Here is a 57,671-nt window from a genome sequence, read left to right on the forward strand (position 1 = left end):
GACCTTATCCTTAGCGAAAGTGGCGAGATGCTCGACCGTGAACCACTTGTCTCCGCTAAATGTCGGGAACCCTTCATAAAGGGCGTGGGAGAGATCGATTGTCTCGCTAAACGCTATTTTGGCCGACGTCGCAGCGATGGCAACAGGTGGGTTGGAGGCTACGGCTGTTGCAGCTCCCAGACCAAAGGTGAATCCCGATTTCAAAAGCCCGCGGCGTGTGGCCGTCCGGCACATAGAATGAAGGCATCCTGGTGGGCACATAAACTCTCTCCCTTTTCTCTCTCGCTAGCAAGCATCTAAACCTTTGGCTGCTGTATTGGAGGTATCGGCACCAACAAGTTCTTGAAAGCCGCCTCCAATCCGGCCTGATGGCTCATCGTCTAACAGGGCAAGGAACAGACGTTGGCGTCGGTTTGAGGCTCGGCGAGCCCGAGGTTACCTTCAAGTCGTGTCCCAAGGCATGGATTATCAAACCAGAACTGTATTGATCCGGCTGCGTTGAACGAACTTTGAGAAGCTTGACACCTCTCCTCCCTGTCCAAATTATTAACGAACTATTTGGTTAGTTCAAGCACGCGAAAGCATTATTGTGTCGGTCGAAATGGGGGAAGGCTGTCAATCCTTGCATTCGGTCGCGCCGGGCAGACGGCGGAGGGATCGGGGAAAACATGGATTCCTGATTCAGGCGTATAAGCGATCACCGCTGTCTTACAGGTGCTGTGAAGAGCTGGCGCGAAGGGGGGCATGCCGTTCACCGATCTCGCGAATGGGTCAACTGAGCATCTCGGAAACGGCGACCGGTCGTTTTTCCTGGCCGGCCCTGGCGATCGCGAGCACGGTCGCAAGCGTCACCATGCCGTCGCGCGCGGAAATCAGCGGCTTTGCCTTTCCGGCGGTTACGTCGAGGAAATGGTTAAGCTGGTTTTCATAGGCCTTGCTGCCGTCGAGTGAGACATGCTGCCGAACAAGCGGATCCTGCCAGTTGCCGGTTTCCGGTTCATGCCGCCACAGATCCATTCCCGGCAAGGCGAGCGCTGCCTTCGTGCCCGCCAGGAAATAGGAGTTTCCCGGCTGATGCGGGAAATACAATGCTTGGCCCGCGGCCGTGTCCCAATTGAAAGGCGACACAGCAGCATCGCTCATCAAGAGCGTTCCGAGAGTGCCGCTTGCAAACTGCAGGCTGACGCTTGCCGTGTCCTCAACCTCGAAATTGCGGATCGCATTGGAGGTGAAGGCCATGACGTTGTCGATATCGCCGCAGATGAAGCGCAGGCAATCGATGTCGTGGATCAGGTTGATGAGCAGCGGACCGCCACCCGCCTGGCGGCGCCATTCGACATCGAAATAGGATTCAGGCTTATCCGCCATCCACATGCCGTTGACGGCCACCAGCCGGCCGAGCGCTCCCTCGCCCACCATCCGTTTCGCCTTGCTGATATCTGGGCTGTGGCGGCGCTGATGGCCGATCAGGACAGGAACCCTGGTTCGCTCGGTGGCTTCCACCAGCCGCATGGCGGCTTCCAGCGTATCGGCGATCGGCTTTTCCACCAGGGACGGAATGCCTCGCTCGATGCAGGCGACTGCCGCATCCACATGCAGCACGTTCGGCAAGGCGATGATCGCGCCATCCGGCTTTATTGCGTCGAGCATTTCGCCGACGTCGGTGAAATGCGGGATGCCGAGGCCATCCGCAAAGGATTTGCCCGCCTCGGACACGTCGGCGATGCCGACCAGTTGCGCCCGCGGATTTGCGCGTAAAAGAGCAGCGTGCTCCCTTCCGATCAAACCTGCGCCCATCAGGACGACCTTTTGTATCACGGCTATCACTCCTCTGCGATTCACGGTCGCGCCCTCCCCCGGGGTACTCGACGCGCCTTATGGTGAGGCCGGCAAAAGCCGCCTCAGATCTTTGCGACGGCGCGCAGTTCCTGGGCGGTGGTGGTCGGAAAGTCGAAAAACTCCAGATAAGCCGGAATCTGCTCGAACAGCATGTCGACACCCACCTGGAACGGGCAGCCACGCTCCCGCACCGCGGCGAGAAACGGCGTGATCTCCTGCTTCAGCACGACTTCCCCGACAAAGGCCGAGGGGGAAATGCGCGAGACATCCACCGGCAGAGGGTCGTTTTCCTTCATGCCAAGCGGGGTGGCATTGACGACGATATCGTAGCCGTCCGGATCGGCGGAGCCGACTGTGACGCGGAGCGCTGGATAATGCTGGCGTAATCGGGCGGCAAGTTCCTTCGCCATGGGTGCATGGGCATCATAGAGAGCCAAATCGGCGACATCCGCCCGGGCAAGCGACGCAGCGATCGCTGAGCCGACGCCACCGGCGCCGACGAGAAGCGCCCGCCGACCGCGTATTTCCCGTCCTTGGCGCAGCATGCCGCGTACGAAACCCTCACCGTCGAACATGTCGCCGATCAGCGACCCGTCGGGGCCTAGCCGAACCGCGTTGCAGGCGCCTGCGACCTGTGCGTTCTTCGACATCTTATCCAGCAGCGCCATGACAGAAATCTTGTGCGGCATGGTGATCAGAGCGCCGTGAATGTTGGAAAGCCTGAAGACGAGCTTGAGGAACGCCGGAAAATCCTCCGCCTTGCAGCCCATCGGCACGACGACGGCGTCTATGTCGTTCTTCTCGAAATAGGGATTGTAGATGAGGGGCGCTTTGAAGGTCTCCGTCGGATAACCCAAATGCGCAATGAGTTTGGTGGTGCCGCTGATCATCTGGATGGGCCTTCTGAAGCATTTATGGGACCAGAGCCGCGGCGCAGCTCAGTGCCGGCCGAGGATCTCGCCCAGGAATTTTCGTGTTCGCTCGTGGCGGGGATTGGTGAAGAATTCGGCGGGCGGCGCTTCCTCGACGATGGCGCCACTGGCCATGAAGATCACCCGGTCGGCGACCTGGCGGGCGAAGCCCATCTCATGGGTGACGCAGATCATCGTCATGCCCTCTTCGGCCAGCGTTATCATCGTATCGAGCACTTCCTTGACCATTTCCGGATCGAGCGCCGAGGTCGGCTCATCGAACAGCATCACCTTCGGCTGCATGCAGAGTGCGCGGGCGATCGCCACGCGCTGCTGCTGGCCGCCAGACAGCTGTGCCGGATACTTTTCCGCCTGTTCTGCTATCTTGACCCGTTCGAGCAGCTTGCGCGCCCTGCCTTGAGCTTCCGCCTTGCTGAGACCCAGCGACCGGATCGGTGCAAGCGTGCAGTTTTCCAAAATCGTCAAATGCGGGAACAGGTTGAACTGCTGGAAGACCATGCCGACTTCGCGCCTGACCGCATCGATGGTCTTGGATTCGTGCCCGAGGACCGTGCCGCCAACGCGGATCTCACCCTTCTGATAGGCTTCCAGATGGTTGATGCAGCGGATCAGGGTCGACTTTCCGCTTCCCGATGGGCCGCACAGCACGATCTTCTCGCCCGCGCGCACCGACAGATTGATGTCATGCAAGGCCTGGAAGGCTCCGTACCATTTTTCCACCCGCTCCATGGCGATCATAGCCTGTGCTGCGCTGGTGGTCATGGATGCCTGGGTCATCGACGAGAACTCCGAACGTGTTTTTCTGAAGAAGTACAGTGCGCCACCGGCAATGCCTATCGCGCCGATTTTGCAAACTTGCGCTCGAGATGAGCGCCGTAGAGGGTGAGCGGGCAGCACATGATGAAGTAAAGCGCACCGACGATCCCGAAAACCAGAAGCGGCTGGAAGATCTGGTTGGAGATCATGTTTCCGGCGCGGGTCAGCTCCGTGAAGCCGACGATCGCGGCAAGCGAAGTTCCCTTGATCAGCTGCACGAGGAAGCCGATCGTCGCCGGCAGCGAGATCCGGAATGCCTGCGGCAGGACCACATCGCGCATCCGCGACGTGTAGTTCAGGCTTAGCGCCTTGGCGGCCTCGGTCTGGCCTTTCGGGACGGCTTCGATTGCCCCGCGCCAAATCTCTCCGAGATAGGCGCTGGCATGCAGCGTCAGGCCGATCGAGACGGCGACCCAGGCGTCGAGCTTGAGACCGATCAGCGCTAGTCCGTAATAGACGACGAACAGCTGCATGAGCAGAGGCGTGCCCTGGAAGACGCCGATATAGCCGGCAGTAATGCGTTCGACCACCCGGAGTTCGGAGGTTCGGGCCAGCGCCACCAGCAATCCGGCGATGCCGCCGAAGAAGAAGCCGATCGCCGACAGCGCAACGGTCCATTTCAGGCCGGCGAGCAGGAAGAGATATTCGTCAGGACCCATAATACCGCTCCCTCACTTGACCGGATAATTGAAATAGCGCGCCGAGAAGAGCGCGAAAATCCGCATCATCAGCCAGGAAATCACGAGGTAGAACAACGTGACGGTGAAATAGACCTCGAAGCTTCTGAAGCTGTCGGACTCGATGCGCTGCGAAACCGAGGTCAGTTCATAGGCGGAGATCGCCGATGCGATGCTGGTCGACAGTGTCAGGAGCACGAATTGGCTGGTCAGCGACGGGAAGATCGCCCGAAGCGCCGGCTTCAGGACGATGAAACGGAACACCTGGGCCTTGTGCAGCCCCAATGCGAGGCCCGCTTCCATCTGCCCTTTGGAGATGGACTGGACGCCGCCGCGGATGATCTCGATCGCATAGGCGCCACCGTTGATGCCGAGCGCGAGTATGGCGGTCGGGGTGGGATCGAGCCGGATACCGGCCAGTGGCAGGGCGAAATAGATGAAGAAAATCTGCACCAGAAAGGGCGTATTGCGGATGACCTCGACGAAGCCGATCACCAGCCATCGCAGAGGTTTGAAGCGGGAATCACGCAGGATCACGCCGCCGATGCCGATGACGATGGCAAGCACCATGCCGCACAAAGCCAGCAGGAATGTGCCAAGACATGCCAGCAGCAGGTTGGGCAGGCCCTCGATGACGGGCGTGAAGTCCAGAGTATAATTCATGCCGCTTTCCTACAGATGCCGCCTGCGATCAGCTCGCGTTGACCATGTCCGCCATCGCCTGGATCGCGAGCGGGTATCCGTTGGCGCCGAAACCGATCAGGATGCTGGTCGCGGTGCGGGAGATCAGCGAGTTGTGGTAGATGCTCTCGCGCGCGTGGACGTTCGAAATATGCAGCTCGATCTTCGGCTTGTCGAATGTCTTCAAAGCATCCAGCAGCGCGATCGAGGTAAATGTGTAACCGGCCGGGTTGATGATGATGCCGCAGGCATCCAGACGCGCCTGGTGGACGGATTCCACCAGCTCGCCTTCGAAGTTCGTCTGGCGGAAATCAACCTCGAAGCCGAGTTCGCCGGCTTTGGCGATACAGCTGTCGCGGATGTCGGCTAGCGTCGTGGTGCCGTAGATCTGGGGCTCACGCTGACCGAGCAGGTTGAGATTGGGCCCATTGAGGACGAAGATTGTCTTGCTCATGTGAGTTTCCCGGGCATCGACGCCCGGCTGCAAAGCAACCAGGCCCCGGTGCAGATCAATCCGATTGGATGTTTGTTTTAGACAAGGTCAAGGAGACCTGAACCGTCGGCTCAGTTCGCCGTGAACGGGATGTTTTCGAGGGTTGCCGGGAATTCCGGAACCGGAACCTTCATCCACTTGTCGTAGATCTTCTTCAGTTCGCCGTTTGCCTTGATCTTGTCGATGAAGGTATTCAGCGCGACGTTGATTTCCTTTTCGCCGAGCCTTGTGCCCGCGCCATTGTAAAGCTTCTGGAATTCCAGCTTGTTCTCGAACTTGCCGGGCAGCGCCTTTTCGACGCGGTCGAGGTAGAAGATATTGCCGCCGAGCGCATCGGCCTGGCCTGAAACCAGCGCCTGGACGCTTGCCGCATCGCCGTCGTAACGGCGGATGGTGGCGGTCGGCGGGGCATTCTTGGTGACCTGGGTGTCCTGCGCAGCGCCCTTGGCGACGCTGATGGTGAGGCCAGCCATATCGTCATTGGTCTTAATCGACTTGGCCTTCGGGCCGATCAGCACGATCGCATTGGCGTTATAGGGCTTGGAAAATTGGATGGCCTTGGCGCGGTCCGGCAGCATGGCCATGGTGGCGAACAGCACGTCGACACGGCCGGATGTCAGCGCCGGAATGCGGTTGTTGACTTCAAGCGGCACGAATTCCACCTCTACGCCGAGTTCCTTGGCGAACAGCGCGCCCATTTCGGCGTCGAAACCATCCTGCTTGCCGGCGCTGGTGACGAAGCCCCATGGCGGGTTGTCGCCCTGGATGCCGACCACGAGCTTGCCCTTGGCCTTGATTTCAGCCGGTGTGATTGCAGATGCGGGCTGCGCCATCGCTACGCCCGCGGCCAGGGCTGCGGCTCCCAGCATGATATTCCGGCGATTCAATTTCAGATTGAACATCTCACCCCTCCTCTAGGCTTAAATTCATCTTCAGCATCTCTCCTCTGTGCTGAACACAGGATGAAACTGGCATAGCGGGCACGATAAATCAACATAGTTTTCATAAATCATATGATGAAACTCATTTCAGCATTGAAAGCTTAGGCCATGAGGCGGTATCTTTTATTTCCGACGTGTCAAAATGCGCGATAAGAGTTTGGGAGGAGCCATCCATGAAGACCTCGATCGCAACGGTATCGATCAGCGGCGAATTGCCAGAAAAGCTTGAGGCTATCGCACGGGCCGGCTTCGATGGCGTCGAAATCTTCGAGAACGATTTCCTTGCCTTCGACGGCAGCCCGGCGGATGTCGGCAGGATGGTGCGGGATCACGGACTGGAGATCACGCTGTTTCAGCCCTTCCGCGATTTCGAGGGCATGCCGGAGACGTTGCGCTCGCGTACTTTCGACCGCGCCGAGCGCAAGTTCGACATCATGCAGGAACTCGGAACGGATTTGGTCCTGGTCTGCTCCAATGTCTCGCCGGTCTCACTGGGCGGTGTCGATCGTGCCGCGGCCGATTTCCACGAGCTGGGAGAGCGGGCTGCCAGACACGGCTTGAGGGTCGGTTATGAGGCGCTGGCCTGGGGACGGCACATCAACGACCACCGCGATGCCTGGGAGATCGTGCGACGGGCGGACCACCCCAATATCGGCCTCATCCTCGACAGCTTTCATACTTTATCGCGCAAGATCGACATCAACTCGATCCGGTCTATCCCGAAGGACAAGATCTTCATCGTCCAACTGGCGGACGCGCCGCTGATTGACATGGATCTGCTCTACTGGTCGAGGCATTTCCGCAATATGCCGGGCGAAGGAGACCTGCCGGTCTCGACGTTTACCGCGGCAATCGCCGAGACCGGTTACGACGGCTATTTTTCGCTGGAGATCTTCAACGACCAGTTTCGCGGCGGGCAGGCCCGCTCGATCGCCGCCGACGGACATCGTTCGCTGATCTATCTGGGCGACCAGGTACACCGCGGCCCGAATGCCAAGAGCCTCACGGTGCCACCTATGCCGGCACGGGCAAAGGTCCAAGGCATCGGCTTCGTGGAATTCTCGGCGGACGAAAAAGATGCGGCCGACTTGGTTGGCATCCTGGAAACGCTCGGTTTTCGGAAAGTCGCCGCCCACCGCACCAAGAAGGTCGGACTCTATGCCCAAGGCGACATTCGGCTGATCGTCAATACCGAGGAGAAGGGGTTCGCCAACGCCTCGTTTGCGGTACATGGCACATCGGCCTATGCAATGGCGCTTGTCGTCGATGATGCGAAACAGGCGCTTGCCCGCGCGGTCGCGCTGGGCGCCGAGCGGTTCGAGCAGCCGGTCGCCGATGGCGAGGTGCAGATCCCCGCAATCCGCGGCGTCGGCGGCGGGTTGATCTACCTGATAGACGACGGCAGCGATCTCGGGCGGTTCTCCGAAATCGATTTCGTTCCGATCCCGGTCGAGGAGACCGATGTCGCATCGACCCATCTGATGCATGTCGACCACATTGCCCAGACCGTCGCTTACGACGAGATGCTGACCTGGCTTCTGTTCTACACCTCGATCTTCGAGACCCGGAAGACACCCATGGTCGATATCATCGATCCGTCCGGCGTGGTGCGAAGCCAAGTGGTGGAAAGTGCCGATGGCGCTTTGCGAATCACGCTGAACGGGGCCGAAAACCGCCGCACGCTCGCCGGCCATTTTATCGCGGAAAAATTCGGCTCCGGCGTCCAGCACCTCGCCTTTCACACGAACGATATCTTTGCCACATCGGAGGGACTGCAGAAAAACGGCTTCAAACCACTTGTGATCTCGCCGAATTATTACGGCGACGTGGAAGCGCGTTTCGGGCTGGATCCGGACCTGACCGAGCAGCTGAAAGCGCACAACATCCTTTACGACCGCGATGATCACGGCGAGTATTTCCAGCTCTACAGCACGACGTATGGCGAGGGTTTCTTCTTCGAGATCGTCGAACGCCGCGGTTACAAGGGTTACGGCGCGCCGAACGCCATCTTCCGTATCGCCGCGCTCAAGAAGGCGCTCAGGCCCGAAGGCATGCCGAAGGTAGAGAGCTGATCAGGCACCTTTCGAAATACGCCCGCTTTCGAGCACGTGATCCACGCCGCTCTGGATATGGCGCCGGATCACGGCGCTTGCTCCATCGACATCACGTTTGAGCGCGAGGTCGAACAGCAGCTTGTGATCATCGACGACAGCCTGCCCGCGAAAACTTTCGGCAAACATGTGATAGCGGAGAAACCGGTCGAACACCGATGACAAGGTCGCCATCAGCGTTCCCGAATTGCAGGCGGAAACAATCGCCTGATGGAACTCCCAGTCGTATCTCACCCATTCCACGGTGCGCGAAACGTCGCCTTTCAGCAGTTTTCGTTCGGCGGCCACCAGCTTGTAATGCGCGGCGACGATCCGCCCTTCCCACTCCAGGTCTCCAGCGGCGAACGATAGCCCGATCGCATGCGTTTCCAGCACGATTCGCAGGTCTGCAAGTTCCAGCAGTTCCTGCCGGGAAGCGGGGCTGACTTCGAAGCCGCGCTGGCCTTCCGCGATGACGAGATTTTCCGTGGTCAGGCGGCTCAGGATCTCACGCAGGGAGGAGATGCTGATGGAATAGCGCTCCTTCGCCTGCTCCAGCCTGATCTTCGCGCCCGGCGGCAGGGCGCAGGAGATGATATCCTCGCGGATCCGCCTGAAGACGACATCACCAACCGTCTCGACGGGCGTGGTGACCTGTTTCGCCATGGCTAGTTTCGCCTTTCACATGGACGATCGGTCAAGCGAGCAACCTTTGCCCCAGAGCATGCTCGACACCTGCCTGGATATGAACGGCAAGGATCCGTCTGGCGGTCTCTCCGTCCCGCCTCAATGCCGCATCGAGCATCTGCTGATGTTCCCTGGAAGCCACGTCGCCGCGATATGAGAGGGCGACCATCTGGTATCTCAGGTATTTGTCGAAAACCACGGCATGAGTTTCCATCAGCAGTTTGGAGCCGCAGGCCGATATCAGCGCCTGATGGAATTCCCAGTCATACCGTTTCCAGTTCTCCGCCTGGCTAGTGTCGCCGGTTTTCATGATCCGCTCCATCCGCGCGAGCTTGTAGTGGGCCGAAACCAGACGTGCTTCCCAATCCATGTCGCCGTGGGCGAATGACTGGTCCAGGGCATGGGTTTCGAGAAGCAGACGAAGTGCGGCAATCTCCTTCAGGTCAGCGACGGAGACCGGTGAGACTTCGAAACCTCTCTGGCCCTCGGCCAGCACCAAGCCCTCAGAAGACAGGCGGTTGAGGATTTCCCGCAGCGTGCTGATGCTGGTTTCGTAGGATTCCTTCAGGCTATCCAGTTTCAGCTTCTGTCCCGGCCCCAGGCGGCCAAAAAGGATATCCGCTCGAATTTTTCGGTAGCTGCTTTCCGCAACCGTCTCATGGGTCATCTGCTTCAGCATCGCTGATGTTCTCTGATATTATCGCAAACATCAGATATACACCGACTTCTGCGCGTTGCAATCAAGCACGCACCTAAGCCTGCAAGAGGCACTTCTCCTCGCTTATTCTGCAATTCTTGGAGTAATGGCCCAAATGGCATTGGCGCCGTCGGGACGCCTAAGAGCTCCTAATACAGCGCGCACCGTCACTATGACAATCGTATCATTGGGATATTACTCGACGAATTCGCGAAAGTTGGTTGGCTAAAGCACTTGCCGGTGGTGGAAAAGAAGCGGCCGCGATAGCCGACGCTCTAAAAGTAGGCGTGATTGGCACGCTCGCGACAGACAAGTTCGCGGCTCAGAGGTTGGTCGAGCAAGATTCCACTGAATCGATCACCGAAGACTTACGATGGACCAGATTATCAAAATTTCACTTTCGACCGCCCTCGATAAACAAAATCGTGTCACCGCGTCAGCAATCTCTTTGGCCGTCGGTTACCCGCTGCCTCAGACGGTCAAGGTGGTAACGCATGGCTAGCTCGGCGCCTTGCATATTTCGCTGCTCGATCGCCTTGTAAATGGCATGATGCTCGCCAAACACGCGTTTGGCGCGCTCCGGGCTGCCCTCGCGTGTAAGGCTGAGCGCCACAGTCATTCCGCGTTCGATAAGACCGTGCAGTGTCTGCAACACCTGTAAGAAGAGAACATTGCCACTCGCAGCTGCAACCGCATGATGAAAGGCAAAATCCGCGGAGACCGCCAGGTTGCCTGTGTTCATCTCCGTCCTGATACCATTCAAGGCATTTTCGATGTCGGCCAGCTGCGGCGCGGTATGGCGGAGTGCCGCCAGTGCGGCGGCCTGGCTTTCAACAGCCATCCTGAGTTCCAGACAGCGTAGTATTTCAGAGACGTCTGACGGCTCGGCAAAACGTGTGAGGCCTTCAGGTGGCCTCTTTTGAACGAAGGTGCCAGCACCCTGACGAGATGCGACAAGGCCATCAGCTTGTAAACGCAAGAGAGCTTGGCGGACGACCGGACGGGATACGTTGAACGACTGGCACATTTGATTTTCCGACGGTAGCCGATCGCCCTCGCGCAAAACCCCAGAAACGATCTGCTGGAGAATCTGGCCGTAAAGCTTGTCGCCTAAACGTTCTTTTTTCTGAGGAGTGAAAATCAGACCTGCCACCTGTTTCCCCCATTTGCGTCTGAATCGGTGTCGAGACGAAAATCCATTGCGCCCTTGACTTGTCTTTTAACTTGTAAATATACATTACATGTTAATCGTTCGCCGCGCATCATTAGATGGAAGAACAACATGGACCAAGTCAACACGTCATTGAGGAAAGCGCTTCGCGGCGTGTCCGGCATTCTCGTCACGCCGTTCGATAGTGACGGCCGCATCGCTCCGCAGCGGCTGACGCCCATTGTTGATCGGGCCGTTGCGGCCGGTGTCGGCACATTGGTTTCGAATGGAAACACCGGAGAATTCTACAGCCTGACGACGGCTGAAGCCGAGGCTATGGTGATCGCGACCGCCGAGATCGTTGACGGCCGCCTGCCGCTTGTCGCCGGTGTCGGCCGCAGCATCCAGGATGCGCTTGCGCTGACTAAAGCGTCACGTATCGCAGGTGCTTCCGCCCTGATGGTTCACCAGCCGCCGGATCCCTTCGTCTCCCCCCGCGGCGTCGTCGCCTATGTGGCGAAGATCGCGGAAGAGGGCCAGGGTCTTCCCGTTGTCCTCTATCTCCGCGATGATGGAATAGGACCGGATGCCATTGCTGCTCTGTGTGCGATCCCGAACGTGATCGGCGTCAAATGGGCGTCCGCGTCTCCGCTCCGCCTTAGCGAAGCGATACAGGCGAGCGATCCGTCCATCGTTTGGGTCGGAGGGCTTGCGGAAATCTGGGCGCCGCCGTTTTACGCCGTCGGCGCGCGGGGGTTTACCTCCGGATTGATCAACGTCTGGCCTGAAAGATCCGTCGCAATCAACGCTGCCCTGGAGAATGGCGACTTTGGCGGCGCCAATGCGCTGATCCGGGGCATGTCAGCCTTCGAGGCGCTGCGGGCCGAAGAGCGCAATGGCGCAAACGTCTCCATCGTCAAGGCGGCGCTGAAGCTGATCGGACAGGATTGCGGGCCGCCGCGCGTTCCTGCGGCTTGGCCCCTGACTGCCGAGGCTGACCGCAGGCTTGCGACACTTCTGTCGGAGTGGCCGGTTGTACAGCCTCTCGCTCAGGCGAGCTAACGACAGACTGTCGTCGAGATGATCGGGAGGAACAACATATGAAAATCGAACACGTGCAGGCATTCATGTCCAGGGACAAGGATCGCCCACGCGTCCTGCTGTCCATTCGCACCGATGACGGGATCACTGGATGGGGCGAATGCTACAATCACGGCCCTGACAGGGCGCTCATTCCGATACTGGAGTACCTGTCGACGTTCATTGCCGGCCACGATCCGCGCCGTATCGAATATCTCATCCAGCTCCTGATGCAGCAGTCGCGTTTTCCGCCGGGAGCGCTGGGACTGGCCGCCATTTCCGCCATTGACCATTGCCTTTGGGATATCTCTGCCAAGGCGCTGAACGTACCGGTCTACATGCTGCTCGGCGGCAATGCGCGTGATCGGGTCAAGGTCTATGCCGGTGTCTATACGGCGCCCGATCCCGGTCATGCTCGCGACGAGATGGCAGCCCTCAACGAAGGCTGGGGCTTTTCCGCCTTCAAGCTCAGCCCCTATCGGATCGACATCCACGCCAACCGTTGGGGCGAAGTGGTGCGGACAAGCGCCGAATATTTTCGCGAGCTTCGCGAAACGGTCGACAGCAGCTTCGAGATCGCTTTCGACGCCCATGCCAAGATCTTTGAACCGCGCCAGGCAGTCCAGCTCGGCAATGCTCTTGCTCCCTACGACCCGCTGTTCTTCGAGGAGCCGATCCGGCCCGAGAATTTCGAAGCCTGGGGCGAGCTCCATCGAGAGCTGAAATGCACGCTCGCCACCGGTGAATCTCTCTACAGCCGTTTCGAGTTCCTCCGCCTGCTGCAGGTGCGCGGCTGCGACATCATTCAACCCGACATCTGCGTCGTCGGCGGCCTCCTGGAGATGCGCAAGATTGCTGCTATCGCCGAGGCGCATTACGTGACGGTCGCCCCACACAATCCGATGGGTCCGTTGGCCACGGCGGTTAACCTGCACTTCAGCGTGTCTCAGCCGAATTTCCGCATCCTTGAATATCGCTTGCCGAACGAGACAGCGGCGGCAAATGGCACGAGGCTGCTTCGTGGTCAGACGATGGGCGACGCCCATTATGTCGTGGACCCCTATGTCCCCAAAAACGGCCACCTCGAGCTGCGGCCGGACCGCCCCGGCTGGGGCATCGAAATTGACGAAGACTATCTGAAGACAGACCGCTACGTGCATTGGGAACGCAAGGTCCCAAGCCGGCCGGATGGGTCGACAGCCTATATGTGACATCGCATTCGCGAGCGATCTTCCGGGGAGAAGATCGTCAACGCCCTGATCAGGGCTGTTTTGGGAGGGAAACACTATGACACCGAGCGAGCCCGTTCGAGCCGGCTACCAACGATTCATCGTCCTTGCGCTGATCACCATCGTCCTCGCGCTGAGTACCGGAGACCGGGCGACGCTGTCCGTGGCTGGGCCAGGAATTGCGCGAGACCTCGGGATTACCCCTGTCAACATGGGCTGGCTGTTCTCAGCCTTCTCCTGGAGCTATTTTCTATCCCAGGTGCCGTCCGGCTGGCTGGTTGACCGGACCGGCGCGAAGGCCGCGATTCTGGTGTCGCTGGCCGGATGGTCGGCAACAGTGTTCCTGGTCAGCGGTGTCGGCTGGATCGCCTTTCCCGTTGTCGCCCTGTTCATCCTGCGGCTGATCCTCGGACTTCTGGAGGGGCCAGTTGCACCCGCCTCGGCGCGCATCATAGCGGCGTGGTTTCCTTCCGACGAACGCGGTGTTGCCGGCGCCATTTTCAATTCGGCGCAGTATCTCGCCTTGGCAGTTTTCACGCCATTGATGGGTGCTCTATATCACTATTTCGGCTGGGAATCGATCTTCTCGGTCATGGGCGGCCTGGGCCTTGTGCTCGCCCTTGTTTGGGGTCTGACATATTTCGCACCCAGCCAACATCCGCGCGTCTCCCAGGCTGAACTCGACTACATCAAGTCGCGCGGCGCCTTGACAGATGTCGGTGCGAAACCGACAGCCGATGCGCCGCCGCCTCTTGCGACCCGTCAGGCCATCAAACAGATTTTGACCAACCGGATGCTTGTCGGGATATTTCTGGCGCAATATTGCATTGCGTCACTCTCGACTTTCTTTATCTCCTGGTTTCCAAGCTACCTCGTCGAAGCCCGTCATTTTTCGATGCTTCAGGCTGGCTTCGTCGCCTCTCTGCCCGCGATCTTCGGATGCATCGGCGGGGTAACGACAGGTTTCTTTTCCGATTGGCTGCTTCGTCGGACTGGCTCGCTCAGCCTTGCGCGAAAAATACCAATCACCCTCGGTCTGGGTCTGAGTGCAAGCATCATTCTCTGCAATTACACCGAGGTAAATTTTATCGTGGTGGCGATCATGTGCGCAGCTTTCTTCGGAAAGGGGTTCGGCGCTCTTGGTTGGACAGTTGTGGCAGACACGGCGCCCAAGGAAGCTATCGGACTGACCGGTGGCCTCTTCAACGCTGCCGGCAGTGTCGGTGGCATTATCACACCGGTCGCTATCGGCTACATCATCCAGGGCACGGGCTCGTTTCACGGAGCCCTGCTCTATGTTGGCTTCCATGTGATCTGCGCTGTGGTCAGTTATTGGCTACTGGTCGGACCTATCGAACGTTTCACACTTTTGCCGGCAACCCCTGCAACAACGGTCGCGGGCAGAAATGTGACTTTGGCCGACGTTGGCTCGAAGACATAGGACAGCTGCAATGGGAGCCGGCAGCTCTTCCTCCCCCATCATCCTGAAGGAGACGTTTGACAATCCGCAGCTCTTGATGGGATCGGGACAAGCAACCACGCTAGTTAGAAATGAAGCAGGTAGAACCGCTGTCTGAATTTGCCCATAAGTCACAGGCCGCGATCGATGTCGTGACCAATATTACCGCGCGGGAGCGCGCACAACCTGCGATCAACTGGTTGGGGGTCCGATCGGAGTTCCGCTGCGTGTGAACTCGACGCGCAATTGACCTGTATGGCTTGCGGGCCGACCTCGCTGGGTATCGGCACCTTCGCTCAGAAAGATGGCAGCCGCGATGGCGGCAGCGTCGTGGCTTGTCATGCCCGGGCAGGCCTTCGTCGATATTGCACGGTATATAGCCCGTCAGCCAAGCCAACAAGTCGCCGCTATCGATCAGGAGCAGATCGACGGGTGCGGATGCCATCGCCTCGCGGGTTTTGGCGATACGAGCATAACACTCCCGGGACTCGAATATGTTTTATGCCATTTCGCAAATATCGAGGATGGTCAGCATGTAGACGCGGATCATGTCGAGATAGTCGATGATGTCGACGCGCTCGTCGGGCATGGTATTGTAGCGCCCTCCCGGACCGCAGACCACGCCTTCCATGCCGAGCTCATGATAGAGATGGCCGGCATCGGTGCCGTAGAAGCGGGTTGGTGTGATGCCGCCAGTTGGCTGCTTTTCGCCGCGTACGGTTTCATACGCACCATTGATCGCCTTGACGATGCGTGACTGCGGGGATACCTCGAAGGGCGGCATCAGCGGCCGGCCCTCGATCATTTCGGGAACCAGCGTCGCCTTCAGGCCGGGGATGCGCTGTTCGAGCGCGCGCAGTTCGACATTGATGTCGGCCAACACACCATCCTGGGTCTGGCCCGGCGCATAGCGGGCCGATCCGCGGATGCGGACGAAATCGGCCACCTGCGGCGGGCGCCATTCGGCCAGATCCCGGCCGAGCGCACCGTGGACGACGCCGACATGGCAGCGATTGATCGATTTGTGGACGTTGCTCTTGGCGCCATTGAACGTCATGGCGTTCAGCCGCGGAATGATGTCGCATGCGGCCATGATCGCATCGACCGATTCCTCGCGCTTCGACAGATGCCGAGTGTCGCCGGTGAGTTCGATGACGAAGCTGAGGGCCGCCGCATGCATGGTGACGGCCACCAGGTCGCTCGGCTCGCTGTTGACGAAATAATCGGCCTTGGCGCCGGCGCGGATCGCGGCCAGTGTGCCGACGCCGCCCTGCAATTCCCCGACCACGAAGGTGAGGATGACGTCGCCTTTCAACTTGACGCCGGCATCGAGCAGCGTTTTCACCGCGCAGAAATAGGCGGCATCACCGGCTTTCATGTTGGAGACGCCGATGCCGTAGATGAATTTATCATCGACCAGACCGGCATAGGGATCGACCGTCCAGCCTTCGGTGACCGGATTAGTATCGAGATGGCCGTTGAACAGGATGCTCTTGCCGCCGCCGCTGCCCTTCAGCCGGCCAATAGCGTTAAACCGTCGGCCTTCATCGAAAGGCTGCAGCTCGGCGTCAAGCCCGATCGCCTTCAGTTCCTCGGCCATGATGCGGGCCAGATCGCGCTCACCATCGGTTTCGGAATGGCTCTTGTGGCGTACCATCTTCGAGAGAAAGTCGAGGCAGGCCTTCTCGTCGATCCGGGCGACGAGCGATTTCGGGTCCATAGTCATGCTCCTTGCAATCAATCAATTGGCCGCGGCGGTGGTGCCGGCGGGAATGGGGACGGCCTCGATCAGTCGGCGGGTATAGTCGGCCCGGTCGGGACTGGAAATGTCCTCAGCGCGGGCGATTTCCACCAGTTCGCCGTGGTACATTACGGCAATCCGGTGCGCGATTTGGCGCACCAGGTTGAGGTCGTGGGTGATGAACAGATAGGCGGTGTCGTGCACGCGCTGCAGCTCCAGCAGCAACCGCACGATCGAGGCCTGCACCGAGACGTCGAGCGCCGAGGTGATCTCGTCGCAGATTACCAGCTTGGGCTTGGAGGCAAAGGCGCGGGCAATCGCCACTCGTTGTTTTTCGCCGCCCGACAGCTGGTGCGGATAGCGGTCGGCATGGCTACGCGGCAGGCTGACCTGCTCCAGCAGGTCACCGATTTTCTGGGCCTGCGAGCCGGAGCCTTCTCCACCGTAGAGCTTCAGCGGCCGGGACAGGATTTCACCGATCCGATGACGCGGATTGAGCGATGCATCGGGATGCTGGAAGATGATCTGCACGTCCTTGCGGTAGCCGGTATCCATGTCGGAGACGCCGGAGATCGACTTGCCGTCGAACCAGATCTTTCCCTCGAACGGGTTGAGGCCGGTCATAGCCTTGGCGAGCGTCGACTTGCCCGAGCCGGATTCGCCCACGATGCCGAGAATTTCACCAGGCTGGACGCTGAGGCTGACGGCTCTGTTGCCGACCACACGCTCGTGCGCGCGACCGGTCAGTGCGGCAAAGAAAGGCTTGCGGCCGTAATGGACGCTGACGTTTTCCACCTTCACCAGCGGCGCGGCGGTCGCATCCGGACGGCTTTCCACCAGACGGATGGCCGGATTGGGGACGGCAGCAATCAGCTGGCGGGTGTAGTCGTTCTGCGGATCGTGGAAGATGGCCGAGACTTCTCCCTGCTCGACGACCTCGCCACGACGGATGACGGCAACGCGCTTGGCGGTGCGCGACACCAGCGCTAAGTCATGCGAGATATAGAGCGACGCGACACCGGTCTCGGCCTGCAGCTCGACGAATAGATTGAGAATCTGGCGCGAGGTGATGACGTCGAGCGCGGTGGTCGGCTCATCAAAGATGATGCATTCGGGATTACAGGCAAAGGCGGTGGCGATCACCACGCGCTGCTTTTCGCCGCCTGAAGCTTCGTGCGGCATGCGCGCCATCATCTGGGCCGGCGTCTTCAGCCCGACCCGGGCGAGCATCTCCTCGCCTTCGGCCCAGGCCTGCTTCCTGGTCAGTCCGCGATGACGCATCAGCACTTCAGACAGTTGCCGGCCAACCGACAGCGTCGGATTGAGCGAGGTGCTGGGGTCTTGGAACACCATGCTGATCCGCTTGCCACGAATGGCGCCGATTTCGGCCGCCGATTTTTTCGCCAGATCCTCGCCGCCAAGCCGGATGGCGCCGCCAACCTCGCGTGCATTGCCCGGCAGGTAGCGCATGATTGACCAGGCAAGCGAGGTCTTGCCGGAGCCGGATTCGCCGACAAGGCCGAGGATTTCTCCAGGCGTAATGTCGAGGCTGACGTTTCTCAGCGCGTGAAACGCACCGGTAGCGGTCCGGTAGTCCAGCGAGTAATTGTCGATCTGCAGGACGGGGGTCTTCGTTGTTTCTGTCATGATCCGTCCTTACGCCCGCGGGTTGAGCGCATCGCGCAGACCGTCGCCGAGAAGATTGAAGCCGATCGCCACCAGGGCAATGGCAATGCTCGGCCAGATGAGGATGCCGGCGCTCAAATGCATGTAGCGGCGGGCTTCCGACACCATCAGGCCCCATTCCGCGGCCGGCGGCTGGGCGCCGAGACCGAGAAAGCTCAGCGTGGCAAACAGCATGACGGCAAACGACACGCGGATGGTCATTTCGACGATGATCGGGGCGATGACATTGGGTAGCATTTCCCGGACAATGACGAAGCGGGCGCTTTCGCCGCGGGCAATCGCCGCGTTGATATAGTCTTGCTTACGCACCGACAGCGCGACGCTGCGGGTGATGCGGGCCATGCCGGGGGCGAAGGCGACCGCGACCGCCACCAGCGCATTGACGATGCTGGAACCAAGGAGGTTGACGACCAGCAGCGCAAACAGCAGGCTCGGGATCGACATCACCGCATCTATGGTGCGCATAATCGCCTCGTCTGCACGGCCGCCGAGAAAGGCCGAGGTGGTGCCGATCAGCGCGCCGACCACAGTGCCAGCGAGCGTCGCCAGCATCGCCATGATGACGGTGGCGCGGGCGCCGATCAGCAGGCGGCTGAAAATGTCGCGGCCATATTGGTCGGTGCCGAGCAGGTAGGTGAGGCTCGACCCCTTGTAGCGCTGCAGCGGCGCCAGGCTTTCGGGGTCGTGCGGCGCCACCCATGGACCGATAATGACGACCAGCAGCACGAGGCCGACGATGGCAACGCCGATGGCGCCCTGCGGGGTGCGCAGCAGGCGTTTGAGAAACTCAGTCATACTGGATCCTCTTGTCGAGCGCCGCATAGAGCATGTCGGCGAGGAAATTGACGATCGAATAGGTGGCGGCCATGATCAGCACACCGGCCTGGATGGCGGGCAGATCGCGCGCCTGGATGGCAACGATCAGCTGCCGACCGATGCCGGGAATGGCAAAGATCTCTTCGACGACGATGACGCCGCCCAAGAGATAGCCGACGTCGAGGGCAACGATGGTGATGGTCGGCAGCAGCGCGTTGCGCAGCGCATGGCCCATCAGCACCGAAGAGCCGGACAGGCCTTTCAGCCGCGCCGAGCGGATATAATCGGCATGCAGCACGTCGATCAGTTCCGAGCGCACCATGCGCGAGACATGCGCGATCAGGATAATCGAGATGACGAAAACCGGGAGGGTGAGATGGGCGATGGCGCTGCCGAAATTTTCCGTCAGCGGCACATAGCCGGTCGGCGGCAGCCATTTCAGCCAGTCGGCAAACAGCAGCACGGCCACGGTGGCGGTCACGAATTCCGGCAAAGACACGCCCACATAGGAAATCAGGCTGACCAGCATGTCCGCGACCCGCCCTCGGCGGATGGCGGCGATGATGCCCAGCGGAATGGCGAGGATCAACATGAAGGTGATCGACAGCAAAGCCAGCAGCAGCGAGCGACCAAGCGCCTCGAACATCACTGGTCCTACCGGCTGGCCGGTGCGCAGCGAGGTGCCGAAGTTACCCTGGACGATGCCTATCAGCCAGTGGGCATATTGCATCCAGACCGGATCGTTCAGACCCATGCGCTGACGCAGAGCATCAAGCGCCTGGTCGGTAGCATTTTCGCCCAGCATCATCACCGCTGCATCGGCAGGCAGGATCTGCGTTATGGCAAACACGATCAGCGACACCACAAGCAGCGTGTAGAAGATCAGCGCTATGCGCTTGAGAATGTAGTTCGGGGACAAGACCGTATCCTTGACGGGTTGGTCCGGCCGGGCATTTTTATCACCCGGCCGTGTTTCTGGCGAAAGCTTAGCCGCGCTTCGGTGCCTCGGCGGTCAGCGACACGTAGTCGAGACGGAAGACGGAGGCGCGCGGGTGGATTTCATAGCCCTGCACCCAGTTGCGCTTGGCGCCGAGCACGTCGAAGAAGGCCGGGATGATCGACGGCACTTCGTCGTTCATCAGTTTTTGCGCGTCGGCATAGAGCGCGGTGCGCTTGGCTTCGTCCTTGGTGCCGCGGGCCTCGTTCACCAGCTTGTCGAAGGCGGCGTTGTTCCAGCGGGTTTCGTTCCAGGAGGCGTCCGAAGTGTAGAGCAGCTTGAAGATACCGTCGACGGTCGGCTGCATGTTGTAGAAGCCGACATAGAAGCTGCCCTTCTTCCAGACCTGCTCGAGATAGGTCGCATGCGGCATAGTCTGAACATTGATGGTGACGCCGATCTCCTTGGCCATATCCTTCAACGCCACAGCGAGCTGGGTGCGGACGGCCGGACGGTCGGAGGCAACCAGGGTCGCTTCGAAACCGTTGGGATAGCCGGCATCGGCCAGCAGCTTCTTGGCTTCGGCGATATTGGCTTCACGCTGCGTCAGCTTGGCGGCAAAGCGGTAGGAGGCGTTGATCGGCGTGTCGTTGCCGGGCGTGCCAAAACCTTCAGTGACGAAATCGACCATCGCCTTGCGGTCGACGGCCAGCGCCAGCGCCTTGCGGACGCGAACGTCGTTGAAAGGCTTTGTGTCGCAACCGAAGTTGATGTTGCAGAACTGGCCGGAGGCGACGCGCAACAGGTCGAGACCGTCACTGCCGTCGAGACGCAGATATTCGGTCGGCTGCAGGGTCGAGATCAGGTCGATGTCGCCGGCGATCAGCGCCGAGCCTTCGGCGGATGTGTCCGGGAAGACCTGGATTTCGATGCGGTCGAGATAGGGGCGCGCCGGATCGTAATAGTTCGGGTTGCGCTCGACAACGATTAGACGGTCTGGCTCATAGGAGACCAGCTTGAACGGGCCGGTGCCGTTGGCCTTGGTCGACAGCTGCTTGAAATCGCCGGTGGCAACGGCGGCCGGGATGATGCGGGCCGTGGTGTAGGCGAGCGCGACCGGGAAGTCGGCATAGGCGCCGGACAGCTTGAAGATGACGGTCAGTGGATCGGCAGCGGTGATAGTATCGATCGGTCCAACATTGTTGCGGGCCGGCGAGGCATTGTCCTTGTTGAGGATTGCCTTGAATGTTTCGACCACGTCTGTGGCGGTGAAGGCAGAGTCGTCATGGAATTTGACGCCGCTGCGCAGCTTGAAGGTCCATTCCGTCAGCGCTTCGTTGGAGTTCCAGCTTTCAGCCAGGTCCGGCTCGGCCGACATGTCGACCTTGAGGCGGGTCAGGTTGCTGTAGAGCAGTTCAGTGATCAGATATTCCGGATTGACTCGGGTCAGCAGCGGATGGATGACGCTGGCGGCCTGGTCGATCGACACCTTCAGCGTGCCGCCCTTAACGGGTGCTGCAGCCTGAGCAAAGCTCATGGCCGGCGTGGCGACGAAGGCGGCGGTGCCAGCCAGAAACAGACGGCGGTTGAGTTTCAGCATGCGAAGTTCCCTTTTTGCAATTTATGACAGGTCAGGATTGGCGTCTTTGGCAAAGTCTCGGGCCAGATAGGCAAGAATGCTCTGGGCGAGTGCGACGATATCGTCGGTGGTGGTATGTTCTTCCGGGCTGTGGATGCAGCTTTCCGGACGGCCTAGGCCTCCAAGCAGGATCTCCTGCATCACACCCGTCTGCTGGACGTAACCGAAGTCCGAGCAACTCGCGGCGCCCCATTTCTTGAAGTTCTCGGGCTCGTATCCGAAGCCGAGCGACAGGGCCTGCTGCCAGCGCGGCCAATGCGGGCCTTCGGGATCGGACGTCGGCACCAGATGCCCGACCAGATCGAGCTCGAGGCCAAGTCCAGGCACCTCAGCTGCACAAGCACGTACAACTGTCTCGATCTCCGCCCGGGCGTCCAGATAATTTTCCTCTGGCATGTAGCGGCGACAGACGAGGATATCGAATTGGGCCGGAACCTGGCCGGCAGCAGTGCCGCCATTGGCCGCCGAAATCGTCAGCTGCGGACGCAATGGGCCGGTCGCATGCGGCGGTGGCGGCAGTGCCGAGGCACGGGCCGTGATGGCCGGCTTCAGGGCCGCCAGAGCGTTGAGAATCGGCATTGCGCTTTCGATGGCGTTAATGCCGGCACCGGTTCGATTGCCCTCGCCGGCATGCACGGTATGGCCCTTGACGCGAATCTGCAGGGTAAACATGCCGAAGCAGCCGGCCCATATGCGCGGTCCGGCGGTACCGTTGAAATTGAGGATATGGCCCTTGAGCATGCCCTGCTCGGCGAGATAGCGGATACCGGGATAGAGCCCGGCTTCCTCGTCGGTGCAGAAAAGCAGCATCGGATCATAGGCCAGCTCGACCCCGCACGCCTTAGCGGCGCGCAGCGCCAGCAGCGTGGCGGCGATCGTGCCCTTCATGTCGGCAGCCCCCAGGCCATACAGCGCATTGCCTTCGCGCGTCAGCCGGAACGGATCGCGCTGCCAGCCGGGTGCGGCTGGGACGGTATCGACGTGATAGTAGAGGCCGCAGGCCGGCTTGCCGGTGTCGCGCTCGCCGATCAGGTTGGTGCGGTTGCCAGAGGCCGGGCCGTTTGCGACATGCCAGAGATCGCGTGGTACCGTGACGCGGCGATGGGCAAAGCCAAGCGATCCAGTCAGTTTTTCCATCAGGTCGGCGAAGGCATCATAACCGGCGCCGGGCGGAAAGGTGGTGTCAATCGCGATCATTTCGGCAAGCTCGACGACCGCCGTATCGACATCGTCGGCAATCGCTGTCATGGCCTTCGCAAGTTTTGGATCGAGATTGGACGTGAGATCTTGCCGGTACACGTTGGCTGCCCTGATGGGGCGAAATCGCTGGTTTCGCCTTGTTCATTCATATAAACTATATAGTAATGATGATCAGGGGACAGGCGAGAGTCAACTCCAAATAAGAGGCAAAAATGGCATCAAACATGCCCAATTATTCGGCATCTACCGTCCGTCCGGGCGAGTTGTCTGTCCCCCTGTATGAAGTGGTCAAACGTCAGATCACCGAGGGTATCATGATGGGCAAATGGCAGGCAGGCGATGTCCTGCCGAGCGAGATCGCCCTGTCGCAAACTTTTGGCGTTGCCGTCGGGACGATCCGGCGCGCCCTGACGGATCTGGTCAACGAAGGACTGCTCAGCCGCCGGCGCAAGACCGGCACTGTGGTCACCGGCCGCACACCGCAACATAGCCTGCGCTTCTTCTTCCAGTATTTTCGCCTGCATGGTCTCGACGGATCGCTGCAGAATTCGGTTTCCACCATATTGTCGCTGGAAACCGGCTCATCGTCACCCGACGAAGCCGACCGGCTGCAGATCGACCCGGCCGAACCGGTAGTGCGTTTTCATCGGCTGCGCACCGTTGGCGGAAAGCCCGTCATGCATGAGATACTTGTCCTGCCGAAGGGCCGCCTGCCGGACTTTCCGACCCGGGGCGAGGATATACCGCCGCTTTTCTATTTCCATCTTCTGGAACGCTATGGCATCCGTATCTCGGCGATCCGCGAGCAGATTGGCGCCACATTGGCGACCAATGAAGATGCAGAACTGTTGCAACTCGAGCTGCCGGCCGCCGTGCTCACCATCGATGAGGTCGCGTATGATCAATCGGCCGTACCGGTGCTGATCTCGACGCATCGGGCGACTACGACCAGCCATCGGTATGTGCACGAGGTTCAGTAGTTCATCCTGAACGGTTAGTTTGATGCGACAGTACAAGCCGTTTCCACGGTCTTGCGGGAATACGAACCAGCGGCGATGAGTGAACAAGCCGTTGATCTTCATTGAAGAAAGCAACGCCTGACCCGATTATAGATCACGCGGCAGGTGCTCGTATCAGATAGGGTTTCTGGACCGTTTGCCCGGCAGGGGCTCGCATCTTGATGATCCCCCTAGCCTATCGCCTACCGCTTCTGACCTTCCGGTTGACAATGAGGAGACTGCGCTTGGCTACACACGCAGAAGTAATTGTGCAAGGCGCTCCAGACACACGGCGCAATGGGCAAAATCACCCTCGACACCCAGTGGTTAGGACATGCCTTAAAACGTAAATGCAGAGCGAAATGCCTCGAGCGCGGCGATCGGATCGCCTTTCGCAAATGCTTCCAATCCCACCGGCCCCCTATAGCCCATATCAAGTAGGGCACGCGCAATGCCGGGATAGTTGATTTCGCCGGTCCCTGGTTCGCAACGTCCCGGCACGTCGGCGACCTGTACTTCTCCGATCCATGGCAGGCAAGCTTTGCAGGTCTCGATCAGATTCCCTTCGCCGATCTGCACGTGATAGAGGTCCAGGTTGAGCCGCAGGCGCGGATGGTTGACGCTTTCGACAAGGGCGAGCGTGTCCTCTGCTCGGCCGAAGGGCGTGCCGGGATGGTCGACCGGCAGGTTGAGGTTTTCCAGCGTAAAGACCACGCCCTCTTCCTCGGCCATGTCGGCGATACGTGCGAGCGCGTCCCGCGCCTTCAGCCACATGCGCCCCGTCACCACCTCGCTCGGGCGAACGGGGAGCCCGCCTTCTCCGAGGCCCGTCCCATGCAGATTGAGCCGGGCCACGCCGAGCCGCTTGCCGACCTGTGCCGTCTCACGCGCCGAGCGCAGCAGTTCGTCAGCCCCTTCGTCGTCCGCCAAACGGCCGGTGAGATAGCCGTTCATGATCGAGAAGGTCGCGCCCGACCTCTCAAGCGCAGCCAGATCATGCTCCGGCCAATTCCACAGGCCGACCTCGAAGCCAAGCTCCTTGAGTTGCGCGCAGCGCCACTCGATCGGTCTGTCGCGCCAGAGCATTTCAGCGCAAGCCGCAAGCGTAAAAGGTTGTTCCATTGTCTTTATCCGATTTGAAAAGAGGGTTAGCGCATCAAGTGCTCGACCGGCGGCGCGGCGACGAAGCGCCATTTGCGCAAAGGGCCGGCCATGACGTTGAGGTAATACATCTCGAAACCATGCGGCGCCCCGCAAGGGTGGTGGCCGCGCGGCACGCAGACGACATCGCCGTCATGTAGGGCCATAGTCTCGTTGAGCTGCAGGTCGTCGGTATAGACCCGCTGAATGCCGAACCCGTCAGCCGGATTCAGGCGATGATAATAGGTTTCTTCCAGGTAGGTGATGCGCGGAAAGTCGTCTTCGTCGTGTCGGTGGCTCGGATAGCTCGACCAGTTCCCCGCCGGCGTGAACACCTCCGTCACCAGAAGACTGTCGCAGTAGTCCTCGTTTTCCATCGCGATGTTGTTGATGTAGCGGGTGTTGCTGCCCTCGCCGCGCTGTGCCAACGTGATGCCCTCCGGCCCGATCCGGCGCGCTTCATGGCCTTGTCTGCCCGGTGCCGAGCAGACGGCGATCACGCAATCGGTTTCTGCAACGGCCTTCCAAGTGCTCCCGTTCCGCAGGTAGAGGCAATGCGGTGGCGTTTTCTCGAAGACGCTCATCCGTTCGCCGAGAACGCCCCAGGCGCGCCCGTCTGCTTCGAACGCAGCCTTGCCTTCGACCATTACGAGGATCACCTCGCGATCGGCGGTCGTTTCGCCGACGGTCTCGCCGGCTCTTAACCGATAGAGCGAGAAACCGACGTAACGCCAGCCAGCGAGTGCCGGTGTGATCTCGTGGACCTTGCCATGGGTGCCGAAGGGACGATGGAGAAGCCTGGACATGGTGAACTCCTGCTGTTTTCTCAGACGAGACCGACCCTGGTGGCGGCGGCTTTCAACGTCTTGAGGCCGAGCGACTGGTACTGGAAAGGATTGCGAACGGCCGGATCCTGCTCTGCTTCGATGACGATCCAGCCTTCGTATCCTGAATCCTTCAGGATTTTCAGCAGCGGTTCGAACTCCACCCCGCCTTCCTCGTCTCCTGGTACGGTAAACACGCCGGCACGAACGCCGTCCATGAAGCTCAGTCCCTCGTCGCGCACCTTCTGCATCACCACAGGGCGAACGTTCTTGGCATGGAAATGGCTGACACGATCGATATGGCGGGACAACACCGGCGCCGGGTCGCGGCCGTTGCCTCCGAAATAGCAATGGCCGGCATCGAACAGCAATCGGGTCTCAGGTCCCGTCGCCGCCATAAAGGCGTCGATCTCTTCGGGCGTCTCGACCACGGTGCCCATGTGATGGTGGTAGACGAGCGCGATACCCTGCGAGGCCGTGAAAGCGGCAAGTTCCTCGATCTTGGCACCGAAGGCTTTCATCTCCTCCGGCGACAGGACCGGTCTTTCGGAAAGCGGGACCTGCAATCCCTGAACACTGTTGGAGGTTTCGCAGGCAATGCAGACGGTGCAGCCATTGTGTTTCAGCTTGTCGAGATGGTGCTGGATCGCTTGTCTCTCGTTCTCGACCGATTGCGTCAAAAGGTTGAGCGAATACCAGCCGGAGACGAAGGCGAGGCCAAAAGAGCCGAGCAGCGCCTTCAAGGCCTGCGGATCGTCCGGCCAGCGATGGCCGTTTTCGATGCCGTCGAAACCGATCTCGCCGGCCTCGCGCAAAATCTGCTCGGTCGGGATGTCGGCGCCGAGGCTCTGGTCGTCGTCATTGGCCCAGGCGATGGGATTGGTTCCGAAGCGGATCATGTCATGCCTTTCAATTTACGGTTCGTTGCTTGGCGGCACCTTCGAGGTAGCGCGCATAGGCCTGTTTCAGCTTGTCGGTGGTGCCGACCTCCGGCACGGCGACGTCCCACCAGTGACCGGCATCGCCGAACCCCGGCCCATCGGTCGGATCGGTATCGATGACGATGACGGTCGGGATATTGCGGCGTCGGGCAGCGACAAGTTGAGCTTCGAGATCGGCAATGTCCTTCGCCTTCACCGCGACCGCCCCCATGGAGCCGGCATGGGCGACGAAATCGATCTCGGGCTGCTGCTCGACATTGCAGTCCTTGTAGAGATTGTTGAAAGCTTCGCCGCCGGTGCCTTGCTGCAACCGGTTGATGCAGCCGTAACCACGGTTGTCGGTCAGAACGACCGTGAACGGCACCTTGCGCATGACGGCGGTCGCCAGTTCCGAATTGGCCATCATGTAGGAGCCGTCGCCGACGAAGCAGATCACGTCCCGCTCCGGCCGTGCCAGTTTCAGGCCCAAGGCGCCGGCGATCTCGTAGCCCATGCAGGAAAAGCCGTATTCCATGTGATACCCGCCCTGGCTCGGCTGCCACAAAAGCTTCAAGGCGCCCGGCATGGTGCCGGCCGCGCACATGGCGATGGCGTCTTCGCCCGTGGCCCGCTGCACCGCGCCGATCACCTGCGCGTCGTTCGGCAAACCGGGCTGCGAAGGAGCTTCACAATGGCGGTCGACGGCGGAAAGCCATGCACTGCGGGATGCGGCGTCCGGCTCGGGCGCGCGATAGTTACTGAGTTTTTCACCAAGCGCGACAAGCGCCACCCGGGCGTCGGCGACGAGACCGATGGCGCCGTGTTTATCGGCGTCATAGGGCTGGACGTTGATCGACACCAGCCGCCGCCCCTTGGCCTCAAACAGAGACCATGATCCCGTCGTGAAATCCTGGAAGCGCGTACCAACGCCAATGATGAGATCGGCTTTGCGGGCCAACGCGTTGGCGGCGGCCGAGCCATCAACGCCGGCGGCACCGAAATTCATCGGGTGGGACTGGGCGAGCGCCGATTTGCCGGCCTGCGTCTCGATGACGGGGATCCCGTGACGGGTGGCGAAATCGGCGAGCTCCTGCTCTGCATGGCTATAGATGACCCCACCGCCCGCGACGATGACAGGGGTCTTCGCCGCACGGATGAGGTTTGCGACCTCTTCCAGATCGTGCCGGTCCGGCTCCGGCCGGCGGATGCGCCAGACTTTTGGTTCGAAAAAGTCCTCCGGCCAGTCATAGGCCTCCGCCTGCACGTCCTGGCAGAAGGAGAGGGTCACCGGCCCGCAACTCGCCGGATCGGTCATGACCCGAAACGCCCGCGGCAGCGCCGTCAAAAGCTGCTCGGGTCGTGTAATACGGTCGAAATAGCGGCTGACCGGGCGAAAGCAATCATTGGCGGAAACGGTGCCGTCGTCAAAGTCCTCGACCTGCTGCAGCACCGGATCGGGTCGGCGGTTTGCGAACACGTCGCCGGGAATGAGCAGCACCGGCAGCCGGTTGACATGGGCAAGCGCTGCCGCCGTCACCATGTTGGTAGCGCCCGGCCCTATCGAAGAAGAGACAGCCTGAATGCGCCGCCGTTTCATCGCCTTGGTGTAGGCGATCGCCGCATGCGCCATGGTCTGCTCGTTCTGGCCGCGCCAGGTCGGCAGGCTATTGCCCGCTTTCTGCAAGGCCTCGCCGAGACCGGCGACATTGCCGTGTCCGAAAATCGCCCATACACCGTCGACGAAGCGTTCGCCTTCCTCTGTCATCTGCGCAGACAGCCATTTCACCATGGCCTGCGCCGCCGTCAGTCGAACCGTGCTCATGCTATCTGATTCCCTGCTTTCGTGCGTGCCGCATCCCAGATACGGCACAGGCGTGCGTACCGCTCCGCCATGTCTTCGATGGCGCCCGCATCCGTTACGTCGCCTGCAAACCATTGCCGTGCGACGTCGCCGAAAATCGTGCGTCCGACGGCAAAGCCTTTGACGAGGTCGAAGCGTGCCGCAATTTCGAAGCTTGCCGACAGCTCCGCCTCCGGCGCATCCAGCCCGAGCACGACGATGCCGCGCGTGTGACGGTCCCGCGCCTCAATTGCCGCGATGGCATTCGTCCAGCCGGCCACCGTCTTCATCGGTTCAAGCTTCCACCAGTCGGGATAGATGCCGGCCGCGTAAAACTGTTCGATCAGCGTCGCGGCCGTGTGGTCGTCGATGTCACCGACCTTGGAAGGAATGATCTCGAGCAGGAATTCCAGCCGGTTGCGCCGCGCTGCCTGGAACAGCCGCTTGACCGTCGTTTCCTGTCCGGCGCGGGTCGCTGCATCGTCGTCGGGGTGACAGAAGCACAGCACTTTGACGACATCCTCGCGCGCCCATTCAGACAACGTTCCGCAATCGAGCCCGAGCTCCGGCTCCAGCGCCAGCGGACGCGAACCGGGCCATTCGGCGGGGCGGCCGATCCACAGACCTGACCCCGAAGCACGATGCAGCGCCGACCGGCCGATGCGGTTGTCGCAGAGGATGCCGTAGCCCGCATCGCCCGCCTGCACACGAAGCGCCGCTTCCAGGCACAATTCCTTGAACGTCGCACCTTTCTGCAGGGTGTAACCGGCCATTTCCTCCAGTTGCACGCGGTGATCGAAGGCAAACACCCGCATCGTCGACCAGTCGCCATCGACGCGCGTGCGGCGCGTTGTCGACCAATGCATCTGTTCAAGCTCTGGATCGTTGCGCAGATCGGGCCGCACCACGCCACGCTTCAGAAAGAACTGCAGCTCTTCGAAGCTTGGATAGGCCGGCGTGCAGCCGTGCCGGCTGACGGCGAAAGCGCCGCAGGCATTGGCGAACTTGAGCGATGTCGGCCAGTCTTCGCCGGTCATCCAGCCGCGCAGAAGACCGGAAAAGAAACCGTCGCCGGCACCGAGGACATTGAACACCTCGATCGGAAACCCCTGACCGGTCTGTCCGTCTTCGAGACGGGCGGGAATGGCCGCTTCGAAGGCGACGGCGCCGAGCGGACCCCGCTTGCACACCAGCGTCGCGCCACTGACGGCGCGTACCGCCCGTAACGCTTCCAACGTATCGGTCGAGCCGCCGGCAATGTGGAACTCTTCTTCCGTGCCGACGATTAGGTCGAACAGATGCAGGCTCATCTGCAGCCTGGCGGTGACCTTGGCGCTTTCGACGAACCGGCTTTCGCCATCGCCGTGCCCGGCCACACCCCACAGGTTCGGACGGTAGTCGATATCAAGCGCGGTGCGCAGGCCGTGTTTACGCGCAAGCGTCAGCGCCTTGAGGACCGCGGCCTCGGTACGGGTGTTGCTGAGATGAGTGCCGGTGACGACGACGGCACGGGCCGAGGCTATGAAGGTCTCATCGATATCGTCTTCGCTGAGCGCCATGTCTGCACAGTTCTCGCGATAGAAAATAAGTGGAAACTGCGTATCGTCGCGAATGCCGAGGATGACGAGTGCCGTCAGCCGTTCCGGGTCGATCTTGACGCCTTGCGTCGAGACACCCTCGCGGGCGAGCTGTTCGAGAATGAAGCGGCCCATATGCTCGTCGCCGACCCGGCTGATCAAAGCTGTCTTCAGTCCCAACCTGGCGCTGCCGCAGGCGATGTTTGTGGGCGAGCCGCCGATATATTTCTCAAAGGATCCCATATCCTCCAAACGACCGCCGACCTGCGCGCCGTAAAGATCGACGCCGGCGCGGCCGATGGTGATAACATCGAGTTTCTTCATCGCGAGTCCTGCCTTTCGATGCGGATGACGGCGCCGTTGGAGGCCGCCATGGCGTGAATGACCTTTTCGATCTCCAGCCCTTGCACAAAATCGGGACCGGCATTCGGGCCGCCGGCAATGGCGGCAAGCAGGTCGCGCGCCTCAACGACTTTCTGTTCGTTAAAACCGAAATTATGTCCCGGTGCCGGGCAGAAGGCTGCAAAATCAGGCTGACCCGGCCCGGTCAGGTGACGGATGAACCCGGCCTCTCCGGCCTTGTGCACCCACAGCTCGTTCATGTTTTCCTGGTCGAAGACAATCGTGCCGTCCTGCCCATGGACTTCCCATTGCAGCCGGCATTTGCGGCCCCGCGCCACCCGCGATGTCGCAAACGAACCCTGCGCGCCCGAGGCGAAACGCAGCAAGGCCAGGGCACTGTCTTCGTTCTCGACCGCTTTTGGGCCGTCGGGAGAAGGACGCATGGGAATGGCGACCTGCGTCTGGGCCACCACCTCGGCCACCGGCCCCATCAGCGCCAGCATATGGCTCACGAGGTGGCAGCCGAGATCGCCGAGCGCGCCGAGGCCGCCACCTTCGTGAGTCATCCGCCACGACCACGGGAGGAGTGGGTCGGCGGAATAATCTTCGTCATAAACCCCGCGAAAAGCGAGCGGCTCGCCAATTGCGCCTTCCCGGATCAGCGTTCGTGCTGCCTGGAAAGCCGGGCTTCTCAAATAGTTGTAGCCGAGCATGGTCGCCTGGCCGGAATGTTCCGTTGCCGTCCTCGCCATAGCTTCGGCATCGGAAAGTGTCAGTGCCATCGGCTTTTCGAGCCAGACATGTTTGCCAGCCTTGAGCGCCGCCTCCGCCATTGGCCGGTGCATGCCGTTTGGCGCCGTGATCGAGACGACGTCAACGTTCGGATCTGCAACCGCTTCTTGCCAGTGGGCAGTCGCGCGGGAAAAACCGAACTGGCGGGCAAAGCTATCTGCGCTGTCCGGCGTAGCATCCGAAAGAACCTCCAGCCGGTGATGGGCGCCGCCGAACACGGCGGCAACATTGCGCCACGCCATGGCGTGGCACTTGCCCATGAAACCGGTGCCGATCAGCGCGATACCGAGCGGTCGTTCCGGCAGAATTGAAGAGAGTACCATGAAAAAAGCCTCAGATCGTTCCGCCAAGAGAGCCTTCGAGCGCCGCCATTTCCTGGCCACCGGCCATCATGTCCTGCAGCTGCGACGCGGTTATTTCGCCGCGCGTCGCGGTGCCGAGCGTTTGGCCGCGATTCACTACGGTAAAACGGTCGCCGACCGCCATCGCGTGGCGGACATTGTGCGAGATGAACACCACGCCGATACCCTGTTCACGCACACGTTTAATCGTGGCCAGCACGTTGGAGGTCTGGCGAACCCCGAGGGCCGATGTCGGCTCGTCGAGGATCAGAACCTTGGCCCCGAAATAGACGGCGCGGGCGATCGCCACGGTTTGCCGTTCACCGCCTGAAAGCGTTCCGACCGCCTGGTCTGGACCGCGCAAGTTGATGCCCATCTTGCGCATTTCGGCCATGGTAATTTCGTTGGCGTGATCGATATCGAATCGCTTGAACAGTCCACGCCCCTTGGTCGGCTCACGACCCATGAAGAAATTACGCGTTACCGACATCAGCGGAATCATGGCGAGATCCTGGAAGACGGTGGCGATGCCTGCTTCCATCGCATCGCGCGGGCTGCCGAAGGACAGCGGCTTGCCCTCGAAGGTGATGGAGCCCTCGGTTGGCTTGTGCACGCCCGACATGGTCTTGATGAAGGTCGACTTGCCGGCGCCATTGTCGCCGAGAAGGCAATGGCATTCGCCAGCTCTCAGATCGAAGGTCACACCGTTCAGCGCAATGACATTGCCATAGTGCTTCTTGATGTTTTCCATATGAATAATCGGTGCGGACATGTTCAGCGCTCCCCAGTCACACGTCGGCGAATGACGTTGTTGAAGATGACGGCGAGCAGCAGCATCGCGCCGAGAAAAACCTGGAACCAGTCCTGGTCGAAGCGGGTATAGGTGAGGCCGATGGTGACCATGCCGAAGATGATCGCACCGAAGAAGGCGCCGATCGCCGAACCGTAACCGCCCGTGAGAAGGCAGCCGCCGATGACCGCGGCAATGATTGCCTCGAACTCCTTCATGAAGCCGCGGCGGGCGTCGGTGGAACCGGCATCCATCACGGTAATGATGGCAACCAGCGCCGCAGCCACAGCCGTCAGCATGAAAAGAGAGATTTTGACGCGGCGCACGGGAACCCCGGAGTTCTGTGCGGCAAGCGCATCGCCACCGGTCGCAAAGATCCAGTTGCCGGCCGGCGTGCGCAGGAGGACATATGTTGCGATCAGAGCAAAGACGATGAACCAGATGATCTCGACCGGGATGCCCGGCACTTTGGGCACGCCCGACTTGAAGCTGTCGACGATACCCGCTTCAGCCAGCCATCTCATGATAAAGCCGAAAGCGTCGCCGGAAAACAGCGGCGCCATAAAATCGCCCTCGACCGCTTCGCGGATGCCGCGCAGCTGGGTGGAGCCGCCGGTGAAAATTTTCAGACCGACCAGCGACGCGCCCCGCAGCACGAACAGACCGGCAAGGGTGACGATGAAGGATGGCAGACCGGTGCGCAGCACGATCATACCATTGGTCGCGCCAAGAGCTGCGGCGAGAGCGAGCGTCAGAGGTATGGCGAGCATGAGCGGCATGCCGACATTCACAACGAAGACACCAAACATCATGCCGGCAAAAGCCACCATAGAGCCGATCGAGAGATCGAATTCGCCACCGATCATCAGCATGGCAGCGGCGATGCCGAGAATGCCAAGCTGTGCTGCCGGCGTCATGAAATTCATGATACCCGACAGGGTAAACATGGTGCGGTCGGCGGTGATCATGAAGAAGAGCGTGACGAGGATTACACCTCCGATGGCGCCCAACTCCGGCCGCTTCATGAGTTTCGTGACGACGGACTCGGACTTGATCCGCTCGTCCGCACGCCCGATTGAGTCTATCGACATAGTTCTGTCTCCTGATCGGTGGCCAGGCCGCCATTCAGAATGCGGCCCGGCGAGCGATGTGGTTAGCGAATGCCCTTGGCCGAAAGGTCGATCACCTTGGCAGCAGTGTCCTTGGTAACGAGGTTCGGGCCGGAGGGAACGTCGCCACCGGGTATCAGGCCGTACTGTGCATTGAGAGCAAGGAAGGCGACCGGCAGATAGCCCTGCAGGAACTGCTGCTGATCGATCGCGAATGCAGCCTTGCCGTCTGCGACATCTTTGAGGAAGCCGGCCGACAGGTCGAACGTGGCGATCAAGACATCATTGCGTCCGAGTGCCTGGGCGGCTTTGACGGCGGGTTCTCCGACGAGGGAGGCGTTAAGCCCGAGCACGACATTGACGGCTTTGTCTGACTCCAGCGCCGCACGCACCTTGGACTGAACTTCAGTCGGATCGGTGCTTGTCGGAAGAATGGTGACGTCTTTGCCAAAGCCTTCCTTGAAGCCGGCGCACCGCAGGTCGAGAGAGACGTTACCGACCTCCTGGTTGACGCAGATGCCTTTTTTGCCACCGAGTTCTGCGAGTTTTTGTCCGGCGACCTTACCAGCATCAAATTCCGACTGACCGACGTGCAGTTTTGCACCGAGCTTATGCGAGACGTCAGAGCCGGAATTCATGGAAATGACCGGGATGCCGGCATCGACGGCCCGCTTGATCGACGGGCCGAGCGCATCGGCATCCGGGATCGACACGACGATACCATCGGGATCCTGATTGACGGCGGCATCAATCATCTGGCCCATCGCGACCATGTCGAAGGTTTCGGGCGAGCGGAATTCGACATTGACGCCGGCGTCCTTGGCCGCCTTTTCGGCGCCGTTCTTCACGACCGACCAGAACGGATCGTTGGCCTGGCCGTGCGCGACGACGATAATATCGGTGGCAAGCACCGGAGTGGCCGCGGCGACAAGCGCGACGGTAGCAACAGCTGCAAGCAGTCTCTTCATAGTATTATCCTCCCAGTTAAATTCAAAAGCGTCACTCCCCGACGCCCCGTCCATCCCGGTCGCACGGGGCCGGCACCGAAAGCCTGCGGCACACTCCCTTGTGCCGCAGCAATCTCTTTTGGCGCCGCCGCTGGGCATCGCCCTTCGCGTTATCGAGCCAATGTCACAGACTGACCGGACTTGGCCGATTGCGTTGCGGCCTCGGCCAACGCGAGCGCGGCAACACCGTCTTGCAACGTCACCGGAATGGCAGCGCCATCCAGAATGGCAGAAACGAAGGCATCCCATTCCGCCGCATAGGCGCGCATGTAGCGCTCCAGAAAAAAGAATTCCGGCTTGGCGCTGGTGACACCCTGTTTCGTCGCCTTGGACACCGTGTTTTCGAGCACGTTACCGGCCGATAGAAGACCCTCGGAGCCCAAAAGCTCAACGCGCTGGTCGTAACCGTAGACAGCGCGACGGCTGTTCTTGATCACGGCGATGCGGCCATCGGCATAGATGAGCGTTACCACCGCCGTATCGACGTCACCGGCCTTGCCGATCTCGGGGTCGACGATCGATGTACCGGCGGCATGGACGGACGTCGGCGCGTCGCCCATCAGGAAATTCGCCATGTCGAAATCGTGAATCATCATGTCGCGGAACAGGCCGCCGGAGACTTTCACGTAAGCGACCGGAGGCGGCGCCGGATCGAAAGACGTGATCGACAGCAGCTCCGGCTTGCCTACTTCGCCAGCAACGACGGATGCCTTGATAGCGGAGAAATTGGGATCGAAGCGCCGATTGAAGCCGATCATGACAGGCACGCCTGTTTTTGAGACTGCATCCAGGCAGGCTTGAGCGCGCTCCAGCGACAGATCGACCGGCTTTTCGCACAACACGGCCTTGCCGGCAGCCGTCGCCTTTTCGATGAGATCGGAATGGGTATCCGTCGACGTGGCGATCAACACCGCGTCGATGGAAGCATCCGCCAGGATCGCGTCCGAGCTGGTGGCCTGAGCGCCATATGCACCCGCTAGAGAACGCGCCGCGTCCTCGTTGACATCCGACACGGCAACCAGTTGGCTGCGGGCATGGCTGGCAATATTGATGGCATGCACCCGACCGATACGGCCGGCGCCGAGCAATCCGACTTTCAACACTTTAAATCCTCCTAAGAGGGCAGCTCCCAACCGCCCTGACAGGAACATCGCAATTTTTGCTCACGGGAGCAAGAGGAATTTGCTCACGAGAGCAGAGATAATTTCAGCGGAGGTGAAAGTGCGCTATGTACTGTTATGAATCGATCTACTGAGGGTAGCGGAGTGTGAATGCCTGACGATAAGAAAGCTATATTTGCCAACATTACGGCCGACGACGTCGCGAACGAAGCAGGTGTTTCGCGTTGGACGGTCAACCGCGCTTTCCGCAAAGAGGCTTCTATTTCGCCAAAGAGTTTGGAAAAGGTGCGGGCTGCCGCCGAGCGTCTGGGTTACGTACCGGACCTGCGCGCCGCAAGCTTGGCATCGGACCGCTCCAATCTGGTCGCCTTGCTCATCGACGATTTTGCAAACCCACACAAGCTTGTGATGATGGAGCGGCTGACACGGATTCTTCGGCGCGAAGGCTGGGACATCCTGCTTATCAACACGCTTGACCGTAACGATGCGGGCCATGCGCTGCTGAACGCCAGCCAACGGCGCGTTGATGCCGTCATCCTGATTGGCTTACAATTCGACGACGATATGCTTGAGACAGCGCTTCATGCACGTAGGTTTCGTAAGCTCATCATCTTCGCGCGCAGCTCGCGCAATCCGGACACGATCTCAATCGCTGTCGATGACGTCGAGTCGATGAATGAGATGGCTATCTATGTGAACGAGCGCGGCTACCGTCGGCCGATGTTCCTTGCTGGGCCACGCACTTCATCGGCTCACCTGCTGCGCAAAGAAACCTTTGTCGAATATTGGCGGCAACATTTTGGCATCGAGCCGGAGACTGTCGAGGTCTCGGCCTATGATCCGGCTCTCGCCTCCGACGTCGTGGAAAACGTCCTCTCTAGCCGAAATCCGGCGATGCTGCCGGACATTCTGGTCTGCGAAAATGACTCGCTTGCTATCGGCGCCACCGATGTTATCCGTCATAAACTGGGCTTGCGTATCCCCGAGGACATTGCCATCACCGGATTTGACGACGTCCCCCAGGCGGACAACCCGAACTACAGTCTTACAACCTATCGACAGCCGCTAACCGAAATGGTGGAGTATCTTGTCGAAGTCTTGTCTAATCCCGATCAGACCAATCTAAACCGCTTGTTCACCGGTGCGCTCATCGCAAGACGTAGCGCCTAGGGACAATTCTATCTAGATTTGGCAAATTAGGGTCGCCCCATGCAACCCGCACAACCTGACCAAACCTTGGAAGGTATCGTCAAAGCCCAAAGGCGGACTTGTGGATGCGCTCGCCACAGAGGGACCATGATCAAGAGGGCCGAGCAGATCGATCAGGCCAAGCCCAATAGAGCTTCGAATTTAGCCGTGGTTTGTAATATCTGAGCTTAAAGAGCGTAAGTTCCGACGTCCACTCGCCTTGTGCCAATGCGAGCGGTTTATCACGTCATACGCCCGTACCCAGCAAGATTACCGCCTGATCAAAGCGGAGAGTTTAAACATGACAGGTTTTATCCTCTTTACTCTTGATTTCGATTGCTGGACGATGATAGCTGCGTACCATGAACAGCGCGGAACATCCGGAAATTCTCGATACCTATATGGGCGTTCGCGCGCGTCTTACGCGCGTCATCTATCGTCGAGTGCATTGCCCCGCAACGACCGCCGACCTTTTGCAGGACACCTTCTTGCGTTTTTGGGAAAGGCCCGGCCTCCTTCGCGAGGTCAAAGATTTGGCTGCATATTTCATGATCACCGGCCGCAATCTTGCTCTTGACCATGAGCGCCGCAGAAAAATCGCTCCTTTCGTAAATGGTATCGACGGGCTCGAATCCATCGCTGATCCTACGCCATCCGTAGAAGCTGCCGCGATCAGCCGTCAGGACCTCCGCCGCGTACAAGCGGCCCTCGAACAGATGCCACCACGGGCTCGACAGGTCTTTATGCTTTCACGTATCGATGGTCTCACCTATGTCGAGATTGGCGAATGCCTAGGGATTTCACCAAAGACGGTTTTCGGTCATATGGTCGTTGCACTCGAGCGTCTGCATGCGGAAATAACGGCGCAAGGTTAAGATTGCGCAGCCACCGGTACTGAGCCAAGAGGCAGTGGATGCGTGAGACTTTCCATCGAGAACGCTGTCCGAACGACGACAAGGATGTTTCGAGACAGGCGGCAGAGTGGTTCGCGCTGCTGCTCGATGACAGTGCGACCGCAAATGATCGCGCCGAATTCAGAAGTTGGCTTGAGCGCAGTCCAGACCATGTCGCGACCTATTCCGAATTGGAGCGTTTGTGGCTTGGCGCTTCAGCATTGCCAGAAGTTTTGCCAAACGCATTTTTGAAGCGCCGAAAGCTACTCAAGTCCGGTGGAGCCCTGGCGATCCTTGCGGCGGCCGGAGCCGGTTCAGCAATCTATCTGTGGCCGGCAGCCGCGGATTATCGAACCGGGGTCGGAGAGACGGCTCGCATCACTCTCCCAGACGGATCGATTGCCGAGCTGTCGACCGCCAGCGCGATTTCGCTGATGTTCACCACTGGCCAGCGGCAGGTCATCTTGCAGCAAGGCGAGGCTTTCTTCACGGTAGCACCCGATGCCAGCCGCCCATTCGTCGTGGGTTGCCGGCAGCTCAACAGCACCGCGCTTGGAACTCAGTTCTCCGTGGGCATACATGAGGAGGGCATCGTCGTCGCGGTGGCACAGCATACGGTCAGGGTCTCTTCGCCAAGCCAGGAGCAGGCCGTCAGCGAAGGGCAGTCCGTGCTCTTCGCCAATGACCGCCTGTCGGCACCGGCGCAGACGGATGTCGGCACGCAGCTCTCATGGCGTGATGGAAAGCTGGTGTTCATTTCGACCCCGTTTGAGGAGGTCGTTGCGACACTTGCGAAATGGCAGCGGGGAAAATTGATCGTCATGGATAAAGCCCTTGCCCGGCGACCCGTCAGCATCATCGTCGATGTGCGTCGGGCAGGTCGAATACTGGAAAATCTGGAGCATGGCCTGCCCATCCGCATTGCCAGCTACTCGCCTTGGCTGACCTTGATCTATCCGCAATAAAAATCTTGAAAACCGACCGAGGTTTTTTCCAGGCTTTAGCGTCCCCTTGTTGAGAAGCCCGAAAATGCTCGGGCAGTAACGCGTTCGCAGGGGGCAAAATAAGTGGTGCAGAAAAATCAAATCGGCGGCAGTCGTGTTCGTTTGTTTCGCAGGACGCTGCTGGCTGCATGCGTCGGCTTCATGCCGATCCTCATACCCGTTGCAGCCGACGCCCAAGGTGCCAAGAGCTACGAGTTCGCAATCTCCGGCCAGTCCCTTTCGGCCGCGCTGGTCCGGTTTTCGTCCGTAACCGGCATCGATGTCGCATTCGATGGCTCTCTCCCGCCCAACCTGCGCACGACCGGACTCAGCGGCAATCTCGCCGCCGAAGCGGCGCTGACGCGGCTTCTCGCCGGCACCGGCCTGACCTATCGCTTCACGACCGCGACCACCGTGCTCCTGATCAACCCGCAGGCAGCCTCTACCGCTGGCGCAACAGATAGCGCTACATCCCTGCAGCCGATCATTTTGCGGGGTGAGCAGGCGCGTGGGCCGGTGGAAGGATTCGTCGCGACGCAGAGCGCCACCGGCACCAAAACGGACACCTCGCTGAAGAACACTCCACAGGCCGTCAACGTCGTCACCAAAGACCAGATGGCTGCGCAGGGATCTGCGACCCTGACGCAAGCATTCCGTTACACGCCGGGCGTCATCAGCCAATATGGTGATGATTCTCGCTACGACTGGTTCACGATCCGCGGCTTCCGCCCGGGTCGATATCTCGATGGCCTCCGTCTGCCCTTTGGAGCTCGCGGATACGCCCAGCCACGTGTCGAACCCTTCAGCCTTGAGCGGGCCGAAGTGCTCAAAGGTCCCGCGTCGGTTCTTTATGGCCAGGGAGATCCCGGCGGCCTGATCAACATGGTGTCGAAGCGGCCAAACGCGACGGCCCAGAACGAAGTCGAAATGCAGTTCGGCACCGATCACCGCACTCAGACGGCGTTCGACCTCAGCGGCGCCGTCAATGACGACGAAAGCTTGCTCTACCGCATCGTCGGCGTCGGTCGCCTGACCGACACGCAGTATGACTTTGTGCGGGAAAAAAAGGCTTATATCGCGCCATCCCTAACCTTCAAACCGGATGAAGGAACATCACTAACGCTCTATGGCAGCTATCAGCGGCTCGACTCCCCCGGAGGCGGCGGGGCGCCGGCGCTTCCCGCCAATGGAACGCTCTATACCGGTATCTATCCGGAATTGCCGCGCAGCAGTTTCCCAGGTGAGCCGGGATACGACCATTACAAGAGCGACCAGGCTTCCGTCGGCTATGAGTTCGAACACGAACTCAATGACACCTGGACTGTCCGGCAAAACCTTCGCTATTCCTATGTCAGCACCGACACCCAGCGCGTCCAGCCCTATTGCCCGACAGCCTGCAATCCTGCAGCCTTCTATCGTTACGCTTGGGCGTTCCCCGAAAGCGCGCGTGCGGTGACGGTCGACAACCAAGCCGTTGGGCACTTCTCGACCGGAGACTTGGCGCATACCACGTTATTCGGTCTCGATTATTCCTATGAGAGCAGCCGCTACGAGGAATCTGCGCTGTCTCCGATATTCACGCCGTTCAACGGACTGGACCCCGTCTACGGCGCGACACCAATCAGCCGGCCGCCGATTGCCACCCGAATCGATCAGGATCGCAGCCAGGTTGGGCTTTATGCCCAGGACCAGGTGGAATGGGATGACTTCGTATTCTCGCTCGGTGGTCGTTACGACTGGGCAAACACCGACACCCGAACCCGCACCAGCGCCGCCGACAACAAGGTCGATCAGCAGGATGGAAAATTCACCTGGCGGGCGGGTCTCGTCTACAATTTCGACAACGGAATTTCACCATATGCCGGATATTCTACCTCGTTCAATCCCGCCAGCGGCACCGATCGCGCCGGCAATGCCTTCGACCCGACCACCGGCGAACAGTTCGAAGTCGGAGTAAAATATCAGCCTGAGGGCAGCAACAGCTTCATCACTCTCTCGGCCTATCATCTGACGCAGGACAATGTTCTGTCGCCGGACCCGGACAATACGAATTTCAACGTCCAGACCGGCCAGGTCAGGATGCGGGGTGTCGAACTGGAGGGTAAGGCAGAGATCACCGACGCCTTCTCCCTCCTGGCATCCTATGCCTATACGGATAGCGAGATCACCAGAGCCAACCCCAATGCGGCAGGAGTAACCAATCAGGGCAACCGCTTTGCCTTCGTACCGCGCCATCAGGCATCGCTATGGCTGGACTATGCGCTGCAGACTTCGACGGCGTGGGACGGCCTGAGCTTCGGCGGCGGTGCCCGCTATACCGGGCAGACATATGGAGACAATGCAAACCTTTTCGACGTCCCTGCCTATACCGTCTTCGATGCCGCAATCCGCTACGATTTTGGCAAGGCCAACCCCAAGCTGGAGGGGCTGAAAGCGTCGCTCAATGTAAGCAACCTGTTCGATAAGAAGTATGTCTCGACATGCATCGCAGCCACTGGGTGCTATTGGGGCGAGGGCAGAAGCGTGTATGCGACCCTCAAATACAGCTGGTAAGGCAATGCCCCGCCTGACCCACCACATCAACGACCACCGGCTCACGCGGCGGCAATTTGCTGCCGCGTTGGCCTCCATTTTCCTGCCTGTGCCTGCCACAGCGGAACCGGAAAATCCCAGGATTGCCGTGTTGGACTGGGGGTGGGCGGAAAGCCTCCTCGCTGTGGAGCTTCGGCCTCTCGCTGTGGCCGAGGCGCCACTTTATCGCGACCGCGTCGTTGTACCGGCGCTCCCCGAGGGGACCATAGACCTCGGCTTAAGATCGTGGCCGAACATGGAATTGCTCAGAGCTCTAAAGCCTGATCTGATACTGTCGCAAGCCGGCTACGGTGTATCTCCTGAACGTCTCATTGAGATCGCCCCTACCCTTGCCTTGCCACTTTACAGCGGCGCGCGACAGCCACTACAGGCAGCTGAAAATGCGCTCAAGGAAATCGCGGCTCGCACCGGCCGGGACGAGATTGTAAAGCGCTATCTGGATAACTCCAGTAGCCGGCTGGACGCCATAGCGCGCGACGCCAGGAATTATGACGGGCGTCCCCTGCTCATCATCAAGTTCACCGACGACAGGCTTGTCGATGTCTACGGCGCAGGCGGCCTGTTCGACGATGTCCTGAAGCGTATCGGCATCGCCAACGCATGGGATGGCCCAACCAATAACTGGGGATTTGCGACGACCGGGTTGGAAGCGGTCGCCCGCTATCCGGAGGCACGGCTGATCATCATCGAGCCCGGCCCACCCGGGTCCTTCCTGCAAAGCGCCCTGTGGCAAGCGTTACCGGCTGTGCGCCACGGCCGAGTCTCCATGATCCCGCCCACCTGGGTCTTTGGAGCGTTCCCATCCGCAATGCGGTTTGCTGAAATACTGCGTCGAGGTCTCGGTATCGCATGAGCATCCGTCTGATGACGCCGCCGCGAATTTGCGCCCTGATCGCGCTTATGGCGATCGCACTTTACGCTGTCGCCATTGGTGACCGCGTGCCGTTTTCCGACGTCCCGCGCACGCTGTGGCAACCGAATCCGGCGTCCTTCGATCAGATCTATGTCCACTTCTCGTTGCTACCCCGCATCCTCGTCGCCCTTCTGGCAGGTGGTGCCCTCGCCTTTGCGGGCGCGATATTCCAGCAACTCCTGAAGAACCCATTGGCAGAACCATCGACGCTCGGCATTCTCTCCGGCGCGCAGTTGGCGATCACCCTTCTCTCCCTGTCCGCAGTCACGGTTACCGTGGGGCAACGGGAGATTGCTGGACTGGCGGGCGGGCTCGCCGCGGTAACGATTGTTGCAGGTCTGGCAAAGAAATCAAACTTCGCGCCAATGACGCTGCTCCTTTGCGGAATGGTCATCAGTTTCTCGGCGGGCTCGGCATCCGTCATCCTGGCGCTGTTTCACCACGAATATCTGCGAGGCGTCTTCATCTGGGGTAGCGGCTCACTCATTCAGAACGACTATTCCAATGCAATTGCGCTGGCATCGCGCATGATCGTTTTGATCCCGCTGCTACTGCTTTTCTATCGGCCGCTGACCATCATCAGCCTCGATGAAGCCCATGCCCGCGGTCTCGGACTTTCTCCAGCCGGATTGCGCGCTGCGGTTCTGTTCATTTCCACCCTCCTGTCAGCAACTGTCGTCGCCCGCGTCGGCGTGATCGCTTTCGTCGGCCTTGCCGCCACCAGTCTCGCACGAATGGCCGGCGCTCGCACACTTCGCCAGCGATTGCTGTGGGGAACCCTCCTCGGTTCCGCTCTTCTCTTGCTTGCCGACGGTCTGGTTCTCGTCGGTGCTCCTGTCATCGGAGAGGTGCCGACAGGCACAGTAACGGCAATCGCCGGCGCTCTCCTGATGCTCGTGCTCATCAAGAACGTGCCGCACTCTATCGACCACGCAAACACTGACGTTCTGGCCTACGGGACCAGCCCGGTGGGGGGCCGGCATGTGTTGGCAGGCTGCCTGGTCATCGCCATTGCAATTGCAGGCTTTTCACTGACGGAGCAGCTCACCGTCAGTGGCGTCGACCCCTCGGTGCTGTTCGCGGGCCGGTGGCCGCGGGTCCTGACCTCGGCAAGCGCGGGCGCAATGCTGGCGATCGCGGGTGCCGTCACTCAGGCCGTGACGCGCAATCCGATGGCAAGTCCGGAGGGGCTGGGCATCAGTGGCGGAGCGGGACTCGGGATCATTGCAGCGTTCTTCGCCGGCGGAATGGTATCGCCGTTGCTGCCCCTAGCCGGCGGCATTTCCGGTGCCGTCATTGCTTTCGCCATCATCCTGATTGTTGCACGAGGGAAAAGCTACGCGCCTGGACCGGTTCTTCTCTCGGGCATAGCGATAAGTGCCCTTGCGACCGCGATGATCTCGCTCATTGTCGCAAGTGGCGATCCACGCGCAAGTTATATTCTGGCATGGACGATGGGCCCGACGTTCCGCGCAACCAGCATAGTCGCGATCATCGCGACTATGCTGGTCTTGATCGGGCTGGCGATCTCGCCCCTCTTCCGCCGCTCGCTTGAAGTCCTGCCCCTCGGCGACAGTACGGCACTCTCTCTCGGGATTGATCCGGCTCGGACCCGGATGATGCTGTTGCTGTTCGCTGCCTCCCTAACAGGCGTCGCGACGATGATCGTAGGCCCCTTGAGCTTCGTCGGCATGATGGCGCCGCACATTGCGCGAGTTGCCGGCTCACGCCGCCCGGCCAGCCTCCCTCTCACCGCAGCCGCGATCGGCGCAACGCTGATGATCGCATCCGACTGGTTGGGCCGGGCTGCCGATTTCCCCTATGAGATACCTGCGGGTGTCATCGCAGCCTTTATCGGGGGACCGTACTTTCTTTGGGTGATCCGCTCGCAGGGAAGATACGCCTCCAGATCGTAACAATAAAAGGTAATCGCCTTGCCCCAAATTCTCGAAGCCACCGGAACGCAAACGATCTCAGACGCATCCCTATTCACGCTGGAACAAGCTACTGTCTCTGCCGGAGCCCGCATCCTGCTCCAGCCACTGACGATAGCCCTCCCTGCCCGGCGAATTATCGGTCTGATCGGGCATAATGGCTCGGGCAAGTCGACATTAATCAAGCTCCTTGCCCGCCAGCAACCTCTCACCGGCGGCACGATCTCATTCGACGGCAAGGGACTGGACGAATGGCGCAGCCGACCATTCGCCCGCAAGGTCGCCTATCTCCCCCAGCAAACACCAAACACAGCCGGCATGCTCGTGAGTGAACTCGTGGCGCTTGGGCGCTATCCATGGCACGGCGCACTCGGTCGGTTTGGGTTGCAGGACAACCGCATGGTCGAAGAGGCGATGGAGCTGACCGACGTCACAAGCTATCGGGATCGTCTCGTCGAGACACTGTCGGGCGGGGAGCGGCAGCGCGTCTGGCTTGCAATGTTGGTCGCGCAGAACGCTGATTGGCTTCTCCTCGACGAGCCGACATCAGCCCTGGATATCGCCCATCAGGTCGAGGTCTTGTCTCTCGTTCGCCGCCTCACCGAGGAACGCGGGCTCGGGGTTGTCGTCGTTCTACACGATGTTAACATGGCGGCACGCTTCTGCGACGAAATCCTTGCCCTTCACTCCGGAATGCTGATTGCCCGAGGCACGCCTGAGGACATCGTAACGCCTAATCAACTGCAAGCGATATATGGGACGCGAATGGGCGTTATGCGGCATCCCGACACCGGTCATCCAGTGAGCTATGTCAGGTAAGGACGTTCCTGAGCTCGTGAAGGGATCTGATCCGACTTCTTGGCCGAGGCCGCTTGTTCTCATTCCAAAGGCTGAACGCAGAACCGCGACGTCCGCCAGGTGGACGTGACGTGTCGCTTGATAACTACCCGAAGGCGAAGCGGAGTTGACAGCGTTTAAACGATATCGCTACCAAGCAGCCGACTGAACGCCGGCGGCTACCTTCACCGGGAATTGGATGCCGTAACAGAAAAATCGGCGAAATGGCGATCGAAATTCATCATGAAGGAGAGCGGTTGAATTCCAATCTCAGTCAGGTCGTCCAGTAGCGCGAAAGGCTTGCCTTCTTCTTTTTTCAAATAAACTGCAAATTAACAAGCCTTCGCTAACCTTTAGGAGACTGAAGCCAGTAAAATCGCCTTGGTGAGGGGTATGGAGGCCAAGGCGATCCTTTTTGTCGCCACCTCCACTATAGGGGGCATTTCCGCATGTTTTTTAAATCGGCAACAAGCCGTAATATTTTTGCGATCGCAGCATCAGGTGTGGTGGCAACAGTCGCCGCCTCAGGTGTTCTGTTCTGTCTCGCGTACCAAAATATTAAGCAGTCAAGCCTGGACCAGATGCGCGAAATCGCCGCCTTAAATGCACTTGAGCAAGAAAAGACAATGGGTGTCGCCATGGGGATCGTCAACGGACTGGAGACGACCTTGGCGACGATCAAGGAAAACGGGTCGGCTGATCGCCGCGAAACCGATCTCATTCTTAAGAACCTGCTGCGCGACAACCCAATCGCACTCGGCGTCTGGACGGGCTGGGAGCCCAACGCGTTCGACGGTAAAGACAGGGATTTTGTCGGTGCTGAGGGGCATGACGCCACCGGGCGCTATGTGCCTTATTGGGTGCGAAGCGGAGACAGCATCGAGCATACACCGCTTGTTGACTACACGGTGAGCGGTGCGGGAGACTATTATCAGCAACCGTTCACGCAAAAAAAATCAGTTGTGATTGAGCCTTACGTCTACGAGGTGAATGGCAAACAGGTGCTGATGACCTCCGTTGCAAAACCGGTAATCGTCAACGGGCAAGCGCTCGGCGTCGCCGGATTGGATATCTCGCTCGATGTGGCGAACAAGACAATTTCCGCAGTCCATCCGATGGAGACAGGCTATTTAAGCCTCATCACCGGCGCCGGCAACATCATCAGCCATCCTGATACGCAGCTTGTGGGAAAAAACATCAAGGATGGCGGCGCGGCAACGGGCAACTGGAACCTTCTAATTCAAAAACCCGGTGAAGCGCTCGAAACGACCATTGCCAATGGCGACAAGGTATTTTTGACTGCCTACCCGGTAAAGCTGACTGACGATCTTAACTGGTACGCAGTCGTTGCCGTTCCAAAGGCTACCGTCTTTGCTCGACTATATGCCATGGCGTGGAGTGCTGCGGCCGTCACCGGACTATCCGCTTTGCTGCTGGGGGTTTGCGGATGGCTGATCGCTCGCGGCTTCATCAAGCGCGTCACGAATGTGATCGCCGAAACGGATCTCATTGCCAACGGTCGGCTAAACGTCGAACTCAAGGACCGGGACCGGAAGGACGAGCTGGGCGATATGTCGCGCTCGCTTGCCGTTCTCCTTGAAAGCAATCGTCAGAAGGTTCGGCTGGAGGAAGAGGCAACGGCGGCCCGTGCCGCGCAAGAAACCGAGCGCGTCGAACGTTCTCGCATCACGTCCGCACAGGAAGAACAGGTAAAATTCGCGGTAGGCGAGTTGGCGTCGGGCTTGGTCAAACTTTCCGAAGGCGACATGACCGTCCGCTTGAACCATCCCTTCACGGCCGCGCTTGATGAGATCCGTACAAACTTCAACCATTCGGTTGAAAAGCTCCAGGCAGCCATGGTCTCCTTCTCGGACAACGCGGCTGCAATCCAAGCTGGTGCCGAAGAAATCAAATCGGCTGCAGACGACCTTGCACGCCGTACCGAACAGCAGGCAGCCAGTGTCGAGGAGACAGCCGCTGCGCTCGAAGAGATCACCACGTCGGTCAAGGATTCGACGTCACGCGCCGAGGAAGCCAGTTCTCTTGTGGCCAGGACAAAGGATAATGCCGAACGTTCGGGTGAAGTCGTTCGCCAGGCGGTCGCAGCGATGGGCAGCATCGAACAATCGTCACAATCAATTTCCAACATCATCGGGGTCATCGATGAAATTGCATTCCAGACCAATCTGCTGGCACTGAATGCAGGCGTCGAGGCGGCGCGCGCCGGCGATGCGGGAAAGGGATTTGCGGTCGTCGCACAGGAGGTTCGCGAACTGGCGCAACGCTCGGCTGCCGCTGCCAAAGAAATCAAGACCCTGATCACGACATCGGGCGATCAGGTGAAACACGGCGTCAACCTTGTCGGCAAGACTGGCGAAGCGCTGCAGGGCATCGTCGCGGAGGTGAAGCAGGTCGACGTCAACGTCAAGGCAATTGCTCACGCTGCGCGCGAACAATCGATAGGCCTCCAGGAAATCAACACCGCTGTGAACCAGATGGATCAGGTTACGCAACAGAATGCAGCCATGGTCGAGGAATCCAGCGCTGCTTCGCACATGCTGGTTACCGAAGTGACCTCGTTGTCGGATCGTCTGGGCCAGTTCGAACTCGGAAATGGGAACGGCGGCTCGATGCATCCATCGAATGTACAAGTCCTTCGCCGTTCTACCACAAGTTCCAAAGTGGTAACTGCGGTGAGGAAGTCGCAGATTCGGTATTAGCGTGCTGAACCAGCGCAGACGGGTTGGCTTCCGAAGTAGCCCGCCCTGAACCTGAGGGCAGAATTCCCGCCGATCACAAGCGTCTGAAGGGCGATGATGTGGATCGCGTCCGGTAGGGTAGATGGGGTCGGTCCACCAAAGCCATCGACGTCAACGATCGGAAGATTCGCCTGCTCGCTGATTCGAATCACTGAGGGTAAGGCTGGACCGGAGCGCGAACACCATCTTGCCCGCCCTCTTGGAACACACCGACAGACTGGAAGGCCCTCAAGGCGCATCTTGATCCGAACCTGTTGCGCATCTGCCTGCAAGCAAGCCGGCCTGCGCAAGCACGAACGCCCCGCCCCAGATTGCACGATCCGCGTTCCAGCTGCATTGGCCCCGAGAACCCGTCCTTGAAACTTCACGGTGAACAGGTGACACGTTTCCACGACAACCTTCATCTGAAGCGGTCGCCAAAGATCTCCAACGTAATGGATTATCACGACCGATGAACTGTCACCGGGATTTACCGCGCCGTTCTACGCTCCTGCCAACTCTTCTGAGGCTCAAACAGATCTTCAGCGTGATCGCATGGAGCCAACACGGTATAGATTCTGTCGTCTATTCTTCGTGTGATGAAGCAGCGGCGGCTCTGAATGTGAGGAAATTCCTCGTAGAAGGCGAGTGCTTAGCCGACTTTTGATGGCGAATATGCCCTTTGCCTACAAGCGATGATTTGGACAGTATTTCTAGAATCGCTGAAAATTCACCGGCCGTATGGATTCGTGTAAATCCCCATGCCTTCGTTATCGTCTCTTGAAATGCGCGGAAAGCCCTCTTCATCACGAAGTAAGGGAGTCGTCGACGTCAGACTGGCAACCCGAGTTGCTTTCGCAAGCTCTTGTCGAACGCGAATGCGGGGACGAAACGGCGCAGGAAACTGACCTGGCGCGCCATTTTTCCGGCTGCATAGCGCCTCTTCGGAGCGGGATCAGTCGCAGCCGTCAAGACAACCTCGGCGACCACTTCGGGTGCGTCGCCTTTTTCCATCGCTTTCCCCACGACTACCGTCATGCCCGCGCGCGCAGAGTCATAGATCTCAAGCAGCTGATCCGGCTTCGCGAGATTGTCTTCGAATGACGTACGGGTATAGGCGGGCTCCACCAACGAAACGCGAATGCCGAACGGCCGCAGTTCGTGGTCAAGCGACTCAGAATAGCCCTCGATTGCATGTTTGGTCGACGAGTAAAGCGCGAAATAGGGAGCGGGGATGAATCCTTGCACCGAACTCAAATTGATAATTCTGCCCTTCCCCTGGCGTCGCATTGCCGGCAACACCGCGTTGGTAACGCGAAAAACGCCAAAGACGTTCACGTCGAACAGCGCTTGGGCTTGGGCGATCGAAGACTCTTCCGCGCCACCAAGCAGACCCATGCCAGCATTGTTGATAAGCAGGTCGATGCGACCGGCCGCGGCCAGCACGTCTTCAACAAGTTTCGCCACGGACGCGTCGTCGGTCACGTCGCAGGTCAGCATGGTAATGCCATCGCTCTTCTGGGCGACGGCACGACGGCTGGTGCCGAATACACGAAAGCCGGCCTTTTGGAGCGCCTTGGCCGTTGCGTATCCTATGCCGGTGGATGCCCCTGTTACCAGGGCGACGCCGAGATTGGTATTGTTCATGGATCACTTTCTTTCTTTGTGTGGGATACTTTGAAAATATCCGTTGCCTAGGCGGGAAGCCTCAATTGTCAGGACTCGAGGCTACACCCCGTGCCGCCAGCCACGATCCCGGTCACTTCCTTTAGAGTTCATTCGAAATCTATGCAATGGGTAGATAGCGAACACAATCTAAAAGATCGAGGTATCGATAAAAGCGTAGGTGCATCGCGGCCGACCGAGCAACTTGCAAACCCAGCATTGCAAGGAAGTGGACGCCGATCGTCGTCGTACGGAAGTCGTAGCGTGCAACGGTCGCTTTCTTGGCGAATGTGGCGAGGTGCCGTGATCCGCAGACCTACCCGAGCGGCAGGCACACTGCTATCGTCAACGGGCCGGACACAATTGGGCTCGGTGAGCCGCTTCCTCAACACTTCAGGCGATCTGGGCCGCCAGGATGACGACACTGTGATGACAGTTATGCTCAAGAAAACTAGACGGAAAGACCCAAGCCGGACTCAGGAGAATATCCTGGATGTCGCGACGGAAGAATTCGCCAGAAATGGCTTGGCAGGGGGTCGGATTGATCAGATCGCTGCCCTCACGCAGACTTCGAAACGCATGATCTACTACTACTTTGGGAGCAAGGAAGGACTTTACCTTGCCGTGTTGGAAAGAGCTTACCGTAAAATACGGTCTGTGGAGGCAGACTTGCAGCTTGGCGCCCTAGCACCCGACGTAGCGCTTACCGTGCTGATTTCATCCACTTTCGACCATGACGAAGCCAATCCTGTTTTCGTACGGCTGGTTAGCATCGAAAACATCCACTACGCCGCACATATGATGCGATCTGAAGTCATTCGGGACTTGAATATCTCTGTGATCGAAGTGCTCGACGACATCCTCATGCGCGGCCTGAAAAGTGGAATCTTCAAGCGCGAAGTCGAGGCTATCGACCTTCACATGTTGATCAGCGCGTTCTGCTTTTTCCGCGTCTCTAACAGGCATACATTCGGCACGATTTACCGGCTTGATCTTTCCGCGAAGGACATTGTTGGCCGGCATAAAACCATGATTTCCGATGTAGTTCTCAGTTATCTGAAAACAGCCTGATGTTCTGATGCCGACGCCCTGGAAGACAGCCGTCCAACATAAAGGCCACTCAAACGATCCAGCGTCAGCAGAATGTGTTGAATTAACGAAATAGTACGTTACAATCGCCACCGGGAGGAGAGGGAGAAGCGGCGGCTTCTCCGACAAAGCTGACACGGAACCGGCACGTTGCTGGACGCGGAACTTTGTCTTGTTCTCCTCGGATAATGGAGGAGTTCACATGAAATCATTACACGCGATCACGAACCGCGGAGGGAAGTTCGCTCTAGCCGCAAGCATGGTCAGTCTTGTTTTTGGACCCTTGCCGCTGAAAGCAGCAGAGGGCGGCAGCGTTGCTGACAACTTCAAAAAAGCCTTTGAAGCCGCAGGGACGGAGCACTTCAACCTGTACAACATGCTTTGCCCTCGCATCGAGAATGCGAATGCCGGGAAGATCGCCCAGCCCGACGACGCGCGTAAGGAGTCGATCGAAAAAGCGGCGTCAGCAAAGGTGTTTGACAACCTCTACTACGTTGGCGAGTACGCTTTTTGGGAAAGCTCCGCTTCCGCATGGGCAATCGATACTGGTGAGGGCATTGTCCTTATCGACACGCTCAATCCCGACTCCGGACCCATTCTTATCGAGAAAGGACTCCGGGAGCAGGGACTCGACCCGAATAATATCAAGTACATCATCGTCGGCCATGCGCACGGCGATCACTACGGCGGCGCTCGCTATCTGCAAGATAAATATAGCGCACGCATAATGATGTCCGACGCCGAGTGGGATTTCTTGGCCAAGGACAAGCGCGATCCTGACCAGAAACCAAGGAAGGATATGGTGATTAAGGATGGGGAGACCTTCCGTCTCGGTTCGGCTTCCTTCACCTTCTACGTCACTCCGGGTCATACTCCAGGTACTGTGTCTACCATCTTCACGGTCAAAGACGGACCGAAGGAGCGGAAAGTTGCCCAGTGGGGAGGAACTGGCTTCGGCTTCAACGGTGCTGAAGGGGAAGAGAAGCTCAATTGGTTCAAGACCTATTTCCAATCAGCGGAAAGGTTCAAGAGCGCCATCAAAGAAAGTGGCGCAGACGTTGTCATAGCCAACCATCCCGGCCTCGACAACACGATCGAGAAGAACGCAGCGCTTAGCCAACCATCCGCGCGGGATAGCAACCCTTGGGTGATCGGCAATGACCGCGTCGTTGCCTATGTGCAAACAGCGCAATCATGCGCTGCCGCCGGGCTCGCAGCATACCGATGAGTAAGCTGATGGCCGGGTATCCGGCCATTATCATATTCAGCCGTTTTGGTTCTTAAAGCACCGCAGGAGGAGGAGCCTAAGCGGGTGCTGTCTGCCGTAGAGACCAGAAGTCACGCGCACTGCGTAACGACCATAAGAGCAAGCAATTTCAATCGCGTTATCAGACAGGGAGATCAGGTAATGAAACGCCTAAAGAATGCCGTAAAAGCCGCCTTATTGGTGGTGTCCGCTCTTTTGACGACAAGCTCGGCAAGCTTCGCGCAGACGAAGCCGACAGTTCAGACCACGGGGATAGAACGCCCCGAGTCCATCATCTATATCGGGAATAGCTTCTTTTACTTCAACAACGGGATCAGCGGGTTTATCTCGCGAATCCTCGCAGCCGCCGACCCTGAATACAAGCTCCGCTCGGCACAAGTGACGATAAGCGGCTCTGGTTTCGATTGGCATGATGTTGGTTCTTACTTCCGACCTAATGCGGTGGGGCGTTACACGATCGACAGCAAGAACGTCGTCACTTTCAACAATCCGGAGCGTCTGTTCGACCTGGCGATCATGATGGACTGCAGCCAGTGCCCGGTCCATCCGCAATTGAAGGACCTTTTCTACGAGTATGCGACGAAACACTCGGAGACTGTCCGGAAGAACGGTGCAGAGCCTGTTTTCTTCATGTCATGGGCTTACCTTGACAAGCCAGAGATGACCGAACAACTCGCTGAAGCCTACACCCGCATCGGAAACGAAAACAAGGCGCTCGTTATTCCTGCAGGGCTAGCCTTCGCCCGATCCGTCAAGGAGCGCCCCGATATCGTTCTCTATATGGCTGACAAGCGGCACCCGACACCTGAAGGGTCATATCTGGCTGCCCTGACCACGTACGCCGCGATTTTCAATAAAAATCCAATAGGCCTCAGTTATACGGCTGGTTTCGACGAAAACATTGCAAAATACCTGCAAACAGTGGCTTGGGAAACAACGAACCAGTACTTGCAACGCGGTAAATGATAACTCTGGAGAATCGTAGAGGCAACTAGGGGGCAGGCTTGTGCCGGCCCTTTGTTGTAAACGATTGGGGCTTTGCTCCGCGAGGCGGCTCAGACGAATTCCTTCGCCAAAGCATTGTCGATGGCATCGGTGATCTGATCTATATCGTCGGCCGTGGCTATCAGGGCCGGCGACAGGCACAGCGTATTGTTCAGCCCGCCATCCAACGAGCGGTTCGTCGCTCCGATAATGACCCCTTGAGCAAGGCAGCCCGCGACGACAGCCTGTACGTGCCTTTCGTCGAGCGGCTCCTTGGTCTTGCGATCGGCAACGAGTTCGGCTCCGCAGAACAAACCCTTGCCGCGCACATCGCCGATGACTGCATGCTTCTCTCTCAACACGTTCAGGTTCGCCAGCATCCGTTCGCCCATTCGGGTCGTGTTTTCCAGAAGGCCTTCCTCCTCGATTATGCGCATGTTTTCCAGAGCGGCGACGGGTCCTGCCGTGCACCCGCCGAATGTCGAGATATCGCGAAAATAGCTCATCGTGTCCTGCGGTGCATCCTTGAACAAGTCGAAAACTTGCTCGGTCGTAACCGTGCAGGAGATCGCCGCATAGCCGGACGCCACCCCCTTGGCCATCGTCACGATATCGGGTTTGATGTCGTAATGCTGGTATCCAAACCAGCTGCCGGTCCGGCCCAGTCCACAGACGACCTCGTCGATGTGAAGGAGGATCTCGTACTTCCGGCAGATCTCCTGCACACGTCGCCAATAGCCTTCCGGGGGCGTGATCACCCCGCCGCCTGCGGTCACCGGTTCAAGCACGATTGCGCCGACAGTATCCGGGCCTTCGCGCAGGATGACCTCCTCGATCGCGTCAGCGGCCCGTTCGCCGTAGTTCTCGACATCCCATTGCTTGCGGTATTCCAGGCAATGGGGAACCATCACGAAACCGTCGGGATAGGGACCGTATTGGGCAGCACGCTGGGGCTGACCCGACGTCGCAAGCGTCGCGATCGTCGTCCCGTGATAGTCGCGCTCGCGGTACAGGATCTTCCACTTCTTTCCGCCGTGATGGCGCGCAGCGATCTGGCGAACCATCTTGTAGGCCTTCTCATTGGCCTCGGATCCCGAGTTCGAGTAGTAGACGCGCGACAATCCCGGCATCTTCTCGATCAGTTTGGCCGCGAACAGTGCTGCTGGAACGTTGCCGGCGGCACCAGCATAATAGTTCAGTTTGACGAGCTGATCGCGCACGGCGTTGGCGATGCTCTCACGCCCGTAGCCGACATTGACGGTCCAGACGCCTCCTGAAACGGCATCGAGATATTCGCGGCCGTTCGTATCCCAAAGCTTCATACCCTTGCCCTCGACAAACACCCTGGGATCGACGGTCTCATAGTGTTTATGCTGGCTCAGATGATGCCAGACATGCTCGCGGTCGGCGGCAACTACGTGAGACAGATCATTTTGCGTCAGGGTGAGGGACATGGAAGGCTCCGTATTGTTCGTGATGGGTTTGATGGCCTAAAGCCTCTGCGGCTTGGTCAGGCGACCGCCTGGGCACCGGTGATCTCCACCAGTGACCCGCACATGAAGGCGGCCTCATCGGATGCGAGGAAGGCAACAAGCGCGGCCACCTCCTCAGGCTTGCCGATGCGTCCGAAAGGTACGAGCTTGTCGAGATCGGCAATCGTGCGTCCCGCCCGCGTCACGCCGGCTTCGAGCATCGGCGTGTGAATTTCCCCTGGGCAGACCGCGTTGACGCGGATCTTGTTCGGCGCGTAATCGCGCGCAAGGTTCTGCGTGAAGCTCGCCACCGCCGCTTTCGTCACATTGTAGGCAATGTGGTTCGGCGCCGGATAGAGGCCCCATTGGGAGGCGGTGTTCACGATCGCTCCGCCGCCTGCTTCGATCATGTGGGGCAGAACCGCCTGGCAAAGGTGGAACATCGAATCGACATTGACCGCAAAGCTCAAGTTCCAGTCGTCGGACGTCAGCGAAAGCAGATTGCCGCGGCGGTTGATGCCTGCATTGTTACAGAGCACATCGATGCGCCCCTCGGTCGCGATGACGTTCTGGATGATGGCGTGACAGCCGTCTGCCGTGGAGATGTCGCTGACCAGCGCCCGGGCGCAGCCACCGTCAGCCACAATTTGAGAGACAGTCGCCCCGGCGCCCTCGCCATCCATGTCGGTGACGATGACCTGCGCGCCCTCAGTGGCAAAGCGGGCGCTGATTGCTCCGCCTATACCACCTGCGGCGCCAGTGACGATGACGACTTTTTCTTTGAAACGCATGGACATTACCTCATGTAACTGCCGCCGTTCACGTCCAGCACAGCGCCGTTCAAAGAGGCCTGTGAGGGACGGAAGGCAAAGGCGACTATCTCGCCGATTTCTTGCGGGTCGGCCATCCTGGCGATGGGGATGCCGGCCAAGGCTGCGGTCTCGCCATGTTCGGCAATGAAAGCTTCGGCCATTTCGGTGCGTACCCAGCCGGGCGCCAGCGCGACCGAGGTTACGCCTTCATGCCCATGGCTAAGCGCGATGGATTTGGTCAGGTTGATCAATGCCGCTTTCGAGGCACCGTAGGCCATGGCGCCGGACGTATAGCCACGCTGCCCGGCACGGCTCGCCATATTGACGATCCGCCCGCCACCATTCTCACGGAAATGCTGAATGGCAAGCTTCGACAAATCGACAGCCGACAGGAAATTGACGCGCATCTCGTGCGCCCAGACCCGTTGCCATTCCTCCATCGGCGCATCGATGGCGACTTCTGACCGGATGCCGGCATTGTTGACCAGTCCCGTTAGCCGGCCGGCAGCGGCAATCGCCTCATTCCACAATGCCTGCGGGCCTGCCGGCTCCGACAGATCGGCGGGGACGCACCAGGCCCTGCCCTCCAGCGTTTCGACGAGCGCCTCGGCGGCGGCGCGATTGCGGCCATAGTGAACGACAACATTCGCGCCGTCCGCCACGAGCGCGCTGCAGATCGCCTGCCCGATCGCACCTGTCGCGCCGGTTACAAGGATGTATTGTCCTGAAAGCTTCATAGGTCACCGACCTGTGGACCCCAGGTATCCGACAGGGCAAAGCCCTGAGCGAAAGGATCCTGCGGGTCCAGCCGCAATTGCTGCCGGCCAAAAACATAGCCCTGACCGGTAATTCTGGGCAGGATGGCGGGATGCCCTCCCACCGTCGTCTCACCCAGGATCTCCGCCGTGAAGGTGCCCCCGATAATGCTGCGCGAAACCCGCGTGTCACCGGTTTTCGCCTGCCCTCTCGCATGCAGGATGGCGAGATTGGCTGAAGACCCCGTGCCGCAGGGCGAGCGATCCACCCGGCCCGGTTTCAGCGTCGTGCAGGTGACGACCGAGCCGTCTGGCTGATAGTCGCGAAACATCACATAGGCGATCTCGTTCAGGCCCGGGATTTCCGGATGCTCCACCGCGACCTGGCCAGCCAGCAGCGACTTGATCTCGGTGCCCGCCTCGGCAAGGGCGCGGGCTGCCTCCGGCATAATCCGCAACCCCACTTGATCGACATCGATCTGAGCGTAGAAGACGCCGCCGAAGGCGATATCGCCCGTGATCCTGCCCCATTTCGGCGTGTCGATCGCGACGTCGAGTTGGTGGACGAAGGCCGGCACATTGTCGAGGCTGACCGACAGGCAGCGCCCGTCTTTACACTGTGCTCGGGCGACGATCAGACCCGCTGCCGTATCCAGCCGGATAAGGGTCTCCGGTTCCGTCATTTTGATCCGACCGGTTTCCAGAAGCGCCGTCACCACGCAGATGCAGTTGGAGCCCGACATCGGATGGGCACGATCCGGCTGTAGCACGATAAAGGCGGCGTCAGCATCGGGCCGGGTCGGCGCCAGGAGCAAGTTCGTCGTGTGGACGACCTGCGCCCGCGGCTCGCGCGTCAGGAACAGACGCAGTGACGGGTCCACCCCGTTCAGATGATTCATCTTGTCGAGGATGGTTGCGCCCGGAATATGGGGCGCGCCATCGATAAGAACATTGCCGCTTTCGCCCTGGCAATGGACGAGCAGGATATCGAGTGCCTTGTGACCTGTCATTTCAGATACCACCCCCATGGCTCGTCGCTCACCAGCCGGGTGATCTGTTTGGTCTCCAGATAGTTGTCGAGGCCCCAGCGACCGAGTTCCCGGCCGATACCGGACTGCTTGTAGCCGCCCCACGGCGCTTCGGTGAAAGTCGGTTGCGAGCAGTTGATCCAGACGATTCCCGCCCGGAAGGCCGCGGCAACGCGCTCGCAACGCGCATCGTTCGCCGACATAACAGCCGCGGCGAGACCGAAGCGGGAATCGTTGGCAAGGCGGATCGCCTCCTCCTCCGTCTCGAAGGGGCGGATGCAGACGACCGGGCCGAAGATTTCCTCGACCCAGGCATCGCTGTCGAGCGCCATATCCGTCAGAATTGTCGGTGCGACCCAGAAGCCCTTGTCGAAGCCTTCGAATTTTCCGCCGCAGGCGACGGTCGCGCCCTGCTCGACAGCACGGTCGATGTGACGAAGGACATCCTCATACTGTTTCTCGTTGACCAGCGGACCGAGAAGAGTGCCCTCTTCGAGGCCGTTGCCCATCCTGATTTTCTTCGCCTCCTCCACCAGCCGATCAAGCAGTTTCGGATAGAGCGGCGCCTCCACCAGTACCCGCGAGGTGGCCGAGCACACCTGACCCTGGTTCCAGAAGATGCCGAACATGATCCATTCGACGGCCTTGTCGATATCGCTGTCGGCAAAGACGACGAAGGGCGACTTCCCGCCGAGTTCCAGACTGATCCGTTTGATGTCCTTGGCGCCTTCAGCCATGATGCGCGAGCCGACCGGCCCGGAGCCGGTGAAAGCAATTTTGTCGACTTGGCGATGCTCGACAAGCGCCTGCCCGACGACGGAGCCCTTGCCGGACAGGATGTTCAAGACACCCTTGGGAAGACCTGCGGATTCTGCGATCACACCGAGCTCCAGCGCCGTCAGGGACGTCGTCTCCGACGGCTTCAGGATC

49 protein-coding genes (2 of these 49 running past the window's edge) are annotated in these 57,671 nt (G+C 59.6%); 16 read left to right on the forward strand and 33 right to left on the reverse strand.

What is annotated here, in order from left to right:
• From EPK99_RS02335 to EPK99_RS02370, 8 genes are all read right to left on the reverse strand, one after another.
• Positions 1–234 carry the beginning of a cyclase family protein gene (locus EPK99_RS02335; RefSeq protein WP_205909035.1) on the reverse strand. 579 nt of this gene lie to the left of the window's left edge, so 234 of the gene's 813 nt are visible here — the first part of the coding sequence; it begins with the start codon at positions 232–234; the stop codon falls past the left edge of the window.
• Between the two features lie 537 nt (positions 235–771).
• Complete coding sequence (locus tag EPK99_RS02340; protein ID WP_205909036.1) at positions 772–1,818, reverse strand: Gfo/Idh/MocA family protein; 1,047 nt, start codon at positions 1,816–1,818, stop codon at positions 772–774.
• Between the two features lie 83 nt (positions 1,819–1,901).
• On the reverse strand, positions 1,902–2,729 hold the full coding sequence (locus EPK99_RS02345) for a shikimate dehydrogenase family protein (RefSeq protein WP_128441015.1): 828 nt from the start codon (positions 2,727–2,729) through the stop codon (positions 1,902–1,904).
• A gap of 48 nt (positions 2,730–2,777) precedes the next feature.
• Entirely contained in the window at positions 2,778–3,509 is a 732-nt protein-coding gene (locus EPK99_RS02350; RefSeq protein ID WP_128442126.1) for an amino acid ABC transporter ATP-binding protein, read from the reverse strand.
• A 95-nt stretch (positions 3,510–3,604) separates the two neighbouring features.
• Complete coding sequence (locus tag EPK99_RS02355) at positions 3,605–4,246, reverse strand: amino acid ABC transporter permease (RefSeq protein ID WP_128441016.1); 642 nt, start codon at positions 4,244–4,246, stop codon at positions 3,605–3,607.
• A 12-nt stretch (positions 4,247–4,258) separates the two neighbouring features.
• On the reverse strand, positions 4,259–4,927 hold the full coding sequence (locus EPK99_RS02360; protein ID WP_128441017.1) for an amino acid ABC transporter permease: 669 nt from the start codon (positions 4,925–4,927) through the stop codon (positions 4,259–4,261).
• Positions 4,928–4,955: 28 nt separating this feature from the next.
• Entirely contained in the window at positions 4,956–5,399 is a 444-nt protein-coding gene (locus tag EPK99_RS02365) for a type II 3-dehydroquinate dehydratase (RefSeq protein ID WP_128441018.1), read from the reverse strand.
• A gap of 110 nt (positions 5,400–5,509) precedes the next feature.
• Positions 5,510–6,340 carry a transporter substrate-binding domain-containing protein gene (locus EPK99_RS02370; RefSeq protein WP_128441019.1) on the reverse strand — a complete coding sequence of 277 codons (831 nt, stop codon included), beginning with the start codon at positions 6,338–6,340 and terminating at the stop codon, positions 5,510–5,512.
• 212 nt (positions 6,341–6,552) lie between these two features.
• On the opposite strand from EPK99_RS02370, the gene EPK99_RS02375 reads away from it, so the two are divergent.
• Complete coding sequence (locus EPK99_RS02375; RefSeq protein WP_128441020.1) at positions 6,553–8,451, forward strand: bifunctional sugar phosphate isomerase/epimerase/4-hydroxyphenylpyruvate dioxygenase family protein; 1,899 nt, start codon at positions 6,553–6,555, stop codon at positions 8,449–8,451.
• Here EPK99_RS02375 and EPK99_RS02380 read toward each other — a convergent pair whose 3' ends face one another.
• The 3 genes from EPK99_RS02380 to EPK99_RS02390 all read right to left on the reverse strand — a co-directional run bounded on the left by EPK99_RS02380 (position 8,452) and on the right by EPK99_RS02390 (position 11,006).
• Positions 8,452–9,135, reverse strand: coding sequence for a GntR family transcriptional regulator (locus tag EPK99_RS02380; RefSeq protein ID WP_128441021.1), 684 nt, complete (start codon positions 9,133–9,135; stop codon positions 8,452–8,454).
• Positions 9,136–9,166: 31 nt separating this feature from the next.
• Positions 9,167–9,835, reverse strand: a complete 669-nt coding sequence (locus EPK99_RS02385) for a GntR family transcriptional regulator (protein ID WP_128441022.1) — start codon at positions 9,833–9,835, stop codon at positions 9,167–9,169.
• Positions 9,836–10,289: 454 nt separating this feature from the next.
• Positions 10,290–11,006, reverse strand: a complete 717-nt coding sequence (locus EPK99_RS02390) for a FadR/GntR family transcriptional regulator (protein WP_128441023.1) — start codon at positions 11,004–11,006, stop codon at positions 10,290–10,292.
• A 129-nt stretch (positions 11,007–11,135) separates the two neighbouring features.
• Here EPK99_RS02390 and EPK99_RS02395 point away from each other — a divergent pair, with 129 nt between their 5' ends.
• The 3 genes from EPK99_RS02395 (at position 11,136) to EPK99_RS02405 (ending at position 14,753) form a co-directional block, all read left to right on the forward strand.
• Complete coding sequence (locus EPK99_RS02395) at positions 11,136–12,065, forward strand: dihydrodipicolinate synthase family protein (RefSeq protein ID WP_128441024.1); 930 nt, start codon at positions 11,136–11,138, stop codon at positions 12,063–12,065.
• 38 nt (positions 12,066–12,103) lie between these two features.
• On the forward strand, positions 12,104–13,294 hold the full coding sequence (locus EPK99_RS02400) for a mandelate racemase/muconate lactonizing enzyme family protein (protein ID WP_128441025.1): 1,191 nt from the start codon (positions 12,104–12,106) through the stop codon (positions 13,292–13,294).
• A 76-nt stretch (positions 13,295–13,370) separates the two neighbouring features.
• Positions 13,371–14,753, forward strand: coding sequence for an MFS transporter (locus EPK99_RS02405; RefSeq protein ID WP_128441026.1), 1,383 nt, complete (start codon positions 13,371–13,373; stop codon positions 14,751–14,753).
• Positions 14,754–15,270: 517 nt separating this feature from the next.
• On the opposite strand, the gene EPK99_RS02415 is transcribed toward EPK99_RS02405, so the two are convergent.
• The 6 genes from EPK99_RS02415 to EPK99_RS02440 all read right to left on the reverse strand — a co-directional run bounded on the left by EPK99_RS02415 (position 15,271) and on the right by EPK99_RS02440 (position 22,838).
• The gene (locus tag EPK99_RS02415; RefSeq protein ID WP_128441027.1) at positions 15,271–16,491 is read right to left on the reverse strand and encodes a M20 family metallopeptidase; all 1,221 of its coding nucleotides are present in this window, start codon (positions 16,489–16,491) and stop codon (positions 15,271–15,273) included.
• 21 nt (positions 16,492–16,512) lie between these two features.
• Positions 16,513–18,159, reverse strand: coding sequence for a dipeptide ABC transporter ATP-binding protein (locus tag EPK99_RS02420; RefSeq protein ID WP_128441028.1), 1,647 nt, complete (start codon positions 18,157–18,159; stop codon positions 16,513–16,515).
• A 9-nt stretch (positions 18,160–18,168) separates the two neighbouring features.
• On the reverse strand, positions 18,169–18,993 hold the full coding sequence (locus EPK99_RS02425; RefSeq protein ID WP_128441029.1) for an ABC transporter permease: 825 nt from the start codon (positions 18,991–18,993) through the stop codon (positions 18,169–18,171).
• Positions 18,986–19,933, reverse strand: a complete 948-nt coding sequence (locus EPK99_RS02430; RefSeq protein ID WP_128441030.1) for an ABC transporter permease — start codon at positions 19,931–19,933, stop codon at positions 18,986–18,988. The genes EPK99_RS02425 and EPK99_RS02430 overlap by 8 nt, the downstream gene beginning before the upstream one ends.
• Positions 19,934–20,000: 67 nt before the next feature.
• Positions 20,001–21,551 (reverse strand): ABC transporter substrate-binding protein, encoded by a 1,551-nt coding sequence (locus tag EPK99_RS02435; RefSeq protein WP_128441031.1) that lies wholly within the window; start codon positions 21,549–21,551, stop codon positions 20,001–20,003.
• Between the two features lie 21 nt (positions 21,552–21,572).
• Positions 21,573–22,838 carry a M20 family metallopeptidase gene (locus EPK99_RS02440; RefSeq protein WP_245455719.1) on the reverse strand — a complete coding sequence of 422 codons (1,266 nt, stop codon included), beginning with the start codon at positions 22,836–22,838 and terminating at the stop codon, positions 21,573–21,575.
• Positions 22,839–23,002: 164 nt separating this feature from the next.
• On the opposite strand from EPK99_RS02440, the gene EPK99_RS02445 reads away from it, so the two are divergent.
• A complete protein-coding gene (locus EPK99_RS02445) occupies positions 23,003–23,770 on the forward strand; it encodes a GntR family transcriptional regulator (RefSeq protein WP_245455600.1) in 768 nt (255 codons plus the stop codon).
• Between the two features lie 357 nt (positions 23,771–24,127).
• Here EPK99_RS02445 and EPK99_RS02450 read toward each other — a convergent pair whose 3' ends face one another.
• The 10 genes from EPK99_RS02450 to iolG form a co-directional block, all read right to left on the reverse strand.
• A complete protein-coding gene (locus EPK99_RS02450; protein ID WP_128441032.1) occupies positions 24,128–24,910 on the reverse strand; it encodes a TIM barrel protein in 783 nt (260 codons plus the stop codon).
• A gap of 26 nt (positions 24,911–24,936) precedes the next feature.
• Positions 24,937–25,734, reverse strand: coding sequence for a 5-deoxy-glucuronate isomerase (gene iolB, locus EPK99_RS02455; protein ID WP_128441033.1), 798 nt, complete (start codon positions 25,732–25,734; stop codon positions 24,937–24,939).
• 20 nt (positions 25,735–25,754) lie between these two features.
• Positions 25,755–26,651: a myo-inosose-2 dehydratase gene (gene iolE / locus EPK99_RS02460; protein ID WP_128441034.1), complete on the reverse strand. Its 897-nt coding sequence runs from the start codon at positions 26,649–26,651 to the stop codon at positions 25,755–25,757.
• Between the two features lie 10 nt (positions 26,652–26,661).
• Complete coding sequence (gene iolD / locus EPK99_RS02465; protein WP_128441035.1) at positions 26,662–28,494, reverse strand: 3D-(3,5/4)-trihydroxycyclohexane-1,2-dione acylhydrolase (decyclizing); 1,833 nt, start codon at positions 28,492–28,494, stop codon at positions 26,662–26,664.
• Positions 28,491–30,413 (reverse strand): bifunctional 5-dehydro-2-deoxygluconokinase/5-dehydro-2-deoxyphosphogluconate aldolase, encoded by a 1,923-nt coding sequence (locus tag EPK99_RS02470; protein WP_128441036.1) that lies wholly within the window; start codon positions 30,411–30,413, stop codon positions 28,491–28,493. Before EPK99_RS02470 ends, iolD begins: the two co-directional genes overlap by 4 nt.
• Positions 30,410–31,546, reverse strand: coding sequence for a Gfo/Idh/MocA family protein (locus tag EPK99_RS02475; RefSeq protein WP_128441037.1), 1,137 nt, complete (start codon positions 31,544–31,546; stop codon positions 30,410–30,412). The genes EPK99_RS02470 and EPK99_RS02475 overlap by 4 nt, the downstream gene beginning before the upstream one ends.
• 10 nt (positions 31,547–31,556) lie before the next feature.
• Positions 31,557–32,336: an ATP-binding cassette domain-containing protein gene (locus EPK99_RS02480; protein WP_128441038.1), complete on the reverse strand. Its 780-nt coding sequence runs from the start codon at positions 32,334–32,336 to the stop codon at positions 31,557–31,559.
• A 2-nt stretch (positions 32,337–32,338) separates the two neighbouring features.
• The gene (locus EPK99_RS02485) at positions 32,339–33,445 is read right to left on the reverse strand and encodes an ABC transporter permease (protein ID WP_128441039.1); all 1,107 of its coding nucleotides are present in this window, start codon (positions 33,443–33,445) and stop codon (positions 32,339–32,341) included.
• A gap of 62 nt (positions 33,446–33,507) precedes the next feature.
• Positions 33,508–34,431: a sugar ABC transporter substrate-binding protein gene (locus tag EPK99_RS02490; RefSeq protein WP_128441040.1), complete on the reverse strand. Its 924-nt coding sequence runs from the start codon at positions 34,429–34,431 to the stop codon at positions 33,508–33,510.
• A gap of 149 nt (positions 34,432–34,580) precedes the next feature.
• Entirely contained in the window at positions 34,581–35,573 is a 993-nt protein-coding gene (iolG, locus tag EPK99_RS02495) for an inositol 2-dehydrogenase (RefSeq protein WP_128441041.1), read from the reverse strand.
• A gap of 168 nt (positions 35,574–35,741) precedes the next feature.
• Between iolG and EPK99_RS02500 the strand changes: the two genes are divergently transcribed.
• The 8 genes from EPK99_RS02500 to EPK99_RS02535 all read left to right on the forward strand — a co-directional run bounded on the left by EPK99_RS02500 (position 35,742) and on the right by EPK99_RS02535 (position 47,651).
• The gene (locus EPK99_RS02500; protein WP_128441042.1) at positions 35,742–36,761 is read left to right on the forward strand and encodes a LacI family DNA-binding transcriptional regulator; all 1,020 of its coding nucleotides are present in this window, start codon (positions 35,742–35,744) and stop codon (positions 36,759–36,761) included.
• A 380-nt stretch (positions 36,762–37,141) separates the two neighbouring features.
• Positions 37,142–37,654: an RNA polymerase sigma factor gene (locus EPK99_RS02505; protein ID WP_128441043.1), complete on the forward strand. Its 513-nt coding sequence runs from the start codon at positions 37,142–37,144 to the stop codon at positions 37,652–37,654.
• A 38-nt stretch (positions 37,655–37,692) separates the two neighbouring features.
• Positions 37,693–38,637, forward strand: coding sequence for a FecR family protein (locus EPK99_RS02510; RefSeq protein ID WP_128441044.1), 945 nt, complete (start codon positions 37,693–37,695; stop codon positions 38,635–38,637).
• A 105-nt stretch (positions 38,638–38,742) separates the two neighbouring features.
• A complete protein-coding gene (locus EPK99_RS02515) occupies positions 38,743–41,208 on the forward strand; it encodes a TonB-dependent siderophore receptor (RefSeq protein WP_245455602.1) in 2,466 nt (821 codons plus the stop codon).
• Positions 41,209–41,212: 4 nt separating this feature from the next.
• Complete coding sequence (locus EPK99_RS02520) at positions 41,213–42,100, forward strand: ABC transporter substrate-binding protein (RefSeq protein WP_164901675.1); 888 nt, start codon at positions 41,213–41,215, stop codon at positions 42,098–42,100.
• Complete coding sequence (gene fhuB / locus EPK99_RS02525; protein WP_128441045.1) at positions 42,097–44,076, forward strand: Fe(3+)-hydroxamate ABC transporter permease FhuB; 1,980 nt, start codon at positions 42,097–42,099, stop codon at positions 44,074–44,076. Before EPK99_RS02520 ends, fhuB begins: the two co-directional genes overlap by 4 nt.
• An 18-nt stretch (positions 44,077–44,094) precedes the next feature.
• On the forward strand, positions 44,095–44,913 hold the full coding sequence (locus EPK99_RS02530; protein WP_425374162.1) for an ATP-binding cassette domain-containing protein: 819 nt from the start codon (positions 44,095–44,097) through the stop codon (positions 44,911–44,913).
• A gap of 467 nt (positions 44,914–45,380) precedes the next feature.
• Positions 45,381–47,651 carry a methyl-accepting chemotaxis protein gene (locus EPK99_RS02535; RefSeq protein WP_128441046.1) on the forward strand — a complete coding sequence of 757 codons (2,271 nt, stop codon included), beginning with the start codon at positions 45,381–45,383 and terminating at the stop codon, positions 47,649–47,651.
• Between the two features lie 849 nt (positions 47,652–48,500).
• Here the strand turns inward: EPK99_RS02535 and EPK99_RS02540 are convergent.
• Complete coding sequence (locus EPK99_RS02540) at positions 48,501–49,316, reverse strand: oxidoreductase (protein WP_128441047.1); 816 nt, start codon at positions 49,314–49,316, stop codon at positions 48,501–48,503.
• Between the two features lie 447 nt (positions 49,317–49,763).
• Here EPK99_RS02540 and EPK99_RS02545 point away from each other — a divergent pair, with 447 nt between their 5' ends.
• From EPK99_RS02545 to EPK99_RS02555, 3 genes are all read left to right on the forward strand, one after another.
• Positions 49,764–50,405, forward strand: a complete 642-nt coding sequence (locus tag EPK99_RS02545; protein ID WP_128442132.1) for a TetR/AcrR family transcriptional regulator — start codon at positions 49,764–49,766, stop codon at positions 50,403–50,405.
• Between the two features lie 220 nt (positions 50,406–50,625).
• Positions 50,626–51,651 carry an MBL fold metallo-hydrolase gene (locus EPK99_RS02550; protein ID WP_128441048.1) on the forward strand — a complete coding sequence of 342 codons (1,026 nt, stop codon included), beginning with the start codon at positions 50,626–50,628 and terminating at the stop codon, positions 51,649–51,651.
• A gap of 180 nt (positions 51,652–51,831) precedes the next feature.
• Entirely contained in the window at positions 51,832–52,656 is an 825-nt protein-coding gene (locus EPK99_RS02555) for a hypothetical protein (protein WP_128441049.1), read from the forward strand.
• An 89-nt stretch (positions 52,657–52,745) separates the two neighbouring features.
• Here the strand turns inward: EPK99_RS02555 and tpa are convergent, their stop codons facing one another.
• The 5 genes in view from tpa to EPK99_RS02580 are tightly spaced (at most 56 nt apart) and all read right to left on the reverse strand, a layout consistent with a single transcriptional unit that may run on beyond the window.
• Complete coding sequence (tpa, locus tag EPK99_RS02560; RefSeq protein ID WP_128441050.1) at positions 52,746–54,128, reverse strand: hypotaurine--pyruvate aminotransferase Tpa; 1,383 nt, start codon at positions 54,126–54,128, stop codon at positions 52,746–52,748.
• Between the two features lie 56 nt (positions 54,129–54,184).
• Positions 54,185–54,937 (reverse strand): SDR family NAD(P)-dependent oxidoreductase, encoded by a 753-nt coding sequence (locus EPK99_RS02565; protein WP_128441051.1) that lies wholly within the window; start codon positions 54,935–54,937, stop codon positions 54,185–54,187.
• Between the two features lie 5 nt (positions 54,938–54,942).
• Positions 54,943–55,695, reverse strand: coding sequence for an SDR family NAD(P)-dependent oxidoreductase (locus tag EPK99_RS02570; RefSeq protein WP_128441052.1), 753 nt, complete (start codon positions 55,693–55,695; stop codon positions 54,943–54,945).
• The gene (locus EPK99_RS02575) at positions 55,692–56,723 is read right to left on the reverse strand and encodes a proline racemase family protein (RefSeq protein ID WP_128441053.1); all 1,032 of its coding nucleotides are present in this window, start codon (positions 56,721–56,723) and stop codon (positions 55,692–55,694) included. The genes EPK99_RS02570 and EPK99_RS02575 overlap by 4 nt, the downstream gene beginning before the upstream one ends.
• Positions 56,720–57,671: the 3' portion of an aldehyde dehydrogenase family protein gene (locus EPK99_RS02580; RefSeq protein ID WP_128441054.1), read on the reverse strand. Its footprint extends 518 nt past the window's final position; 952 of the gene's 1,470 nt are visible here — the last part of the coding sequence; its start codon lies beyond the right edge, outside the window; its stop codon occupies positions 56,720–56,722. The genes EPK99_RS02575 and EPK99_RS02580 overlap by 4 nt, the downstream gene beginning before the upstream one ends.

This window comes from Neorhizobium lilium, assembly GCF_004053875.1.
Lineage (GTDB): Bacteria > Pseudomonadota > Alphaproteobacteria > Rhizobiales > Rhizobiaceae > Neorhizobium > Neorhizobium lilii.

Bases quoted from the DNA above. Each gene is read 5' to 3' on its own strand.
- EPK99_RS02345 (WP_128441015.1), bottom strand. From the start codon at position 2,729: ATGATCAGCGGCACCACCAAACTCATTGCGCATTTGGGTTATCCGACG.
- EPK99_RS02350 (WP_128442126.1), bottom strand. From the start codon at position 3,509: ATGATCGCCATGGAGCGGGTGGAAAAATGGTACGGAGCCTTCCAGGCC.
- EPK99_RS02355 (WP_128441016.1), bottom strand. From the start codon at position 4,246: ATGGGTCCTGACGAATATCTCTTCCTGCTCGCCGGCCTGAAATGGACC.
- EPK99_RS02360 (WP_128441017.1), bottom strand. From the start codon at position 4,927: ATGAATTATACTCTGGACTTCACGCCCGTCATCGAGGGCCTGCCCAAC.
- EPK99_RS02365 (WP_128441018.1), bottom strand. From the start codon at position 5,399: ATGAGCAAGACAATCTTCGTCCTCAATGGGCCCAATCTCAACCTGCTC.
- EPK99_RS02370 (WP_128441019.1), bottom strand. From the start codon at position 6,340: ATGTTCAATCTGAAATTGAATCGCCGGAATATCATGCTGGGAGCCGCA.
- EPK99_RS02375 (WP_128441020.1), top strand. From the start codon at position 6,553: ATGAAGACCTCGATCGCAACGGTATCGATCAGCGGCGAATTGCCAGAA.
- EPK99_RS02380 (WP_128441021.1), bottom strand. From the start codon at position 9,135: ATGGCGAAACAGGTCACCACGCCCGTCGAGACGGTTGGTGATGTCGTC.
- EPK99_RS02385 (WP_128441022.1), bottom strand. From the start codon at position 9,835: ATGCTGAAGCAGATGACCCATGAGACGGTTGCGGAAAGCAGCTACCGA.
- EPK99_RS02395 (WP_128441024.1), top strand. From the start codon at position 11,136: ATGGACCAAGTCAACACGTCATTGAGGAAAGCGCTTCGCGGCGTGTCC.
- EPK99_RS02400 (WP_128441025.1), top strand. From the start codon at position 12,104: ATGAAAATCGAACACGTGCAGGCATTCATGTCCAGGGACAAGGATCGC.
- EPK99_RS02405 (WP_128441026.1), top strand. From the start codon at position 13,371: ATGACACCGAGCGAGCCCGTTCGAGCCGGCTACCAACGATTCATCGTC.
- EPK99_RS02415 (WP_128441027.1), bottom strand. From the start codon at position 16,491: ATGGACCCGAAATCGCTCGTCGCCCGGATCGACGAGAAGGCCTGCCTC.
- EPK99_RS02420 (WP_128441028.1), bottom strand. From the start codon at position 18,159: ATGACAGAAACAACGAAGACCCCCGTCCTGCAGATCGACAATTACTCG.
- EPK99_RS02425 (WP_128441029.1), bottom strand. From the start codon at position 18,993: ATGACTGAGTTTCTCAAACGCCTGCTGCGCACCCCGCAGGGCGCCATC.
- EPK99_RS02435 (WP_128441031.1), bottom strand. From the start codon at position 21,551: ATGCTGAAACTCAACCGCCGTCTGTTTCTGGCTGGCACCGCCGCCTTC.
- EPK99_RS02440 (WP_245455719.1), bottom strand. From the start codon at position 22,838: ATGACAGCGATTGCCGACGATGTCGATACGGCGGTCGTCGAGCTTGCC.
- EPK99_RS02445 (WP_245455600.1), top strand. From the start codon at position 23,003: ATGGCATCAAACATGCCCAATTATTCGGCATCTACCGTCCGTCCGGGC.
- EPK99_RS02450 (WP_128441032.1), bottom strand. From the start codon at position 24,910: ATGGAACAACCTTTTACGCTTGCGGCTTGCGCTGAAATGCTCTGGCGC.
- iolB (WP_128441033.1), bottom strand. From the start codon at position 25,734: ATGTCCAGGCTTCTCCATCGTCCCTTCGGCACCCATGGCAAGGTCCAC.
- iolE (WP_128441034.1), bottom strand. From the start codon at position 26,651: ATGATCCGCTTCGGAACCAATCCCATCGCCTGGGCCAATGACGACGAC.
- iolD (WP_128441035.1), bottom strand. From the start codon at position 28,494: ATGAGCACGGTTCGACTGACGGCGGCGCAGGCCATGGTGAAATGGCTG.
- EPK99_RS02470 (WP_128441036.1), bottom strand. From the start codon at position 30,413: ATGAAGAAACTCGATGTTATCACCATCGGCCGCGCCGGCGTCGATCTT.
- EPK99_RS02475 (WP_128441037.1), bottom strand. From the start codon at position 31,546: ATGGTACTCTCTTCAATTCTGCCGGAACGACCGCTCGGTATCGCGCTG.
- EPK99_RS02480 (WP_128441038.1), bottom strand. From the start codon at position 32,336: ATGTCCGCACCGATTATTCATATGGAAAACATCAAGAAGCACTATGGC.
- EPK99_RS02485 (WP_128441039.1), bottom strand. From the start codon at position 33,445: ATGTCGATAGACTCAATCGGGCGTGCGGACGAGCGGATCAAGTCCGAG.
- EPK99_RS02490 (WP_128441040.1), bottom strand. From the start codon at position 34,431: ATGAAGAGACTGCTTGCAGCTGTTGCTACCGTCGCGCTTGTCGCCGCG.
- EPK99_RS02500 (WP_128441042.1), top strand. From the start codon at position 35,742: ATGCCTGACGATAAGAAAGCTATATTTGCCAACATTACGGCCGACGAC.
- EPK99_RS02505 (WP_128441043.1), top strand. From the start codon at position 37,142: ATGAACAGCGCGGAACATCCGGAAATTCTCGATACCTATATGGGCGTT.
- EPK99_RS02510 (WP_128441044.1), top strand. From the start codon at position 37,693: ATGCGTGAGACTTTCCATCGAGAACGCTGTCCGAACGACGACAAGGAT.
- EPK99_RS02520 (WP_164901675.1), top strand. From the start codon at position 41,213: ATGCCCCGCCTGACCCACCACATCAACGACCACCGGCTCACGCGGCGG.
- fhuB (WP_128441045.1), top strand. From the start codon at position 42,097: ATGAGCATCCGTCTGATGACGCCGCCGCGAATTTGCGCCCTGATCGCG.
- EPK99_RS02535 (WP_128441046.1), top strand. From the start codon at position 45,381: ATGTTTTTTAAATCGGCAACAAGCCGTAATATTTTTGCGATCGCAGCA.
- EPK99_RS02540 (WP_128441047.1), bottom strand. From the start codon at position 49,316: ATGAACAATACCAATCTCGGCGTCGCCCTGGTAACAGGGGCATCCACC.
- EPK99_RS02545 (WP_128442132.1), top strand. From the start codon at position 49,764: ATGACAGTTATGCTCAAGAAAACTAGACGGAAAGACCCAAGCCGGACT.
- EPK99_RS02550 (WP_128441048.1), top strand. From the start codon at position 50,626: ATGAAATCATTACACGCGATCACGAACCGCGGAGGGAAGTTCGCTCTA.
- EPK99_RS02555 (WP_128441049.1), top strand. From the start codon at position 51,832: ATGAAACGCCTAAAGAATGCCGTAAAAGCCGCCTTATTGGTGGTGTCC.
- tpa (WP_128441050.1), bottom strand. From the start codon at position 54,128: ATGTCCCTCACCCTGACGCAAAATGATCTGTCTCACGTAGTTGCCGCC.
- EPK99_RS02565 (WP_128441051.1), bottom strand. From the start codon at position 54,937: ATGCGTTTCAAAGAAAAAGTCGTCATCGTCACTGGCGCCGCAGGTGGT.
- EPK99_RS02570 (WP_128441052.1), bottom strand. From the start codon at position 55,695: ATGAAGCTTTCAGGACAATACATCCTTGTAACCGGCGCGACAGGTGCG.
- EPK99_RS02575 (WP_128441053.1), bottom strand. From the start codon at position 56,723: ATGACAGGTCACAAGGCACTCGATATCCTGCTCGTCCATTGCCAGGGC.